The organism is Avrilella dinanensis (genome assembly GCF_002807015.1).
Classification (GTDB): domain Bacteria; phylum Bacteroidota; class Bacteroidia; order Flavobacteriales; family Flavobacteriaceae; genus Flavobacterium; species Flavobacterium dinanensis.
In genome coordinates this window covers 1956256-2013926 of record NZ_NIPO01000001.1, presented here as the reverse complement: position 1 = coordinate 2013926, position 57671 = coordinate 1956256, and the positions used below count along the sequence as shown (strand labels likewise).

The 57671-nt window shown below is 38.1% G+C and carries 58 protein-coding genes, 5 tRNA genes and 2 pseudogenes (2 of these 65 only partly in view); 30 read left to right on the top strand and 35 right to left on the bottom strand.

Annotated features, from left to right (window positions below; all coding sequences use genetic code 11):
* Positions 1 to 381, top strand: partial view of a hypothetical protein gene (locus CDL10_RS09755; RefSeq protein WP_100678349.1) — the 3' portion only. It extends 294 nt beyond the left edge of the window; 381 of the gene's 675 nt are visible here — the last part of the coding sequence; its start codon lies beyond the left edge, outside the window; the stop codon is at positions 379 to 381.
* A gap of 114 nt (positions 382 to 495) precedes the next feature.
* Here the strand turns inward: CDL10_RS09755 and CDL10_RS11615 are convergent.
* From CDL10_RS11615 to hisS, 3 genes and pseudogenes are all read right to left on the bottom strand, one after another.
* Positions 496 to 875, bottom strand: a pseudogene (locus CDL10_RS11615) (GxxExxY protein).
* A 98-nt stretch (positions 876 to 973) separates the two neighbouring features.
* Positions 974 to 3772 (bottom strand): excinuclease ABC subunit UvrA, encoded by a 2799-nt coding sequence (uvrA, locus tag CDL10_RS09745; RefSeq protein ID WP_100678348.1) that lies wholly within the window; start codon positions 3770 to 3772, stop codon positions 974 to 976.
* Between the two features lie 25 nt (positions 3773 to 3797).
* Positions 3798 to 5171, bottom strand: coding sequence for a histidine--tRNA ligase (gene hisS, locus CDL10_RS09740; RefSeq protein ID WP_100678347.1), 1374 nt, complete (start codon positions 5169 to 5171; stop codon positions 3798 to 3800).
* Between the two features lie 105 nt (positions 5172 to 5276).
* On the opposite strand from hisS, the gene CDL10_RS09735 reads away from it, so the two are divergent.
* Both CDL10_RS09735 and CDL10_RS09730 read left to right on the top strand, forming a co-directional pair.
* Complete coding sequence (locus tag CDL10_RS09735) at positions 5277 to 6512, top strand: ABC transporter permease (RefSeq protein WP_100678346.1); 1236 nt, start codon at positions 5277 to 5279, stop codon at positions 6510 to 6512.
* On the top strand, positions 6505 to 7197 hold the full coding sequence (locus CDL10_RS09730) for a pseudouridine synthase (RefSeq protein ID WP_100678345.1): 693 nt from the start codon (positions 6505 to 6507) through the stop codon (positions 7195 to 7197). Before CDL10_RS09735 ends, CDL10_RS09730 begins: the two co-directional genes overlap by 8 nt.
* Positions 7198 to 7407: 210 nt before the next feature.
* On the opposite strand, the gene CDL10_RS11640 is transcribed toward CDL10_RS09730, so the two are convergent.
* From CDL10_RS11640 to CDL10_RS09670, 12 genes are all read right to left on the bottom strand, one after another.
* The gene (locus CDL10_RS11640; protein ID WP_100678344.1) at positions 7408 to 7908 is read right to left on the bottom strand and encodes an FKBP-type peptidyl-prolyl cis-trans isomerase; all 501 of its coding nucleotides are present in this window, start codon (positions 7906 to 7908) and stop codon (positions 7408 to 7410) included.
* A 327-nt stretch (positions 7909 to 8235) separates the two neighbouring features.
* Positions 8236 to 8982: a 3-oxoacyl-[acyl-carrier-protein] reductase gene (gene fabG / locus CDL10_RS09720; RefSeq protein WP_100678343.1), complete on the bottom strand. Its 747-nt coding sequence runs from the start codon at positions 8980 to 8982 to the stop codon at positions 8236 to 8238.
* Between the two features lie 154 nt (positions 8983 to 9136).
* A complete protein-coding gene (locus tag CDL10_RS09715; protein ID WP_100678342.1) occupies positions 9137 to 10333 on the bottom strand; it encodes a PepSY-associated TM helix domain-containing protein in 1197 nt (398 codons plus the stop codon).
* 69 nt (positions 10334 to 10402) lie between these two features.
* Positions 10403 to 12595: a TonB-dependent siderophore receptor gene (locus CDL10_RS09710; RefSeq protein WP_100678341.1), complete on the bottom strand. Its 2193-nt coding sequence runs from the start codon at positions 12593 to 12595 to the stop codon at positions 10403 to 10405.
* 165 nt (positions 12596 to 12760) lie between these two features.
* Positions 12761 to 12835: transfer RNA gene (locus CDL10_RS09705), tRNA-Val, on the bottom strand.
* Positions 12836 to 12889: 54 nt separating this feature from the next.
* Positions 12890 to 12964, bottom strand: a tRNA-Val gene (locus CDL10_RS09700).
* 54 nt (positions 12965 to 13018) lie between these two features.
* Positions 13019 to 13093: transfer RNA gene (locus CDL10_RS09695), tRNA-Val, on the bottom strand.
* Between the two features lie 64 nt (positions 13094 to 13157).
* Complete coding sequence (locus CDL10_RS09690; protein WP_100678340.1) at positions 13158 to 14378, bottom strand: bifunctional folylpolyglutamate synthase/dihydrofolate synthase; 1221 nt, start codon at positions 14376 to 14378, stop codon at positions 13158 to 13160.
* A complete protein-coding gene (locus CDL10_RS09685) occupies positions 14379 to 15158 on the bottom strand; it encodes an energy transducer TonB (RefSeq protein ID WP_100678339.1) in 780 nt (259 codons plus the stop codon).
* A 2-nt stretch (positions 15159 to 15160) separates the two neighbouring features.
* A complete protein-coding gene (locus CDL10_RS09680) occupies positions 15161 to 15559 on the bottom strand; it encodes an ExbD/TolR family protein (protein ID WP_100678338.1) in 399 nt (132 codons plus the stop codon).
* Positions 15559 to 16269, bottom strand: coding sequence for a MotA/TolQ/ExbB proton channel family protein (locus CDL10_RS09675; protein WP_100678337.1), 711 nt, complete (start codon positions 16267 to 16269; stop codon positions 15559 to 15561). Before CDL10_RS09675 ends, CDL10_RS09680 begins: the two co-directional genes overlap by 1 nt.
* Positions 16270 to 16314: 45 nt before the next feature.
* Positions 16315 to 17541, bottom strand: a complete 1227-nt coding sequence (locus CDL10_RS09670; protein ID WP_100678336.1) for a Glu/Leu/Phe/Val dehydrogenase dimerization domain-containing protein — start codon at positions 17539 to 17541, stop codon at positions 16315 to 16317.
* Positions 17542 to 17659: 118 nt separating this feature from the next.
* On the opposite strand from CDL10_RS09670, the gene CDL10_RS09665 reads away from it, so the two are divergent.
* Together CDL10_RS09665 and CDL10_RS09660 are read left to right on the top strand one after the other, a co-directional pair.
* Positions 17660 to 18349 (top strand): hypothetical protein, encoded by a 690-nt coding sequence (locus CDL10_RS09665; protein WP_243389329.1) that lies wholly within the window; start codon positions 17660 to 17662, stop codon positions 18347 to 18349.
* Positions 18346 to 18750 carry a hypothetical protein gene (locus tag CDL10_RS09660; protein WP_100678335.1) on the top strand — a complete coding sequence of 135 codons (405 nt, stop codon included), beginning with the start codon at positions 18346 to 18348 and terminating at the stop codon, positions 18748 to 18750. Before CDL10_RS09665 ends, CDL10_RS09660 begins: the two co-directional genes overlap by 4 nt.
* Before the next feature lie 5 nt (positions 18751 to 18755).
* Here CDL10_RS09660 and CDL10_RS09655 read toward each other — a convergent pair.
* Positions 18756 to 18828: transfer RNA gene (locus CDL10_RS09655), tRNA-Gly, on the bottom strand.
* A 171-nt stretch (positions 18829 to 18999) separates the two neighbouring features.
* Between CDL10_RS09655 and CDL10_RS09650 the strand changes: the two genes are divergently transcribed.
* Genes CDL10_RS09650 through CDL10_RS09640 form a run of 3 tightly spaced genes read left to right on the top strand, consistent with a single transcriptional unit; the run spans position 19000 to position 21472 of the window.
* Positions 19000 to 20127 (top strand): Mrp/NBP35 family ATP-binding protein, encoded by a 1128-nt coding sequence (locus tag CDL10_RS09650; protein WP_100678334.1) that lies wholly within the window; start codon positions 19000 to 19002, stop codon positions 20125 to 20127.
* A gap of 1 nt (position 20128) precedes the next feature.
* Positions 20129 to 20413: a NifU family protein gene (locus tag CDL10_RS09645; RefSeq protein ID WP_243389328.1), complete on the top strand. Its 285-nt coding sequence runs from the start codon at positions 20129 to 20131 to the stop codon at positions 20411 to 20413.
* A gap of 3 nt (positions 20414 to 20416) precedes the next feature.
* Complete coding sequence (locus tag CDL10_RS09640; protein WP_100678333.1) at positions 20417 to 21472, top strand: NAD(P)/FAD-dependent oxidoreductase; 1056 nt, start codon at positions 20417 to 20419, stop codon at positions 21470 to 21472.
* Positions 21473 to 21565: 93 nt separating this feature from the next.
* Here the strand turns inward: CDL10_RS09640 and CDL10_RS09635 are convergent, their stop codons facing one another.
* Positions 21566 to 22129: a hypothetical protein gene (locus CDL10_RS09635; RefSeq protein ID WP_100678332.1), complete on the bottom strand. Its 564-nt coding sequence runs from the start codon at positions 22127 to 22129 to the stop codon at positions 21566 to 21568.
* A gap of 626 nt (positions 22130 to 22755) precedes the next feature.
* On the opposite strand from CDL10_RS09635, the gene CDL10_RS09630 reads away from it, so the two are divergent.
* The 3 genes and pseudogenes from CDL10_RS09630 (at position 22756) to rplS (ending at position 27440) form a co-directional block, all read left to right on the top strand.
* Positions 22756 to 26157: a hypothetical protein gene (locus CDL10_RS09630; protein ID WP_100678331.1), complete on the top strand. Its 3402-nt coding sequence runs from the start codon at positions 22756 to 22758 to the stop codon at positions 26155 to 26157.
* 379 nt (positions 26158 to 26536) lie between these two features.
* Positions 26537 to 26842: pseudogene (locus tag CDL10_RS09625) on the top strand (hypothetical protein); the annotation flags it as partial.
* A gap of 241 nt (positions 26843 to 27083) precedes the next feature.
* Positions 27084 to 27440, top strand: a complete 357-nt coding sequence (rplS, locus tag CDL10_RS09620; RefSeq protein WP_100678329.1) for a 50S ribosomal protein L19 — start codon at positions 27084 to 27086, stop codon at positions 27438 to 27440.
* Between the two features lie 72 nt (positions 27441 to 27512).
* Here rplS and CDL10_RS09615 read toward each other — a convergent pair whose 3' ends face one another.
* Positions 27513 to 28070, bottom strand: a complete 558-nt coding sequence (locus CDL10_RS09615) for a Smr/MutS family protein (protein ID WP_100678328.1) — start codon at positions 28068 to 28070, stop codon at positions 27513 to 27515.
* Complete coding sequence (locus CDL10_RS09610) at positions 28057 to 28260, bottom strand: hypothetical protein (RefSeq protein WP_100678327.1); 204 nt, start codon at positions 28258 to 28260, stop codon at positions 28057 to 28059. Before CDL10_RS09610 ends, CDL10_RS09615 begins: the two co-directional genes overlap by 14 nt.
* A 65-nt stretch (positions 28261 to 28325) precedes the next feature.
* On the opposite strand from CDL10_RS09610, the gene CDL10_RS09605 reads away from it, so the two are divergent.
* Together CDL10_RS09605 and CDL10_RS09600 are read left to right on the top strand one after the other, a co-directional pair.
* Entirely contained in the window at positions 28326 to 28610 is a 285-nt protein-coding gene (locus CDL10_RS09605) for a DUF2752 domain-containing protein (RefSeq protein ID WP_100678326.1), read from the top strand.
* A 3-nt stretch (positions 28611 to 28613) separates the two neighbouring features.
* Positions 28614 to 28997: a CCC motif membrane protein gene (locus CDL10_RS09600; RefSeq protein WP_243389327.1), complete on the top strand. Its 384-nt coding sequence runs from the start codon at positions 28614 to 28616 to the stop codon at positions 28995 to 28997.
* A 181-nt stretch (positions 28998 to 29178) separates the two neighbouring features.
* On the opposite strand, the gene CDL10_RS09595 is transcribed toward CDL10_RS09600, so the two are convergent.
* Positions 29179 to 29361, bottom strand: a complete 183-nt coding sequence (locus CDL10_RS09595; protein ID WP_100678325.1) for a CAL67264 family membrane protein — start codon at positions 29359 to 29361, stop codon at positions 29179 to 29181.
* 11 nt (positions 29362 to 29372) lie between these two features.
* A complete protein-coding gene (gene holA / locus CDL10_RS09590) occupies positions 29373 to 30389 on the bottom strand; it encodes a DNA polymerase III subunit delta (RefSeq protein WP_100678324.1) in 1017 nt (338 codons plus the stop codon).
* 53 nt (positions 30390 to 30442) lie between these two features.
* Between holA and CDL10_RS09585 the strand changes: the two genes are divergently transcribed.
* The 12 genes from CDL10_RS09585 to queA all read left to right on the top strand — a co-directional run bounded on the left by CDL10_RS09585 (position 30443) and on the right by queA (position 39473).
* Entirely contained in the window at positions 30443 to 30886 is a 444-nt protein-coding gene (locus CDL10_RS09585; RefSeq protein WP_100678323.1) for a type I restriction enzyme HsdR N-terminal domain-containing protein, read from the top strand.
* Positions 30887 to 30888: 2 nt separating this feature from the next.
* Entirely contained in the window at positions 30889 to 31755 is an 867-nt protein-coding gene (locus CDL10_RS09580) for a hypothetical protein (RefSeq protein WP_100678322.1), read from the top strand.
* Positions 31730 to 32749 (top strand): glycosyltransferase family 2 protein, encoded by a 1020-nt coding sequence (locus CDL10_RS09575; protein ID WP_243389326.1) that lies wholly within the window; start codon positions 31730 to 31732, stop codon positions 32747 to 32749. Before CDL10_RS09580 ends, CDL10_RS09575 begins: the two co-directional genes overlap by 26 nt.
* On the top strand, positions 32746 to 33507 hold the full coding sequence (locus CDL10_RS09570; protein WP_100678714.1) for a TIGR02757 family protein: 762 nt from the start codon (positions 32746 to 32748) through the stop codon (positions 33505 to 33507). Before CDL10_RS09575 ends, CDL10_RS09570 begins: the two co-directional genes overlap by 4 nt.
* 88 nt (positions 33508 to 33595) lie before the next feature.
* Positions 33596 to 34675 carry a chorismate mutase gene (locus CDL10_RS09565; protein WP_100678321.1) on the top strand — a complete coding sequence of 360 codons (1080 nt, stop codon included), beginning with the start codon at positions 33596 to 33598 and terminating at the stop codon, positions 34673 to 34675.
* Entirely contained in the window at positions 34672 to 35631 is a 960-nt protein-coding gene (gene rsgA, locus CDL10_RS09560; RefSeq protein WP_100678320.1) for a ribosome small subunit-dependent GTPase A, read from the top strand. Before CDL10_RS09565 ends, rsgA begins: the two co-directional genes overlap by 4 nt.
* Positions 35632 to 35637: 6 nt before the next feature.
* Positions 35638 to 36090 (top strand): D-aminoacyl-tRNA deacylase, encoded by a 453-nt coding sequence (gene dtd, locus CDL10_RS09555; protein WP_100678319.1) that lies wholly within the window; start codon positions 35638 to 35640, stop codon positions 36088 to 36090.
* Complete coding sequence (locus CDL10_RS09550) at positions 36090 to 36287, top strand: hypothetical protein (protein WP_100678318.1); 198 nt, start codon at positions 36090 to 36092, stop codon at positions 36285 to 36287. Before dtd ends, CDL10_RS09550 begins: the two co-directional genes overlap by 1 nt.
* Entirely contained in the window at positions 36277 to 36453 is a 177-nt protein-coding gene (locus tag CDL10_RS11425) for a hypothetical protein (RefSeq protein WP_165773004.1), read from the top strand. Before CDL10_RS09550 ends, CDL10_RS11425 begins: the two co-directional genes overlap by 11 nt.
* 2 nt (positions 36454 to 36455) lie before the next feature.
* Positions 36456 to 36782 (top strand): nucleotide pyrophosphohydrolase, encoded by a 327-nt coding sequence (locus tag CDL10_RS09545; RefSeq protein WP_100678317.1) that lies wholly within the window; start codon positions 36456 to 36458, stop codon positions 36780 to 36782.
* 202 nt (positions 36783 to 36984) lie between these two features.
* Positions 36985 to 38229, top strand: coding sequence for a 3-phosphoshikimate 1-carboxyvinyltransferase (locus CDL10_RS09540; protein ID WP_100678316.1), 1245 nt, complete (start codon positions 36985 to 36987; stop codon positions 38227 to 38229).
* Positions 38230 to 38423: 194 nt separating this feature from the next.
* On the top strand, positions 38424 to 39473 hold the full coding sequence (queA, locus tag CDL10_RS09535; RefSeq protein ID WP_100678315.1) for a tRNA preQ1(34) S-adenosylmethionine ribosyltransferase-isomerase QueA: 1050 nt from the start codon (positions 38424 to 38426) through the stop codon (positions 39471 to 39473).
* A gap of 157 nt (positions 39474 to 39630) precedes the next feature.
* Here queA and ypfJ read toward each other — a convergent pair whose 3' ends face one another.
* The 3 genes from ypfJ to CDL10_RS09520 are packed head-to-tail and all read right to left on the bottom strand — an operon-like array spanning position 39631 to position 42019.
* Entirely contained in the window at positions 39631 to 40488 is an 858-nt protein-coding gene (gene ypfJ, locus CDL10_RS09530; RefSeq protein WP_100678314.1) for a KPN_02809 family neutral zinc metallopeptidase, read from the bottom strand.
* Between the two features lie 29 nt (positions 40489 to 40517).
* Positions 40518 to 41216, bottom strand: a complete 699-nt coding sequence (locus tag CDL10_RS09525) for an RluA family pseudouridine synthase (protein WP_100678313.1) — start codon at positions 41214 to 41216, stop codon at positions 40518 to 40520.
* A gap of 8 nt (positions 41217 to 41224) precedes the next feature.
* Positions 41225 to 42019 (bottom strand): pseudouridine synthase, encoded by a 795-nt coding sequence (locus CDL10_RS09520; protein WP_100678312.1) that lies wholly within the window; start codon positions 42017 to 42019, stop codon positions 41225 to 41227.
* Positions 42020 to 42108: 89 nt separating this feature from the next.
* On the opposite strand from CDL10_RS09520, the gene CDL10_RS09515 reads away from it, so the two are divergent.
* The gene (locus CDL10_RS09515; protein ID WP_243389325.1) at positions 42109 to 42615 is read left to right on the top strand and encodes a hypothetical protein; all 507 of its coding nucleotides are present in this window, start codon (positions 42109 to 42111) and stop codon (positions 42613 to 42615) included.
* Here the strand turns inward: CDL10_RS09515 and CDL10_RS09510 are convergent.
* The 7 genes from CDL10_RS09510 to CDL10_RS09480 form a co-directional block, all read right to left on the bottom strand.
* Positions 42612 to 43538 carry a geranylgeranylglycerol-phosphate geranylgeranyltransferase gene (locus tag CDL10_RS09510; protein WP_100678311.1) on the bottom strand — a complete coding sequence of 309 codons (927 nt, stop codon included), beginning with the start codon at positions 43536 to 43538 and terminating at the stop codon, positions 42612 to 42614. The two genes, CDL10_RS09515 and CDL10_RS09510, sit on opposite strands and share 4 nt — an antisense overlap.
* Positions 43539 to 43558: 20 nt before the next feature.
* The gene (locus CDL10_RS09505) at positions 43559 to 44497 is read right to left on the bottom strand and encodes a mevalonate kinase family protein (RefSeq protein ID WP_100678310.1); all 939 of its coding nucleotides are present in this window, start codon (positions 44495 to 44497) and stop codon (positions 43559 to 43561) included.
* Positions 44498 to 44557: 60 nt separating this feature from the next.
* On the bottom strand, positions 44558 to 45292 hold the full coding sequence (locus CDL10_RS09500; protein ID WP_100678309.1) for a sterol desaturase family protein: 735 nt from the start codon (positions 45290 to 45292) through the stop codon (positions 44558 to 44560).
* Positions 45293 to 45345: 53 nt separating this feature from the next.
* Entirely contained in the window at positions 45346 to 46353 is a 1008-nt protein-coding gene (locus tag CDL10_RS09495; protein WP_100678308.1) for a 3-oxoacyl-ACP synthase III family protein, read from the bottom strand.
* Positions 46354 to 46463: 110 nt separating this feature from the next.
* On the bottom strand, positions 46464 to 47312 hold the full coding sequence (locus CDL10_RS09490) for a TlpA family protein disulfide reductase (RefSeq protein WP_100678307.1): 849 nt from the start codon (positions 47310 to 47312) through the stop codon (positions 46464 to 46466).
* Positions 47309 to 47683, bottom strand: a complete 375-nt coding sequence (locus tag CDL10_RS09485; RefSeq protein ID WP_165773002.1) for a DUF1573 domain-containing protein — start codon at positions 47681 to 47683, stop codon at positions 47309 to 47311. Before CDL10_RS09485 ends, CDL10_RS09490 begins: the two co-directional genes overlap by 4 nt.
* A gap of 16 nt (positions 47684 to 47699) precedes the next feature.
* On the bottom strand, positions 47700 to 48332 hold the full coding sequence (locus CDL10_RS09480) for a bacteriocin fulvocin C-related protein (RefSeq protein WP_100678305.1): 633 nt from the start codon (positions 48330 to 48332) through the stop codon (positions 47700 to 47702).
* 241 nt (positions 48333 to 48573) lie between these two features.
* On the opposite strand from CDL10_RS09480, the gene CDL10_RS09475 reads away from it, so the two are divergent.
* The 4 genes from CDL10_RS09475 (at position 48574) to CDL10_RS09460 (ending at position 53460) form a co-directional block, all read left to right on the top strand.
* Positions 48574 to 48906 (top strand): helix-turn-helix transcriptional regulator, encoded by a 333-nt coding sequence (locus tag CDL10_RS09475; RefSeq protein ID WP_100678304.1) that lies wholly within the window; start codon positions 48574 to 48576, stop codon positions 48904 to 48906.
* Between the two features lie 12 nt (positions 48907 to 48918).
* Positions 48919 to 49695, top strand: a complete 777-nt coding sequence (locus CDL10_RS09470) for an alpha/beta fold hydrolase (protein ID WP_100678713.1) — start codon at positions 48919 to 48921, stop codon at positions 49693 to 49695.
* 149 nt (positions 49696 to 49844) lie between these two features.
* Positions 49845 to 49918, top strand: a tRNA-Arg gene (locus tag CDL10_RS09465).
* A gap of 125 nt (positions 49919 to 50043) precedes the next feature.
* Complete coding sequence (locus CDL10_RS09460) at positions 50044 to 53460, top strand: methylmalonyl-CoA mutase family protein (RefSeq protein ID WP_100678712.1); 3417 nt, start codon at positions 50044 to 50046, stop codon at positions 53458 to 53460.
* Positions 53461 to 53610: 150 nt separating this feature from the next.
* On the opposite strand, the gene CDL10_RS09455 is transcribed toward CDL10_RS09460, so the two are convergent.
* The 4 genes from CDL10_RS09455 to CDL10_RS09440 all read right to left on the bottom strand — a co-directional run.
* Complete coding sequence (locus CDL10_RS09455; RefSeq protein ID WP_100678303.1) at positions 53611 to 54414, bottom strand: ABC transporter substrate-binding protein; 804 nt, start codon at positions 54412 to 54414, stop codon at positions 53611 to 53613.
* Positions 54408 to 55226, bottom strand: coding sequence for an orotidine-5'-phosphate decarboxylase (pyrF, locus tag CDL10_RS09450; protein WP_100678302.1), 819 nt, complete (start codon positions 55224 to 55226; stop codon positions 54408 to 54410). The genes CDL10_RS09455 and pyrF overlap by 7 nt, the downstream gene beginning before the upstream one ends.
* Before the next feature lie 130 nt (positions 55227 to 55356).
* Positions 55357 to 56430 (bottom strand): peptide chain release factor 1, encoded by a 1074-nt coding sequence (gene prfA, locus CDL10_RS09445; protein ID WP_100678301.1) that lies wholly within the window; start codon positions 56428 to 56430, stop codon positions 55357 to 55359.
* 330 nt (positions 56431 to 56760) lie between these two features.
* Positions 56761 to 57671 carry the 3' portion of an acyl-CoA dehydrogenase gene (locus CDL10_RS09440; protein ID WP_100678300.1) on the bottom strand. Its footprint extends 229 nt past the window's final position, so the window shows 911 of its 1140 coding nt (coding positions 230-1140); its start codon lies beyond the right edge, outside the window — the gene reads right to left on this strand; the stop codon is at positions 56761 to 56763.

Sequence of the window (57671 nt, the reverse complement as noted above, 5' to 3'; positions counted from 1 at the left end):
GTAGGCTCAAATTCGGTTACTTATAAACTCTATAAATATACCGACAACGATACCGAACATACGGAATATATGAAAGTAGTTTTTGAAGGAGAAAAAATTGCATTCCAAACATTGGAAAAAGTGATTTTGAAACCGGGGAAAACAGCTACAAACAGCTATGAATCGTCTAGCCAACCGGAATACAAAAGAGATAGCGACAAACGTTTTATGACGATAAACGGTAAAACACAGGAATTCTCAACAAGAACCAACCGATTTATCAAAATGTTTGATAAAAGCATTCAGAACAACCTTAAAGATTATATCAAAGACAACCGCATTGATTTAGACAAAGATGCTGATTTGGTTAAATTAGGCAGACATCTGGACGGACTTTTGTAAAAAGTTCTTTTATCTATAAACCACAAAGGTTTTTTTGAACCACAAAGACACAAAGCACACAGAGGGATTTCTTCGTGTGCTTTGTATCTTTGTGGTTATTTTAACGCCTTTTATCTACAAATATCCATTCAAAATTCTCTTTACACCACTGGCTACCCTAACATGGTTGAAATTAATGAGTAATCCAAGTTTCAAATTTGTCAACTTAAGATATTTCAGAAGTTGAGCTGTATGAATATCAGCAAGACTTTCGACGGCTTTTACTTCAATGATAACCTTATTTTCAACTATCAGGTCAATTCTATACCAACATCTAATTTTACATCTTTGTAGATTACAGGTAAAGCGACTTGTGTTTTCACTTCCAATCCCAATTGCCTGAGCTCATATGCCAAACAGGCTTCATAACTACTTTCCAACAAACCGGGACCTAATTGCTTATGGACTTCTATCGCAGCTCCGATTATTTGGCGGGAAATCTCGTTTTCAATCATAGCAAATTTGTTTTTTGAACCACAAAGACACAAAGTACACAGAGAGATTTCTTTGTGTTCTCTGTGCCTTTGTGGTTAGTTAACTTTGCAGTTAATTTTCACTTCAGTTTGTCTTTAAGATATTTCCCGGTTACTGATTTTCTGTTTTTCACAATATCTTCCGGAGTTCCGACAGCAATGATTTCGCCGCCCCGTTTACCACCTTCGGGACCGATATCAATAATATGGTCGGCACATTTGATTAATTCCAGGTTATGTTCTATTACGATAACCGAATGACCGTTTTCAATCAATGCCTCAAACGACATCAACAGCTTTTTGATGTCATGAAAATGTAATCCGGTGGTAGGTTCATCAAAAATAAACAATACTTTTTCCTTATTACTTCCTTTACCCAGAAAAGTAGCCAGTTTCACACGCTGAGCTTCCCCTCCCGACAAGGTTGATGAGCTTTGCCCCAGTTTAATATACCCCAAACCAACGTCCTGTAAAGATTTTATCTTTTGAGAAATTTTAGTTTGCTGATGTTCTTCAAAGAAATTCATGGCTTCATCAATGGTCATATTCAGAATATCATCAATGTTTTTACCTTCGTATTCTATTTCCAGAATTTCTTTTTTGAAGCGTTTGCCCTGACAAACTTCACAAGGCAAATGTACATCTGCCATAAACTGCATTCCGATGGTTACCTCGCCTTCGCCTTTGCAAACATCACAACGACCGCCGTCCACATTAAAAGAAAAATGTTTCGGTTTGTAATTCCGGATTTTGCTCAATTTCTGCGAGGCATACAAATCGCGTATGTCATCGTAAGCCTTGATATAAGTAATCGGATTGGACCGCGAACTCTTACCGATAGGGTTTTGGTCAACGTATTCCACATTCTGAATCACGGATAAATTACCACCAAAAGAAGTCAGCTGTCCTATTTTTTCATTGGAAACACCAGTAAAATGTTTTTGTAATGCCGGGTAAAGTATCTTTTTAACCAACGTACTTTTTCCACTACCCGACACACCGGTAATCACAGTCAAACATTCCAGCGGAAAATCGACATCTACATTTTTAAGATTATTTTCTCTCGCTCCTTTAACAGAAATTTTATGCTTGCTTTTTCGCCGGTTTGTTGGTACTTCTATTTTTAGTTTTTCATTCAGGTACTGAGCGGTCAGAGAATCCGATTTCAGTATTTCACTATACGTTCCCTGAGCTACCAATTCGCCTCCCAGATAACCAGCTTCAGGGCCGATGTCGATGATTTCGTCTGCGGCTTTCATTACATCTTCATCGTGTTCCACAACAATAACGGTGTTACCCAAATCCCGTAAATTCTTCAGCACTTCGATGAGTTTTTCGGAATCTTTCGGGTGCAGACCGATACTTGGTTCGTCCAGAATATACATCGACCCCACCAAACTACTCCCTAACGACGTTGCCAGATTAATCCGTTGTGATTCGCCGCCCGACAAAGTAGCCGACCGTCGGTTGAGCGTAAGATAACTCAATCCAACATCAGCCAGAAATTGTAAGCGATTATTGATTTCCAACAAAAGTCTTTTTGCTACTTTTTGCTCAAAATCGGTGAGTTGAATATTTTTAAAAAACAATGCCAGTTCGTCCAAAGGCAAATCGACCAAATCGGTAATTGCCTGCTGATTTATTTTGACATATTCCGCCTCTTTACGTAATCTTTTTCCGCCACAACTACGGCATTTCGTCTTACCGCGATAACGCGACAACATTACTCTGTTCTGGATTTTATAACTTTTTTCTTCCAGCTCGGCAAAAAAATCATTGAGTCCTGTAAAATATTTATTTCCTTTCCAAATGAGTTGTTTTTGCTCGTCACTCAGTTCAAAATAAGGCTTATGTACAGGAAAATCAAACTTGTGCGAATTATTAACCAACTGGTCTCTGAACCAGCTCATAGATTCGCCTCGCCAGGGAAAAATCGCATTTTCATACACCGACAAAGCGGTATTTGGTACTACCAAATCTTCATCAATACCAATCATATTGCCGTAACCATCACAAACCGGACAAGCTCCGTACGGATTATTAAAGCTGAATAAATGGATATTCGGTTCGGGAAAATCAATACCATCACGGGAAAAATGATTGCTGAAATCATATTGTTTTCCGGTGGTATGATTTTGAATCACACAATTTCCTTTACCTTCATAAAAAGCGATTTGAACCGCATCTGCCAGGCGATTGTAAAAATCCTCATCATGCCGCACCACAATTCGGTCAATCACGATAAATACTGACTCTAGTTTGTCTGTTTTCCAACCTTTTTGTTCCAGATATTCATCGATGCGGTAAGTATTTTCATTTACTTGCATACGAGAAAAACCCTGTTCCAAAAGCAAGGTACACAACTGTTCTATGTTTTTTGCCGACGCATCAGCCAAAGGCGACAACAACAACCAGCGGCTACCTTCGTCCTGTTCTTTGACAAAATCAATCACATCGGTAACGGTATCTTTTCTCACTTCTTCGCCCGACACCGGAGAAAAAGTCCGCCCGATACGTGCGTAAAGCAATTTCAGGTAATCGTATATTTCTGTAGAAGTCCCTACCGTTGAGCGGGCATTGCTCGTATTCACTTTTTGCTCGATAGCCACCGCCGGAGCAATTCCTTTGATGTATTCGACTTTGGGCTTATCAATCCGACCGAGAAACTGCCGGGCATACGCCGACAAACTTTCCACATACCTTCGTTGTCCTTCGGCATACAAAGTATCGAACGCCAAGCTGGATTTTCCCGAACCCGACAATCCGGTAATTACTACCAATTTGTTGCGTGGGATAACCACATCAATATGTTTGAGATTGTGCAGATGCGCCCCTTTGATGATGATGTTTTTTTTGGGGTCAATATGGTCTAAGGTCATAGTGGTATATTAACTTCTAATGTTTTTAATCAACCAATTCGTTCATCAGTTGGTCCGCAGAGACTTCTTTTTGTTCGCCTGACTGCAGATTTTTTAAGGTAAAAAGATTTTTTTCTATTTCAGCCGTTCCTGCCAGTACCACAAAAGGAATTTCTTTTTTGTCGGCATATTGGAACTGCTTGCCCATTTTTGCACTATCCGGATATAAATCCGCACGAACACCCTTGCGACGCAAGGCAGTAATCATCGGCAAAGCATAAGCGGTTTCTTTTTCGCCCAGATTCAGAAAAAGTACATTCGGACTAACGGAAACGGTTTCTGGAAAAACATTAAGTTCTTCCATCACTAAATATATTCGGTCTAAACCAAATGATATACCTACTCCACTAACGTTATTCAACCCGAATATTCCGGTAAGGTCATCGTAACGACCACCACCACCAATAGAACCCATTTTTACACCTTCGGGAGCAGCTACTTCAAAAATACAACCGGTGTAATAGTTGAGTCCGCGTGCCAAAGTGACTTCCAAATCTAAATGTGCAGTTTGCAAACCGATTGTTTCTATATGATTGGAAACGAAAGACAATTCTTCAATACCTTGCATACCTTCCTGCGATTCTTGCAATAATTGTTTCAACACGTCGAGTTTTTCCTGAAAATTACCAGTCAAATCAAAAAGTGGTTGCAACTTGTCAATAGCAGATTCGGCAATTCCTTTTTCCAACATTTCTTTCCGCACACCATCGGCACCGATTTTGTCTAATTTATCCAACGCTACTGTAAAATCAATCAGCTTATCTTTAGCACCAATAACCTCAGCAATTCCCGATAAAACTTTACGGTTATTGATTTTAATGGTAACGCCATTCACGCCCAAATCAGAAAAAACAGCATCGTACAATTGTACCAATTCCACCTCTTGCCACAATGATTTTGAACCGACTACATCGGCATCACATTGCCAGAATTCTCTGAAACGCCCTTTCTGCGGACGGTCGGCACGCCAAACCGGTTGCATCTGGTAACGCTTGAACGGAAAATCAATTTCGTTTTGGTGTTGCACCACATAACGGGCAAACGGCACAGTCAAATCATAACGCAATGCTTTCTCGGACAACGAATTAGAAAACTTTGCATAATTATCTTCTTCCAAAGCCTGCAAGTCAGCTTTTTTGACTTTTTCGCCTGAGTTTAATATCTTAAAAATCAATCGGTCTCCTTCTTCGCCGTATTTACCCAATAAAGTGTCTGCATTTTCAAACGAAGGTGTTTCTATCGGCTGAAAACCAAATCGCTCAAAATGTTTCCGAATCACACTCATCATATACTGTCGTTTCGCTACTTCATTCGGAGAAAAATCTCTGGTACCTTTCGGAATGCTTGGTTTCTTTGCCATTTTTATCTCGGTTATTATTTTTTACAAATATCTTATTTTAATTTTTCAGAATAAAATATTTTTACGGCTATGTAACAATCTGCCCATTTTCTCTACTAAACATATATGTTACGTCTGATTATAGAAAACACAAAGATAGCTCTTTCCGCCATTCGGGGACAATTACTGCGAACGATACTCACAGTATTTATCATCGCGTCGGGGATTTGGGCTTTGGTCGGGATTTTGTCGGCTGTAAGTGCTTTGGAACATTCGTTGATGAGCAATTTTGCCTCAATGGGAGCCAATACCTTCAACATGGACCGATTTGATTATTCCATGGAATGGGACGCCGACAATACCAAAATCAATCCGGTTATCAGCTATCAACAAGCAGTGGCTTATCAGCAACAACTGGATTTACCTTATACCCAAACTTCCATATCTTTTACGGCGGCATCGAGTGTGGAAGTGAAATCAGAAAACCGGAAAACTGACCCGGAGGCAACCGTTTTGGGTGTCGATGATTTTTTCTTTGAAAACAGCGGACTGGAATTAGAAAAAGGTCGGGTTTTTAATAATTTTGATATACAGAATAATTCTTCAACCTGTGTTTTGGGTTCAGATTTTGCCAAAGGACTTTTCAAAGACATCGACCCTATCGGGCAAACGATTTCGGTTCGGGGCAAGAAATTTGAAGTCATCGGACTACTGAAAGAAAAAGGCTCTTTGTTTGGTAACAATCAGGATTTTAGGGTTTTTATTCCCATACAAATTGCCCGCGGGTTATTTTCTCAGGCAAATATCAATTATCAGATAAAAACGCTGGTTAAAAATCCACAGATGCTGAATACAGCTATTGACCAGGCAACACTGACCATGCGTAGAATCAGAGGTTTGAACCCTGCACAAGACAATAATTTTGGTATCAGCCGAAGTGACGACCTCATCAATAGTTTACGAAATCAAACCATGACTTTGACGATTATTGCATGGGTAATCGGGGTTATTACCATTTTTGGTTCGTCTATTGCATTGATGAATATTATGCTGGTTTCGGTTACCGAACGTACCAAAGAAATCGGTATCAGAAAATCTCTCGGAGCGACCAAAAACACTATCCGCTGGCAGTTTTTCACAGAAACTTTAATCATCAGCCAACTGGGTGGTTTACTCGGAATGCTACTCGGGATTTTAACCGGATATATCTTTACGAAATTTGCCGGATTTGAGTTTGTTATTCCGTGGGTAGCTATCATCGCGGCAGTAATCACTTGTTTTGTTGTGGCTATTGTTTCCGGATTATATCCTGCCGTTAAAGCGTCAAAATTAGACCCGGTGGAGGCTTTGCGATATGAATAAGCCTTTAGAAATCCTCTATGAGGACGAATATTTGGTTGCCATCAACAAACCACACGGTTTGCTGGTTCATCAATCTTCTATTGCCCGAAATGCCGACGAATTTGCCGTACAGTTACTTCGCGACCAAATCGGACAACGCGTTTACCCGGCACATCGGTTAGACAGAAAAACATCAGGGGTTTTGTTATTCGCCTTGGACAAAGCAACTAATCAGTCTCTGACACAGCAATTTACCGACAAAACTATTACGAAAAAATATTGGGCTATCGTGCGTGGATTCGCACCCGATGAGCTAACGATTGATTATGCTTTGCGAAAAGACAACGGCGTTCTGCAAGATGCTGTTACCAAAATTAAAACGGTGCAACGTGCTGAAATTGATCTGCCTTTTGGAAAACATTCCACTTCCCGTTACAGCCTTGTTGAAGCCGAACCAATAACAGGCAGAATGCACCAAATTCGTAAGCACATGGCTCATATTCTTTATCCTATTATTGGCGACCGTCCGCATGGGTGTAATAAGCAAAATAAATTATGGCTGGAAAAATTCGGCATGAAAACAATGCTTTTGCACGCTCATTCACTGACATTTACACACCCGAAAAGTTTGGAAGAAATAACACTTTCTGCCCAGCCTTCAGAAATTTTCAAAGAAGTTACCCGGCTTTTGAATATAGAATTATAAAAAAAGAAGACGCCTTTTTGGCGTCTTCTTCGTTCAATAACTTAAAATCATTTAAAAATGAAAAAACTACTACTATTTCGGTACTAAATTAAGGATTATTTTTTCACAACACATATATCTCATTGATTTTTTTCATATTTAAATAGGCTCTAAAAATTTCAGACAAAAAAGCCCGACTTTCATCGGGCATCTATCAGTAATCGTATAAGATTAATGTGTTTCGGTTCCGTCTGCCCCGTGAGCATGTCCGTGAGCCAATTCTTCTTCCGTTGCCGGACGTGTTGATAAAATTTCGATATCGAAGTTCAGTGTTTTTCCTGCCATTGGGTGGTTCAGGTCAGCAACAACTGCAGTATCGGTCACTTCTGCCACCGTTGCACGAAATTGATTTCCGTTATTGTCAGACAAAGGCAAAGCCGCTCCAACTGGCGGAATTCCTGACTCCTGAAACATATCTAAAGGCAATTGTGCCAAAGCATTCGGGTCTTTTTCTCCATACGCATTTTCAGGAGAAAGTACAAAAGATTTTTTTTCTCCTTCGGCTAATCCGTCAATATTTTCTTCGAATTTCGGAATCATCATTCCTGCTCCGTGCAAAAACGTCAATGGATTTTCGTTGGTGGTTTCTTCTACAAATACTTTTTCTCCGTTTTCTTCAACCGTGTGAAGTTTGTAGTTCAACGTAACTACGTGATTTTTTGTTATTGTCATTTTGCTGTCTTTAAATAGGATTTTTATCCTGATTGGCAACAAAGGTAAAGGTTTAAAATTAAATGACTCAAGGATTTAAAGGTTTATGTTTTTTTTTAGAGCCTGTTTAAAATTTATCTAATAATTTGTTTATGCTTCTTTTTGGTCATAACCGCGTTAAATTTTCAAAGGATAGCAGAGCTATCCTTTGAAAATTTGCCTTGTTCTTAAACAAAAATAACCTATAAACATTTTTACAATACAAATTAAACAGGCTCTTAATGTTTTCAGAAATCGCTAAAAAAACGCCTGACTTTCGCCAGACGTTTTCTTATTCTTTATTTTCAGTTAAGTAAGCATTCCGCCGTCAACATTGATTACCTGTCCGGTAATATATGCCGACATATCTGAAGCTAAAAACACACATGCGTTCGCTACATCTTCTGGTGTGCCGCCACGTTTCAACGGGATAGCATCTGTCCAGCCTTTTATTACTTCTTCGCCTAATTTTGCGGTCATTTCAGTTTCGATAAAACCAGGTGCGATTACATTACAACGAATATTTCTCGAACCTAATTCCAACGCTACCGATTTGGAGAAACCGATAACTCCGGCTTTGGACGCCGCATAATTAGCCTGTCCGGCATTTCCTTTCACGCCCACTACCGAACTCATGTTAATAATCGAGCCTTTTCTGTTTTTCAGCATAGTGCGTTGTACTGCTTTTGTCATATTAAAAACAGATTTCAGATTTACTTCAATCACTTTATCGAAATCTTCTTCGCCCATTCTCATCAAAAGGTTGTCTTTCGTAATTCCGGCATTGTTGATTAAAACATCAATATTTCCGAAATATTCCAGCACGTCATCAACAAATTTCTGTGCTTGTTCGAAATCTGCCGCATCAGATTGATAGCCTTTGGCTTTAACACCTAACTGCTGTAAATCATTTTCGAGCTGAGTCGCTGCCTCTACTGACGAGCTGTATGTAAACGCTACATTTGCTCCGTGCTGAGCAAACAACAAAGCTATTCCCTTACCGATTCCTCGTGTAGCTCCGGTAATAATTGCCGTTTTTCCTTCTAAAATTTTCATCTATATCTTATATATTAATCTATTCTTTCACAAATATAATAATAAAGTTGAAAGTCTATAATTTTTACAATTAAGATTATATGCGTGTTTCTAGTAGGGCAGAATTATTTCTTTTTGTTATGTATGCACTTCAAAAAATCCATTTTTCGATTATTTACTTTCTTTTATTTTTTCTTCCCCACCAAACCAAGAAACCAGTAATTGGTAGTGAAGCACAGACTAAACTACTAATAAAAGCAATTATTTTACCCCAAATACCTAAAACCGCCCCAATGTGGATATCATAATTTGCTGCTACAGCTTTTTGTCCTAAATTTTTATCGTTGTAATTATGGTTGTACAGCATTTCTCCTGTATTTTCATCAAAAATAACCTCGTGATTAATGTGATATGAATAGCTTAATTGTTTTACAAATACGGAGAAATAAGGATGTTCATGCTCATCTATATGTTCATGACCAAAATCAAGGGCATATCCATAGGCTTCAGGGTATAATTCTTCTACTTTTTTTGACATTTTTTCAAGTCTATCATCTACTCTTTCCTGTGCATTATATTCAACGTGATATTTAGAAAAATCAGGATATTCTGTTTTAAACCCTGAAAACACGAAGTAAATTAATGCTTGCATAAAGAAAAAGCTATAAAACAACCCTGTAATAGCAGCAATAATAGCAATAAATGAAGAATAAAAACCTAAAATACTATGCAAGTCATAATTTTTTCGTTTCCAATTTTTTATATTTTTCCACTGGAACCAAAATCGTTGTTTACGTGATTTTTTGTTTTTTGGCCACCAAAGAATAATTCCTGTGATGAGCATAATTACAAAAATCAAAGTCGGTATTCCGGTAATATACTTTCCCCAGTCAGATTGAAATAACAAACTCCAATGAACAAATTTTATAATATTGAAAAAGCTATTTTTCTCATCAAAACTTCCAACAATTTCTCCTGTAAAAGGATTGATATATACGGATTGATAAATCACAAATTCATCAAAATAATTCCAAGTATCCGGATTGCGTTCGTAATAATAAAATACGTAGTTCATATTTTTATTCATAGGAACGTTTACCCAATGTACTGGGTAATCAACCTTAGCATATTCATTTACTTTTTGCTCAAGTACTTTTAAAGGCAGTGTTTTTTTATTATCTATATCTATTTCCTTATTGTATATTACCTCTTTTCGGACAAGGTTAGTAATTTCTTCTTGAAAGGCATAAACAGCTCCGGTAATTGACACAATAAATATAATCAAACCTATAGACAAGCCTAACCATAAATGAAGTTTTGCTGTCCATTTCTTAAATTTGTTTTTCTTTTTTTTTCTGTTGGATTTAGTCATATTACATGAAGTGATAAAGGTTGAATACCCTTCCCTTACGAGTATTCAACCTTTAAATTATTTAACTAATTAATTAAGCTTATAGGTAACAGACCCGATTACACTGAGTGGTCTTTGTGGGTTGGCAGTAGTGAAACCTATCCAGTACTGTTCATCTGTTAGGTTATTAGCTCTAATAGCAAAACGCCATTGTTTTGTATCGTAATAAGCATTCGCATTTAATACAAAATAGGACGGGAGCGAAAATACGCCAAATTCAGATGAATTATATATTTTATTTTCATTTGCATAATTTCCTCCTAATCCTAAACCAATTCCTTTTAATGTGTTTTGGAATTCATAACCAATATAAAAGTTTGCTAATAACGGAGAGCCCGCGGTATTTGGTCTTAAATTTTTCACATCAGATGCAGCTTCAATATACTTACTTTCATTGTAACTAAAACCTGCTACTATTGTCAAACCATCAACCGGATAAGCTTTTACATCAATTTCAACACCTTTACTTTCCAATTCACCCGATTGTTCTGAAATAGCAATTCCGTCAATATATCCTCTAGTAAGTAATGTATTTTCTACTTTAATTTGATAGGCACTTAAGGTTGCTGACAATCTGCCGTTGAATAGATCTGTTTTAATCCCAGCTTCAATCTGATTAGCTTGTTCAGGATCTCCTAGTTCTTGTGTGAATTGGTCATCTACGGTGATATATCCTAAGTTAGTAAAGCTATTTTGATAATTAGCGAACAGTGAAAGTTCTTGAGGTATTACTTGATACACAGCTCCAAATTTTGGAGAGAAAAACAATTGTGAATACCCTTCGACATTACCACTCCAACTTACCGCATCATCAGCTTCCATTTGATCAGCTCTCAAAGAGGCCAATAAGTTAAAACGAGGTGTAACATTTAATACATTGGCGATGTAGGCACTATAAGTCTGGATCACTCCTACACTTGGATAATGCCATCCATTTTCTTGCATAGCTAAATCAACTGTTGACTTATTAAAGGTATTTCCATCAAAGGGCAAGGATGAACCGACAGGGTGAGCGGCAACACCGGTTACATTATAAAAATGGATATCATCATCTTTTCTTAAATAATCCAATCCTACTAACAATTTATTCTCCATATTTCCAATTTTAAAATTAAAATTGAAGTTTTGTTGAATCTCTAAGGTTTTACTCTTACTATTATCAGTAGACTGACTACTCAACAGTAATGAATTGCCTACAGCATCCGGATCTTGTAATAAACTTGCATTACTAATTAGGTAAATGTATGGCCCGTAACCATGTGAAAAACTATATGAAGTCGAGACACTAGTTGTGGAAATAATATTATCGGAAAACTTATAATTTACAGTTCCAAAAAAATTGGTAGAGATACTTTTTGTAGTCAATCCTTTACCCCAATAGGATTGATTATAATCAGCTCCTAAATCGCGAATATCTTTTCCATCTAAGCCTAAAGCTATAGGATTGTCATAAAGAAAAAACATTTGTTCGCCTACTGAAGTGCGGTTAAAATGTTCGAATTCAACATCTATCCTAAGTTTATCACTCGGAATAAAACTCAATACCGGTGAAAAGGCAAATTGACGATTGAATATATTAGGTTGAAATGATTTTTCGTTAACATAAGCTGTATTCATTCTGAATAGCAACTTATTATCATCTCTAAGCGGTAAATTAATATCGAAATGCCCTCTTCTATAATCATTACTACCTCCTGATAAGGTTACACTTCCCTTATAAAAATCAAATGGTTTTTTAGTTACCCTATTTATCACCCCGCCATAAGTAGTTAGAATTCCGCCAAACAAAGTTGCAGATGGACCTTTTATTATTTCTACTTTTTCGATATTAAAGGCATCCAATTCTGTAGAAACTATTCCTGACAAACCGTTTCTCAATGAATTATTGGTTGAAAAACCTCTTAGATTAACGAAAGTACCTCCATCTCCTGCTCGCCCGGTAGATTTCCACATCATCTGTAAACCCGGTACATTATTAAAAGCATCTTCTAACGTAAAAATCATCTGATTCTCCATCAAGCCTGCATTAATCACATTATACACTTGAGGATCTTCAATATTTTTCAAAGGCATCTTACTTGAATGCTTACTATTGTTATTTTGTATATGGATGATAATTTCATCTAATTCGGTCTGTAAACTATCTGGTTGTTTTTCCTGTGCAAAAGACGTAGTTACAGTTGCTAACATTAGAGTCCCTAATATTAAATATTTACTTTTCATTTCTGCTAAATTTATTTAGATTAATTAAACGCAAAAGTATTGTGTTTCATCAGATAGACCAAAATTTTTGTTAATTTTTTTTTAGGTTTTTTCGCACTTATTAAGATCCTGTAACACAATTAAAAACAAAAAAGCCGTTCGGATATCCAAACGGCTTATATTCTGTGGGCGATGAGGGATTCGAACCCCCGACCCTCTGGGTGTAAACCAGATGCTCTGAACCAACTGAGCTAATCGCCCGATTATGTTTTAATCGGTTTTTTATGAAATTAAATTTGTGTACTTTTTATTCTGTGGGCGATGAGGGATTCGAACCCCCGACCCTCTGGGTGTAAACCAGATGCTCTGAACCAACTGAGCTAATCGCCCGATTATGTTTTAATCGGTTTTTTATGAAATTAAATTTGTGTACTTTTTATTCTGTGGGCGATGAGGGATTCGAACCCCCGACCCTCTGGGTGTAAACCAGATGCTCTGAACCAACTGAGCTAATCGCCCTTCTGCATTAATGCGAGTGCAAATATAGAATGTTTTTTTTGATATGCAAATAAAAAAATAAAATTTATTTCAAAATCTCGGCGACGACAAAAGTGCTTCCTCCGATATAAATCATATCGTTTTTTGTGGCTAATTTCATTGCTTCTTCATATCCGGCTGAAACACAAGAACAAACCTCTCCTACAAAGCCGTAATTACGCATTTTCTCACTCAATACAAAAGCATCTAAACCTCTGGCGACATTTGGTCGCACGAAAAGATAATAAGCTGTTTTTGGTAGATAATCTACAATCGTATTGAGGTCTTTATCGTCCACAACACCAAGCACAATGTATAATTTATCAAAATTCTGCTGAGCAACCTGCTGCATTGTTTGTTGCAAACCGTGAGCATTGTGTGCTGTATCTGCTACCACCAGTGGCGATTCATTTAATACCTGCCACCTGCCAAGCAATTTGGTGTTTTTTACCACATTTGCTAAACCTTTCTTTATTGATTTTTCATCAATGGTTATTTGCTGGGCGAGTATTTTCAAAGCTGTCCGAACTGTCCGGATATTTTGCTGCTGATAATTTCCTTTTAAATCCGTTTGATATAAATTTGTTTGATTATTATCTTCAGCAAAATAAATCGATGCCTCATTTTTTTGAGCGATTTCTACAAACACTTTTTCTGTTTCCGTATGTTTCTCTCCAATAATTACCGGTATTTTAGGCTTGATAATTCCTGCTTTTTCGCCAGCAATTTTTCCCAAAGTATTACCCAAAACTGCCGTATGGTCTAATCCTATATTGGTAATGACCGACAATAATGGTGTGATTACATTCGTCGAATCCAACCGCCCGCCCATGCCTACTTCAATAACAGCTATATCTGTTTGCTGGTGGGCAAAATAATCAAACGCCATCACAACGGTTAATTCAAAAAAACTGATGGTGTTTTCTTCAATATATTGCTGATGTTTCTCAACAAAATCAATAACTGCCTGTTCCGGAATTTCTTCCCCGTTAATTTTTATCCGCTCTCTGAAGTCCTTGAGATGCGGAGAAGTATAAAGTCCTACTCGATAACCTTGTTCTTGCAAGACAGAAGCCATCATCGAAGAAACCGAGCCTTTACCATTGGTTCCTGCCACATGGACAGACTTAAACTGATGATGAGGATTCCCGACATGCGACAGAAAATTTTGTGTAGGCAGTAAAGATTTATTCAATGCTTTCGCCCCTATTTTCTGATACATCGGTAACCGGGCAAAAAGCCATTCGACCGTATTTTGATAATTCATTTATCCGCCTACTTTGAAGTTGATAACCACAAAACCTATCTGTGACGCCGGTGCATTATTATCCGGTTTCCACCTGAACGATTTGGCGGTTTTGATAGCAGGTTCTACCAAACAAGGTGCTGTGTTGGTCGTTCCTTTCAGGCTCCGTTCAGCATTGGTAACCATTCCTTGCCTGTTTACCGTAACCTGGACAACAACCGTTCCTGTTTCATTACAATCTGGTTTATAAGGTCTGTTAGAAACCAATGAACGTCCTTGTAATCCCCAGCTGGTGCCTCCACCTACACTTGTGCCCTGACCGCTACCATAGTAACTATTGGAATATTTACTACCGTCTTTACTTCCTTTGTTACCATCGACATTATCATCTCCGGCACCGCCGGCATTACCGGAAAGAATATTATTCAAGGCGTTGCTGGTCGAAGAACTTACTGTCTGGCGGGTTTGTTGCTGGGTGTTTTTGTTTGGTTTATCCGCACTTTTAACCGTTGTAGCTTGTTGCGTGTTCTGTGTAACAACTCTTTGTTCTGCCGGTTTTGATGCGGAAGAAGCAACTGCAGTTCGGGTTTCCGGTTGGTTTTCTACCACCTGAGCAACCTGTTGGTTTTGGTTACCTCGTCCTTTAGTAGAATCTCCAAAGCGAATCAGGATTTCCCCACCATTTTGCATAAACGGTTCTGGGTTACTGCTGAATTTAAACAAAAATACAACCAACAGCAGGATAGTAAATATCGAGCTGGTAATTAAAAATGATTTTCTTTCTGAATCAGTTCTCAGCATAATTAGTCTTTTGGTTCTACTGCCAGCACTACGTTATAATCGTTCCGATAGGCAATATCCATAATGGTTACCGCTTCTTCTATCGGCACGCCTTTAGCCACATGCAAAACAACATTTTTGTTTTCTTTATCTGCCAAAACCTGATGAAGCAGTTCTTCTATCTCTTCAACCGGAACTTTATTCTGGTCAATGAAAAAATCCAGATTCTCATTGATACTGATAGCTACTGTTTCCACCTGGTCTGTTTTACCATCTGATGAAGGCAGCACCAAATCCAAAGCATTGGTCTGGCTCATCGTTGTGAGTAGCACAATGAAGAAAATCAGCAAAAGAAATATGATGTCGGTCATGGACGACATATTAAATTCTGCTGTAACCTTATTATTACTTTTAATCTTCATTAGGCAGGTTCGTTTAGTAAATCAAAAAACATGGCGGCTTCGTTCTCCAGTTTCTGTCCGAATCGGCTGATTTTACCTACCAGCACATTATAACCTACATAGGCGATAATTCCGACAATCAGTCCGAAAACCGTAGTCATCATTGCGGTATAAACACCTTCGGCAAGCACCCCCATATTAATCTTGGCTCCGCCTTGCTCTGCCATTTCGTGAAACGCCATAACCATTCCGACAACCGTTCCCAGAAATCCTGTCATTGGTCCCGCTCCGGATAAAGTTGCCAGAATATTCAGGTTTTTTTCCAGCTTATAAACCTCTTGATTCCCTTGGTTTTCCATTGCCATATTGATATCTTCAATCGGTTTACCGATACGGCTGATTCCTTTTTCAATCATTCTCGCTGCGGAAGAATTGGAAGATTTACAGAACATTTTTGCCTCATCAATTTTCCCTTGAGATAACAAAATTTTGACCTGATTTATAAAATCATTGTCTGACTTTGTTGTCTTTTTTATCACTAACCACCTTTCTATATACAGATATATGGCAATAAATAACATAATAAAAATAATAACCATTAGAATCTGCCCTATTATCCCTCCGCTGAAAATGATGTCTATCAACTTGGTTTCTGATTCTGCCGGGGTTCCATTCATTGCGTTAACAGCCTGATTTAAAGAATCGTTAACAACTTGAGCCGTGTCTTGCATACGTTATAATTTGTTGGTTAGTTTATCTGATTTTTCCTGCAATTATTATACCAATTGTTTTAAAGCATTTTCAAAAGCCGTGGCAGAAACATTGATTTTTTCCGGATTAGCGGCATATACATCTGCAATCGCTCTTTTAATGGTATTAGATGTATCTTCAAACACTTTGGTATCGTTCATCGGTACTCTCGATTCCATGAAATAAGCAAAAACACGCGCCATTCCGCAATTGGAAATAAAATCAGGAATCAAGCTGATTTTTGCATCTACATATTCCATAATCGGTCCGAAGAAAATTTCTTTGTCTGCAAACGGCACATTAGCTCCGCACGTAATCACTTCCAACCCGGCATTAATCATCGCATCAACCTGTTCTTTGGTAATCAAACGCGATGCGGCACACGGTGCGAAAACCTCAGCACCAATTGACCAGATTTTCTCATTGATTTCTGCAAAAGGAATCATATTTTCAGCCACCAATGTATTTCCTTTTTTATTCAGGAATAGGTTTTTAATTTCTTCAAATGAATATCCGTTCGGGTTTAAAATTCCGCCATCGCGGTCAATGATTCCGACCACTTTCGCTCCCATTTGAGCAAAATAATACGCTGCTGCCGAACCTACGTTTCCGAATCCTTGCACAATTACTTTTTTGCCTGCAATCGAACCTTTGGAAACTTCGTAGAAATGACGAGCTGCTTCAGCCACACCAAATCCGGTAATCAAATCAGCTACTTTTATTTTTTTAGACGCATCGGGTGTATATTTGGTATCCAAAACCTCCAGCAAGACTCCTTGACGCAACTGCCCGATTCGGTTAATTTTCTCTGCCTCAGTCGGCTTGAAATGCCCGTTAAAAACACCTTCCTGCGGGTGCCACAAACCACAATCTTCGGTCATTGGGATAACTTCGTGGATTTCGTCCACATTCAAATCACCACCTGTTCCATAATAATTTTTCAATAACGGGAAAACCGCCTGATACCAACGACGCAAAACACCTTCTTTTCTTGGGTCGTTCGGGTCAAAGTTGATTCCGGATTTTGCTCCGCCAATTGCCGGTCCGGCTACGGTAAATTTCACTTCCATGGTTTTTGCCAAAGAAAGCACTTCATTCATATCCAACCCTTTACGCATACGCGTTCCTCCTCCGGCAGCTCCGCCACGCAAAGAATTAATTACTGTCCAACCTTCGGCTTCTGTTTCAGGGTCTGACCAATGGAACACAACTTCCGGTTTTTTATCTTCGAATTTCTTTAATAAATCTTTCATTTTATTTGGTTATTTTTTATGCTTATTAATTTAAGACACAAATATAATCGAATCAAACAGAATTATACAATATTGATTGATTAAACTTTGAGAGTTAAATAGTTTTTAGTATTTTAGTTTGCAAAATCAAGTAGCAAATATTATGACTCCTCAGAATAATCCAGAACAATCTCAATACAAGATGTACGATATTGATGAGATAAAAAAGCGTTATCAGGGTTTTTCTGACATCAAAATTAAACGAATCGCTCGAAACGAATCGAAACAACTAAGACCAGAGATACGAGAAATTTTAAAAGATGAAATCCAAAAACGGAAGCTTAATAAAAATCTACTCACGTGGATATATGCAGAAAATGACACATTAACTGATTTTGAAAAACAATCCTTATTCAGAAAAATAGAGAACCTTAAATGTCCGAATTGCAACAAAAAAAGAAACAAATTAATCGCACAGGAATTCAATACAGTTGTATCCGTAATTCTATGGTGTAAAAACACCACTCAAAATAAAATACTATGTCACTATTGCAGTAAAAACCTAAAACTTAAGTCATTTTTGATTACTATACTAACCGGATGGTGGTCAAGAACAGGTTTTTTGTTAACCCCTTACACTTTGGCAAAAGACATTATCAACCTATCTTATCAGAGAAAAATAAATAACCGAATAATCTCAGAATTTATTGAGTATAATAATGGAATATTTCGGTTATATGGAACAGATGACGAAACCGTTTTTAATCTGATTTCTAGATATAATGACAATGATCTTGAAACAAAAGACAACTCCAAAGAAAAACAATGAAATTATACAAACCTTTATTTTCGATAATTATTATTCTAACACAACTGATATTGTCATTAACAGATTATTACAACTACATAAAATGGGAAAAGGACAATCTCAATTCGCTGATTTGTCGTCCGTTTCACGGAGATAGCTTGTTCTGTTTTGTTTTAATCATCGGGTTATATGAAATGTTAACCAAACCGGGCGGGTTCAAAAAAATTATCAGAATTTTATTGATTGTCACTCTATTAGGCACACAATTTTCTTATCTCATTCCAATTAATGATTTTTATTTTGGTGTTTACAATACTGCGTGGTTTTCTGCAATTATTGCTTTAATATTGATTACAGTAAAATTCTTAAAAGCAATTATAAAAACAAAAAAAAGAAACTATCCGAAGATAATTTCTTTTTGACTAAGAGCGGAAGACGAGGGTCGAACTCGCGACATTCAGCTTGGAAGGCTGACGCTCTACCAACTGAGCTACTTCCGCTTATTCTTAATTTGTGGGTGCAAATATATACACAAAATTGAAACCTGCAAAATATTCTATAAAAAAAATTTAGCTTTTCATTCGTTTTGCCTCTGTTTTAAAATTATATCTATTATCTTTGTAATTTAAAATTATTCTACATTAATCAGTTAATAGCTTAATATTCAAATCATGACACTAAATAAAAAAGACATTTTGGAAGCTTTGGAAACCATAACCGTTGCCGGCGAAGGTAAAAATATGGTAGAAAGCGGAGCTATACAGAATGTTGTTATTCTCGGCGACGAAGTAGTGGTGGACGTGAAACTCAACAATCCTGCACTACACGTAAGAAAAAGAGTTGAAGTAGATATACTTAAAACCATTCACGAAAAGGTTTACGAAAAAGCCAAAATAAAAGTAAACATCAAGGTAGAAGCTCCTGAAAAAAACGAAATCAAAGGTCAGCCGATTCCGGGCATACAAAATATCATTGCCGTTTCTTCCGGAAAAGGAGGAGTAGGAAAATCAACCGTAACAGCTAATCTAGCGGTTACTTTAGCCGAAATGGGATTCAAAGTCGGGGTGCTGGACGCAGATATTTACGGTCCGTCCATGCCGATTATGTTTGACGTAGAACGTTCCAAGCCCGTTTCCGTTCAGGTAAATGGCCGTTCAAAAATGAAACCGATTACCAGCTACGGAATTGAATTATTATCAATCGGATTCTTTACTGCACCCGACCAAGCGGTAATATGGCGTGGGCCAATGGCTTCCAAAGCCTTAAACCAGATGATTTTTGATGCCGACTGGGGAGAGCTGGATTTCTTGCTGATTGATTTACCACCGGGTACAGGCGATATTCATTTGTCCATCATGCAGGCTTTACCGGTTACCGGTGCGGTTGTCGTCAGCACTCCGCAGGCAGTTGCATTGGCTGATGCCAAAAAAGGTGTGTCGATGTTTACTTCCGAAAGTATCAATGTACCTGTTTTGGGAATCATTGAAAATATGGCATATTTCACACCGGCTGAATTACCAGACAACAAATATTACATCTTCGGACAGGAAGGAGCCAAAAACCTGGCAGCCGATTTACAAGTTCCGTTTCTCGGAGAAGTGCCGTTGGTGCAAAGTATCCGCGAGGCAGGAGATTACGGTCGTCCGGCAGCATTACAGGGAAATTCGCCCGTAGCTAACGCTTTCGTGGAAATTGCCCGAAACATAGCGGAAGAAGTAGTTCAAAGAAACGAAAACCTCCCTCCTACCGAGGCGATAAAAATAACGACTATGGCGGGTTGTTCTGCCGTAAAAAAATAAAATGATGATGACAACTTCAGAAAATATACGTAAAAATGTAGAAAAAGCCTTAGACGAAATCAGACCGTTTTTGATTTCGGACGGAGGAGATATCAACCTGATTGCGATTGAAGACGATAAAAAAGTAATTGTGGAATTAATCGGAAACTGTTCAGCTTGCAGCGTAAACCAAATGACGCTGAAAGCTGGTGTGGAAACAACCATTAAAAAATATGCACCTGAAATAGAAACAGTTGAAAATATTTCTTCGCTCAACGCCATACAAAGAACAGATAATATCCAATAAAATATGATTTCTACAGATATAATTATCATAGGAGCCGGTCCGACAGGATTATTTGCTGTTTTCGAGGCCGGATTACTAAAAATGCGATGCCACCTGATTGACGGTTTACCTCAGCCGGGCGGACAGCTGACCGAACTTTACCCCAAAAAACCTATTTTTGATATTCCGGGATACCCTTCTGTCGGAGCATCGGAACTGGTTGATAATCTGATGGAGCAAATCAAGCAGTTTGAACCGGGGTTTACCTTAAACGAGGTGGCTGAAAGTATTGACAAACTGGAAGACGGCACTTTTATCGTAACGACCAACAAAGGCACCAGACACCATGGAAAAGCAGTCGCTATTGCCGGAGGACTGGGTAGTTTTGAACCCCGCAAACCGGTATTAGATAATCTGGATTTTTATGAGGATAAAGGTATCGAATATTTTGTCAAAAATCCGGAGCAATTCCGGGACAAAAATGTAGTGATTGCCGGTGGTGGCGACTCTGCTCTGGACTGGACGATTTATCTGGCTGATATTGCCAAAAATCTTACGCTTGTTCACAGACGAAACGAGTTCAGAGGTGCTTTGGATTCAGTTGAAAAAGTACAGGAACTGAAAAAGCAAGGCAAAATCAATCTGATTACCCCTGCCGAAGTAGAACAGCTACACGGAGAAAGCCGGCTGGAAGCGATTTCACTAAAAATTGACGGAGGAGAAATCCAAAAAATAGATACCGATTACCTCATTCCATTATTCGGATTAACGCCTAAGCTCGGACCTATTGCCAGCTGGGGATTAGAAATTGAGAAAAACGCCATCAAAGTAAACAACGCTTTGGATTACCAAACAAATATAGAAGGCATTTATGCGATTGGCGACATCAATATTTATCCGGGAAAATTAAAATTGATTTTATGTGGTTTCCACGAGGCTACCTTGATGTGCCAAAGTGTTTACAACCGTTTGAATCCGGGCAAGAAATATGTACTGAAATACACCACCGTTTCCGGCATAGACGGATTTGACGGTACGCGTAAAGAAGCTGAAAAAGCCGTTGTTAAAGCGATTGATTAGCAATCTGCTCAACAATTAAAAACCGCCTTGATTTAATATCGAGGCGGTTTTTCAATTCGTATTGTTTTATTTTATATTCCAATAGGAATTTCCCTACTTGCTTTTGTTGATAATAGATACTAATTTTTCTACATTCCACTCAGTGCCAGTACTTATTGAATGATTACAATTTGTCGATTCTTGATTTTCAACAAACTCATCTTTAGGACAAGCTTTGCAACCTATAATTCTCCCCCATTCATCTTGTTCAAAACCACATTTATCACAGTTTACACCTTCGCATTTATGCGTGAAGAACAACGATGAGTCTGCAATTACTATATAAAGGCTGTCGTTATTTTTAACCAAATTAGCAACTAAAGCCATGAGTTCATCAGTATTGTTTTCTTTACCAACAATGTTTAAGAAGGCTTCTTCCTCGTTTTGTTCTGGATTATAAAAATGACCTAACTGGATATCTTCTACTTTGGTATAAAATCCATCAGCAATCAAGTTCTTTTTTAAATCATCTGTGTCAAACAAAGGTTGAACCTCATCATTAACCATTGTGGCTACAGCTACTCTGTCTAAACTTTCTTTATGTTTACATGCTACGAAACTTAGACCTAACAGCAAAATTGATATAATTTTCAATGCGTAGTTTTTATTTTTTTTCATATGCTAAATAAGGATATATTGATGGAATAATACTTTTTCCTATCTGTAAATATACATAAACATGAATAACGGAAATATAAGAGGTAGGGTTTATAGTAAGATTTTTAGTACACGACAAAAAACACAAATGTTTCATTTACAAACTATTGTTAATCTACCACAGATGCACAGATGATTTTTTTGATTAAAATGGATTAAAACTCCACCGATTTGATTGAATGCTTTGCATTCAATATCCGTGAAATTAATATCTGAACAAGATTTATTTTTGAAATTTATATCTGTGCATCTGTGGCTAATAATTAAATCTTTATCTTTCTGGTATTTATAAATTTTGTCGTGTACTAGATAGTAAGACTACTAAAGAAAAAAGACTGCTTTATTGACAGTCTCTATTTAACAAACTCTATAAATCTAATGAACGAGATGTAACGTTCGGAAACATTTATTACACATTAAGCTTGAGATAAATCCGGAAGTGTTTTTTTCTTTTATGCACAAAAGAAAAATATATCTTTCTGTTATTTCGTTATAATTCTTGGAATCTGTTTAAATTTGACTTGTAAGAAATTTTATGGGTTGCTTTAAACGGTGCTACATATTTGAATTTTCGGAAGAGTTGGTCAATGCTAAAGCAAATTTGTTTCTGGGTGCTTTTTTTTATGTTTTCTGTGGGGTATTCACAGGAAATCAACTCTTTATATAGTTCAAAAACCATTGTTACCGACTCTGTTTCCTATGTTTTTAAGCTGGAAGAAAATGCTTTAAATTCATCTTTTTTTGAAGTAACAAACACTGACGGTGTGATTTTGGACTCAAATCTTTATCACATTGATTTTCAACAGGCTCAGATAGAATTCATTCAACCCCAACAAGACAGTCTGGTTGTTAATTACCTGAAATACCCGGAAACACTAACCAAAACTCATCAGATCTACAGCAGTAATCTGATTGTTCCGAACGAAGAAGGAAAACACCTTTTCCAGATTCCGGTTCAGAAAGAAAGTAACTGGATTCCGTTTGATGGGCTCAATACCAACGGAAGCATTTCCCGGTCTATAACCGTCGGGAACAATCAAAACCTGGTTACACAATCTAACCTCGATTTGCAGATAATCGGTAAATTATCCGAAAAAGTAAGCCTCAAAGCCTCGATACAAGACAGCAACAATCCTTTGCAATACGGCGGATATTCACAGCGAATTGATGAATTTGACCAGATTTTCATTGAGCTTTACGGTAACAAATGGCGGGTCAAAGCCGGGGATTTATTCATCGAAAACAGGCTTTCCAGATTTCTTAATTTCAACAAAAAAGTACAAGGATTATATGCCCAGACTTCTTTCGGGGAAAACGACCAAACTCAGGTTGAACTGGGTGCTGCCATTGCCAGAGGGCAATATGCCAAAAGTGAATTTATCGGGCAGGAAGGCAATCAAGGACCTTATAAATTGCGTGGGCAAAACAATGAACTGTACATTCTCATTATCGCTGGTTCCGAGCGTGTTTTCGTTAACGGGCGATTACTGTCACAAGGAGAAAACAATGATTACGTGATTGATTATAACTCCGGGGAAATCCGGTTCAATCCGACTTTCCCGATTACGGCAGATATGCGTATCGCTATCGAATACCAGTACACCGATCGGAATTTTACCCGGTTTATGACCTATGGCGGTATCCGGCACCAGCAAGGAAAATGGGATTTTGGCGGATATGTATATCTGGAATCAGACATGAAAAATCAACCGTTGCAGCAAAATCTGAATGAGGAACAAGTTGAAATTCTCAAACAAGCGGGGAATGACCCGGCAAAAATGGTAGCTCCGTCTGCTTATCAGGACAACTATTCGGATAATAAGATTTTATACAAAAAAATCACTACTGAATTGTATGAATATTTCGAGTATTCCAATAATCCACAAGACACACTTTATCAGGTAGCGTTCAGTTTTGTCGGAATGAATCAAGGAAATTATCGTTTGGCAAGCAATGCCGCTATCGGAAAGATTTATGAATTTACTATCCCACAAAACGGCATTCCACAAGGTGATTACGAACCTGTTATTCAACTGGTTGCTCCGGTAAAAACATTGATCACAACCGTTCAGGCAGCCTACACCAACGAAGAAAAAACCAAAATCGAAGCCGAGGTTGCTTTGAGCAATCATGACCAAAATCTGTTTTCTTCGATTGATGACCAGAACAATAAAGGTTGGGCAGGAAATGTCAAAGCACGTCAAAGACTTCTTGATACCAATTGGAAAATAGATGCTTTTGCCGATATACAATTTGTACATCAAAATTTTAAAACAATTGAACGGTTGTATAATATTGAATTCAACAGAGATTGGAATATCGGACTGATACAAGGCAATCAAAGTATGATTTCGGCAGGAATCAATGCGTTGAAATCACCACAACAAACGCTGACCTATCGTTTTGACCGACTCGAATTCAGCCAGTCCTATCTGGGACAAAAACATATTTTGGAAGGAAAATTTCAGCATAAACAATGGTCATTCGCTACTCAAAACAGTTTACTAAAAGCTGATTCGGAAACAGAATTTACTGATATTTTACGAAGTAGCGGGCAAATTGATTACCGCAACAAAAAATACTGGGCAGGAAATCATTGGGAAGGCGAAAATTACGAAGTCAAAGACCGCATTACCAAGGCATTTAATATACAAAGTCAGCGTTATTTTCAAAATACTGTTTTTGCCGGAATCGGCGATACTGCCGGAAGATATATCGAAACCGGCTATGTTTACCGGGTAAACGACAGCTTGCAGGATAATCGTTTGAAAAAATTTACTACGGCAAACAGTTTTTATGTGAAAACACAGGCTTTCAAAACCGAGAAATCGCAGTTGCAGGTATATGCCAATTACCGAATGCTGGAATATAAAAACGATAGTCTGCCAAATGAGAATACGCTGAATTCAAAAATTACTTACAACGACCGTTTTTTCAACAATCTCGTGCAATGGCAAACCATTTACGAAAATACTTCGGGAGCTTTGCCGCAGCAAGAATTTACCTATATCGAAGTAGAGCCGGGCATGGGAACGCACATGTGGAATGATTACAACGGAAACGGCATACAGGAGCTGGAAGAATTTGAACCTGCACCTTACCCGGATTTGGCGATTTACATACGCCTGATGCTGCCCAACCAGCTTTTTATCCGGACGCACCAAAACCGGCTAACTCAGCTTGTTTCATTGAATTTTCAACAATGGCAAAACAAGGAAGGCTGGCAGAAAACATTGAGTCATTTCCATAATCAAACCACTTGGATACTGGATAAAAACAGAGAAAAAGGTGGTAAAAAAATTCCGTTACTTCCGTGGACGAGTTCAGATGAAGACGTTTTGGCAGAAAACAGCCATTTCCGGAATACATTGAGCTTTAACCGTGGAAAAAGAAGGTTTGAAAGTAGCTATTCCTACATTGTTAATAACACCAAAAATTTGCTGAATTTCGGACGTATCGAAAATCATATCCTTACACATCAGCTGGATTTTAATCACTTAGTCAAAAAAATATGGAATTACAATCTAGCTATACAGTTTGATGACGTCACGTCCAATTCAGAAAACTATGATGCAAAAAATTACCACTTGAAAAATATTAAACTGGCACCGAAAATCTCTTATCTGTTTTCGACTTCTGCCCGTTGGGATTTCTTTTACGAATACCGGAAAAAAGAAAATCAACTCCAGGGTTTTGAAACGTTGGAACAGCATCGGTTGGGGACTTCATTTTCGTTCAACGGCAAGAAGAATTTTATCATCAACGGCGAATTTTCTTTTTACCAGAACACTTTTGAAGGCAATGCTTTTTCGCCGGTAGCTTATCAGATGCTGGAAGGTTTGCAACCAGGAAGAAACCTAACATGGCGGTTGTTATTCCAGCGAAACCTGACCAAATATCTCGACATGAACATCAGCTATGACGGTCGTAGTGGCGAATCGGCTCAAACTATTCACACCGGGAGTATCCAGCTAAGGGCATTTTTCTAAGAGCCTGTTTAAATTTGTATTGTAAAAATGTTTATAAGTTATTTTTGAGGTAGAACAAGGCAAATTTTCAAAGGATAGCAGAGCTATCGTTTTAAAATTTAACGCAGTTATAGCCAAAAAGAAACATAAACAAATTATTAGATAAATTTTAAACAGGCTCTAACAGTTTCAATTCAAAGTTTAACAAACAAGCTGTTTTAATTTTACTATATTTGTCAAAAACAAAACCTAATATCTCATGAAGAAAATATTTTTTTCACTCGCCGCTTTAGGGTTAGTTTCTGTCGCATGTTCAGACACGAAGAAAGAAACTCCTGCTGAGGGCAATCAGACAGAGCAACCGGCAACGGAAACAAGTAATACTCCAGACAATACAAAAACAACTGCCGAAGTAAAAAATAACCCTCCGCACGGACAACCAGGTCACAGATGTGATATTCCTGTTGGTGCTCCTTTGGACAGTGCTCCGGCACAAAACAACAGCAGTATGCCTGCACAATCGACAAATAACAGCAATAGCACCGGGCAAGGCTTTTTGAACAGCAACAACAACGCAGCTCCTGCTCAACCAGCCGCACAACAACAAGCTCAGACTACAGCTCCGGGCATGAAAGGAAAACCAAATCCGGCTCACGGACAACCCGGTCACAGATGTGATATTAAAGTCGGCGAACCTTTGCCATAAACAACACTTTGACAAAATAACACTACAAAGACACAGCGTTCACAGAGTTTTCTTTGTGACCTTTGTGTCTTTGTGGTTCAAATTCCCGGAAACTCTTTTCATTTCACAATTCATTGAAGTGAAAAAACAATTATAAATATTTCCCTGAATAAAAAAAAAGCGTAAATTTGCACGCTGTTTAGTTCAACCTCTGGCGAAAGACGTGTATGTTGCTCTGACGTAATTATTTAATACTAATAAAATGTCATTAGATTTAGTAAAATTTGTACAGGACGAATTCGTAACTAAGAAAGATTTCCCTGAATTCAAAGCAGGAGATACGATTACTGTGTATTACGAAATTAAAGAGGGTGAAAAAACCAGAACTCAGTTCTTTAAAGGTGTAGTAATCCAAAAAAGAGGAAGTGGATTGACCGAAACTTTCACTATCCGTAAAATGTCTGGAAACGTAGGTGTTGAGCGTATTTTTCCAGTGAACTTACCTGCTTTACAAAAAGTAGAGGTTAACCAAAGAGGTAAAGTGCGTAGAGCTCGTATCTTCTACTTCAGAGGTCTTACTGGTAAAAAAGCAAAAATCAAAGAGGCTCGTCGTAAATAATCAACGAGAAACCAAAATAAAAACCAGCCGATGTGCTGGTTTTTTTGTGATTTTTAATATAAGGGTATCATCTTACAATCCTCCTTTATAATTTAGGAAAACTTCGGTGGCTCCTAATCCATACTTATGGTAATCAGCATCTTGGAATGCGAGGTCGCTGTATCTGCCAAACAGAAATTCCAGTTCGGCTTTCAGCACACCGTCGCCCATTCCATGAATAAACACTATATGCCGGATATTGTTTCTCTGGGCAAACTCCAGCTGGGCACGGGCAGTATCCACTTGCAGATTCAGCTTATCGAAATCACTCAAACTCCCGGGTTTTGCTATCAATTTTTCGATATGTAAATCTACTTTAAAAATAAATTCTTCTTTTGTACGCTTGTTAGGTTGATTATATTTTTTGCTGCTATCCACTTTTTCGGATTTTGCCAAACCCACCGCCGAGCGTGTACTCGCTTCGCGAATTACATTTTTGTCTCCCGACAAAATCAATGCCCGAGCAGGATAGTTCAGCCAGAAGCCTTCGTTTGTTTCAATGACATACTCTTCATTATCAACCGCCACAACTCTTCCTTTCAAATCATCGTCGAGTACCTCAACGTAATCGCCAATATCAAACTTCTTCATCGTTTTCTTCTTTATCTGATTGATTTTGTTTTTCTTGTTCGCTTGGTGTCCGCTGTGAAAGGCTGTACATAGCAAAGAAGAATGCCGCTATTCCTGCAATTTGCACATACAAATTAGGTTCGGGTCGGGTTTGTTCTACCACAGCCCAAATCATCAATGCAAAGGCTGCCAGCCATAAAAAAGTTTTCATAAATTATCTTTTTCCAAAAATAATCATAAATTTGTAAGTATCAATTTCAAATCAAAAAAAAGCTGATGGAAGAATATATGTTGCCTTGCATGAACAAAAAACTGTTCGGAATGGAATGCCCCGGCTGTGGCACGCAACGTTCTGTGGCTTTGCTGTCGCAAGGAGAGTTCTGGGAAGCTTTTAAAATGTACCCGGCTATCTATACAACTATCCCGCTTTTTCTATTTATTCTCTTGCATTTCATCGACAAGTCGAGAAATTATACCAAGCTAATTATTATTTTTGCGATTGTTAATGCATTGGTTATGATTTTTTCTTATTTTTACAAACAATATTTAACATTTTTTTAGATTATGGAAAATTACCAAACTCAACAAGATTTGAACAACCCGACAGGCGACGGGAATTTTATGCAATCGAATTTACCGAACGCAACAGCAGTTTTAGTTTTAGGGATTGTCTCTATTATCGGTTGTTGTTGTTACGGTATTGTCGGTTTAATTTGCGGTATTATCGGTTTAGTACTAGCAAAAAAAGACATGAAACTGTATCAATCTAACCCAAATGCTTATAGCAATTATTCTAATCTGAATACTGGTAGAATATTGTGTATCATTGGAGTAATCCTAAGTGCTCTTTATCTTGCATGGACTGTATTCTCTTTAGCATATTATGGATTAGACGGTCTTCAGGAAATGCAACAACAATGGCTTGAGCAAATTCAACAAAACCAATAATTTTTAAAAAATTAAACAAAAAAAGAGCTTTCGGAAAAGCTCTTTTTTGTTGTATAATATCTTCATCTTGTCTTTTATTTTTTCATCTATATTCAAACCTACAAGATTAAGCAAAAACGAGTAGAAGCTTTGCCGGCTAATCTTTCTTCTTGACTCTTTTCTCTTTCTTCTCGCTTCTAACTCACACCCGCCCTTTTAGCGAATCAAATACCCAGGCAATTGCCAGAAATCCTACGCCTACTGCCCCGAAACCCCAACCGGAAATTTCACTGTAACGGAACACACCCAAACAAATAAGCAATAATCCCATAACTACCATAATCAAAGTTGCGTAGCTTAAAACCTGGTTTTTATTTAATGCCATAATCTACTATTTTAATTAAACAATTCTGCCAGCAGTTCGTTCATTACGTCCAGATGCGACATATTTGCTGCTCCGACTCCTTTACTTTTCATATCGAATGAACGTATCAGATGCAGATTCCGACTCACTTTTTTCATTGGATAATGTTGTGAACCCGACTGATAATCCCGCATAGCATATTCACTTACGCCAATTTCACGGGCAAGTATTTTCGGATTTTGTGCCGGATTACTATACATCAATCCCTGATACTTCAGCAATCGGTTAAAGTAATTATTAAGTAACCCAAAAGTAAGTTGTAACGGATTATTCTTGGAATTCTGAGCAAAATAATAACCGATTTTGTACGCCGAAGTTTCATCTTTATTGGCGACAGCCTTAATCAGCTCGAAATTGTTAAACTCTTTACTGATTCCAATATTCGTTTCAATATGGTCGGCAGTAATATGTGTACCGGCAGGCAGAATAATTTGCAGTTTTTTCACTTCGTTAGCTATCCGATGCAAATCATTACCTATAAATTCTGAGAGCATTGCCGCGGCTTTGGGTTCAATACTGTAATTTTGTTCTTTTACAAAAGTATTAATCCATCCTTCCAGATGATAATCTCTGATTTTTGTACTTTCAAACAAAAATGCTTGTTTCTGCAAAGTTTTATACAGCTTTTTTCTTTTGTCCAGCGTTTTGTACTTATAACAAAACACCAGAATAGTCGTTGGTTGCACATTACTGAAATAACTTTCTAAGCTTTCAATTTCTCTTGATAAATCCTGTGCTTCTTTGACAATCATAACCTGATAATCCGACATTAACGGGAAACGCCGTGCATTGGCAATCAAATCATTTACCGACGTATCTTTTCCGTAAACAACCAACTGGTCAAAACCCTTTTGGTCTTCATTCAGCACTTCGTTTGCAATACAATCTGCAATTTGGTCGATATAATAAGGTTCTTCGCCCATCAGAAAATATACGGAATGGTATTGCTTTTTACGGATTTGGTCAAGTATTTTTTTTGCCTCTTGCATATTTTCAAACTATTCTTGTTGATAATCGGTTCGATATTGGGTATTTTTGCTTTATGCAAAGATTGAATTTCCCGGAATATTCGTTCCGTTTCAAAATTAATGAAAATAAACGGTTGATATTTGATATCATTCGCAAAAAGTTTGTCGTGCTTACGCCGGAAGAATGGGTCAGACAACATACGGTTCATTATCTGATTCAGGAAAAAGGCTATCTGCAATCACATATCAGCGTTGAAAAATCACTAATTATCAACGGATTAACAAAGCGATACGATATTATTGTGCATCGACCCGACGGTGGATTTTCCCTGCTGGTTGAATGCAAAGAGCCGTCAGTGGAAATCAATCAGACGGTTTTTGATCAGATTGCGAGATACAATATGGTACTGAATTCTGATTTTTTAATGGTCACTAACGGAATTAATCATTATTATTGCAAAATAGATTCACAAGAACAACGTTATCTTTTTTTGAGAGATATTCCTAAGCAACCCTAACAATGAAAAAAATATACCTATTAGCACTAAGCGGATTACTGTTTTTCGGAACCGCCTGCCGGAAAGAGAAAAACGATAGCAAAATCGAGAAAATAACGGTTAAGCACAATGTAGATGCCCAAATATACCGCACAGAACTGGCAAAGAAAAAAGCGGATTTGAGACAAAAATTACGCTCAGCCAATCGAGAGCAAGCAGACAAACTTCTGATTGAATACAGAAAAATATTTGATAATTTATTAGATTCTCTTAATTATGCCGAAGCAAATACTTTAACAAACAGAGCTTTATGGAATGATTTTGACAATCGTCCGGATAGTATTCAACAGAAAATCGAACAATACGATAAATTGGAATTATATTTCCATCCAATTGATTCCACTTCCTTACAACTGAGATTTAAACCTTCGTTTTATTACAAAACTTTTCAACGAAAAGTGAGCGAAGACGTGAAGGTTTTTCTGCTATTGCAGTCTTCTACGCAATTCGACAATTACGAACAAATGGATTTACCGAAAAGTTTGGCTTTATTGCGGGCTGATTTGCTGAAATGGGAAGGTTTTCTCAGCGATTATCCGGAAAGTGCTTACTATTCCGATGCCAAAAAAAATTATGTCCAATTAATCAAAATATATTGGTATGGTACAGAAAATCGTCCGCATATTTCTTTTTCGACAAAAAAAATGATTCCGGAATTTGAGCAGGAAATGATTACATTAGTTAAGCAAAATCCGAACACAATCACGGCTAAGCTAAGCAAAAAATACGCTGATTTCTTTTTGGATAAAGGCGATTCCTATACTCCGGAAGTGTTGGAAAAAGAAGTAAAATCATATAATCAGAATGGACTCGACAAATCATTCCGATAAAATGAAAGAGATTGCGGTTGTCATACTAAACTGGAACGGAAAAGATTTGTTGAACACCTTTTTACCGGATTTACTTCAACATTCCGGGCGGGCAAAAATTTACGTGATTGACAATGCCTCAACAGATGATTCTGTGGCTTTTTTGCAAACTCATTTTCCGCAAGTTACCATTATTCAAAATAAAAAAAATACCGGATACGCAGGCGGGTACAACATTGGTTTGCAACAAGTTAACGAACCGATTTACTGCTTGATTAATTCCGATGTGCTGGTAAGCGACGGTTGGCTGAATCCTGTATTAGATTTATTCGACAAACAACCTGAAATTGGCATTATCCAACCCAAAATACTAGATTACAAACAGAAAGATTACTTTGAATATGCCGGAGCCGGCGGTGGCTTTATCGACGCTTTTGGTTTTCCGTACTGCCGCGGACGGATTTTTGATGTTATCGAAAAAGATGAAGGGCAATATGATGACACTTTGCCTGTTTTCTGGGCATCGGGAGCCTGTTTGTTTGTGAGAAAAAACATTTTTGAGCAGCTCGGTGGTTTTGACGAAGCATTTTTCGCTCATCAGGAAGAAATTGATTTTTGCTGGCGAGCTTATCTGCAAAATATTCAGGTGTATTATTGCGGTTCTTCAACCGTTTATCACGTTGGCGGAGCGACTTTATCCAACAGCAGTCCGAAAAAAACTTTTCTGAATTTCAGAAATTCCTTGCTGATGCTTTATAAAAACAGACCGCAAAAAGGTAAGTTTCTGACTATTTTTATTCGCCTTTGCTTAGACGGAATTGCCGGAATCCGGTTTTTGTTACTCGGACAACCTAAACATTGCTGGGCAGTTGTACGGTCGCATTTTGCCTTTTACGGATTAATCGGGCAAAGCAAAGTCAGTCGTAATGATAGGAAATATTACACAGTTCGAAGTATTGTATGGGAATATTTTATTCGCCGAAAACGGAATTATCATCAAATCAAATGGCCATGAAACAAGCGGAATTAAAAGAATTTCTTGATGCCAAAGCAGAATTACACAATCGACCCGATTTTATTGAGAGCGACCCGATTCAGATTCCGCATCGGTTTACAACTAAAGAAGATATTGAAATCAGTGGTTTTCTGGCGGCAACTATTGCGTGGGGAAACCGCAAAATGATTATCAACAGTGCTAATAAAATGATGAACGCCCTGGGAAACAACCCGTATGATTTTGTGATGAGTGCCACCGATGAGCAAATAAACCGTATCGATAACATTGTTCACAGAACCTTTAATTCGGAAGATTTCCGGTATTTTATCCAATCGTTGCGGAATATTTATACACGCCACGGAGGTTTGGAAAAAGTATTTTCCAGCAACAGCCATATTAATTTACAGCACAGAATTTCTGATTTCAAAAAGATATTTTTTGAGATTGACCATCCGAGCCGGACGACCAAACACATCTCAGACCCATTAAAAGGTTCTTCTTCCAAAAGGTTGAATATGTACCTGAGATGGCTGTGCCGCAATGACGACAAAGGCGTGGATTTTGGTATCTGGAAATCCATTTCGCCGGCTGAATTATCCTGCCCGTTGGACGTACATTCCGGCAATGTTGCCCGAAAACTGGGATTGCTTACTCGAAAGCAAAACGATGCCAAAGCTTTGCAGGAATTAGACGCCAATTTAAGAGAGTTAGACCCCATCGACCCGGTAAAATATGATTTTGCTTTGTTTGGCTTGGGTGTTTTTGAGAAATTTTAGCCTTCCGATTCCACGAACAATCTATATTCCGTATGAATATTCAGCATAAAAGTTGTTACTTTGTAATGCCTTTTGAATACATTTAAATATGGAAAACAGTCCTCGATTAAGAGATTGGTATGAAAAACTTACACAGCAAAAACCATTAGTTATTGCCGGACCTTGTAGTGCCGAAACCGAACAACAGTTGATGGATATTGCCACAAGCCTGAGAAAAAATGATAAAGTTCATATTTTCAGAGCGGGAATATGGAAACCGCGAACCCGCCCCGGAGGTTTTGAAGGTGTAGGGGAAATCGGACTGAAATGGTTGCAGAAAGTCAAGCAGGAAACCGGTATGCTGGTGGCTACTGAAGTAGCTAACAAACAGCACGTTTTGCTGGCTCAGGAATATGGAATCGATGTTTTTTGGATTGGGGCAAGAACTACCGTAAACCCGTTTGCTGTGCAGGAAATCGCTGAAGCACTTCATGGTACAGACAAAATAGTTTTACTGAAAAATCCGGTTAATCCCGATTTATCTTTGTGGCTGGGCGGATTAGAAAGGCTTTACAATGCCGGAATAAAAAATCTGGGCGTTATCCACAGAGGTTTTTCTACCTATCAGAAAACCAAATACCGCAATTTGCCCGAATGGCAAATTCCGATTGAATTACAAGCCCGATTTCCGGATTTACCTTTGATATGCGACCCATCGCACATTACCGGACAACGGGAAATGGTGGCTGATGTTGCTCAACAGGCACTCAACCTCAACTACGACGGACTGATGATTGAAACGCACAATTGTCCAGACGAAGCATGGAGCGATGCTAAGCAACAAATCACACCGGAAACACTCAACGATATATTGAACCAGCTTCAGTTACGCAAACCGGAAGCACAATCGGAAGAATACCATATTGAGCTGAATAATCTGCGAATCCAAATTGATGAATTGGATATGAAAATTTTAGATATTTTGGGCGAACGTATGCAAATAGCCGAACAAATCGGCAAGCTGAAATCAAAACATAATGTAGCTATTTTACAATCAGACAGATGGCAGGATGTGTTACAAAAATATATCCGAGAAGGTTCACGAAAAGGATTGACAAGCAATTTTATGACCACACTTTTCAGAGCAATTCATCAGGAAAGCATTGAGCATCAAGAGAAAAAAGTATGAACAAAGGCATTGTTTACAAATCTACAGGAAGCTGGTACACAGTGAAAACTGAAGATAATCAGTTTTATCAGTGTCGGATTAAGGGAAAATTCCGCATCAAAGGCATCAAAAGCACCAACCCGGTGGCTGTGGGCGATTGTGTTGAATTTGATATAGAAGAAACAGGTGACGAAACCGTCGGAAGGATAACAAATATCTTAGTCAGAAAGAATTACCTGATTCGGAAATCTGTGAATTTATCTAAGCAAACGCATATTATTGCTTCAAACATTGACGTGCTTTTCGTGCTGGTTACTATCAATAATCCGGTTACAACTACTACTTTCATCGACCGGATTTTAGTTACGGCAGAAGCCTATGACATTCCGGCCGTATTGATTTTCAACAAAATAGATTCACTTTCGGAAGATACACAAGACGAACAGTTGTTTTTGCAACACGTATACCAATCCGTCGGGTATCCTTGTTTGAAAGTATCTGCCACGGAACAAATTGGTTTGGAAGAACTCAAAACCATGATGAAAGATAAAACAGCGATGTTTACCGGACATTCCGGTGTGGGGAAATCAACTTTAATCAATGCTTTGCAACCGGGATTGGACATCAAAACCAAAGAAATATCCGAAGGACATCAGCAAGGTCAGCACACGACAACGTTTGCAGAAATGTATGATTTGGATTTCGGAGCAAAAATCATCGACACGCCCGGTATTCGCGGATTCGGAATTGTAGATATGGAAAAAGAGGAAATCGGCGATTATTTTCCGGAGTTTTTTTCGTTAAAAGAACAATGCCGGTTCAATAATTGCATTCACAAGGAAGAACCTGGTTGTGCCGTGAAAGAAGCCTTAGACAATGATGAGGTTTTCTGGTCGAGATACCACAGTTATCTGCAAATTCTCGAAGGCGACGACGATAATTACCGAACCGACATTTATGCCAATGAACGAAAATAGCCGGATATGAGAGTAGTAATTCAAAGAGTAACATCGGCATCGGTAACCATTGACGGAATGAAAAAATCTGAAATTTCACAAGGGCTGCTGATACTATTGGGAATAGAAAACGACGATACTGAGGAAGACATCAGCTGGTTGTGTAAAAAAATTGTAAGCCTGCGGATTTTCAACGATGAAAATAACGTGATGAATTGCTCGGTCAAAGACGTGAATGGCGATATGTTAGTCGTCAGCCAGTTTACTTTGCATGCATCGACCAAAAAAGGTAACCGTCCATCGTATATCCGGGCGGCAAAACCTAGAACGGCTATTCCGATTTATGAAAAATTTGTTCAGTTATTAGAAACAGAATCAGGAAAAAGCATTCAAACCGGCGAATTTGGTGCGGATATGAAAGTGGCTTTGCTCAACGATGGTCCTGTTACAATTTTGATAGATACGAAAAATAAGGAATAATGCTCAAAAAACTTACAATATACATCATTGTTTATGTGATAATCACGCTTTTGCTCAGTTATGACGAAATTTTGTGTGCGTGGAGCGGCGACAACACATGCGTGGTTAATTTAATCGCAAAATTTGTTATCTTTATGCTTATGATGTTTTTACTTGATAAATTTATTTTATATAAAAAGAAAAACCATGAAAGATAAAATTTCCCATTTCATCGCAGCTTTTATCGTATTAGGCATATCTATGATGGCGATTACCTATATGTTTTATGGAAAAATTGACTGGATTATGACTATCTCTTTTGCCATAGTTATGGGAATTGCCGATGTATTTGTATTTAAAAAAATGAGAGAACGAAAAAAATAATTATGGATATAAAAAATGCACAGTTAGCTGTTGATAACTGGATAAAAGAACACGGTGTCCGTTACTTTAACGAACTCACCAATATGGCTCAACTTACCGAAGAAGTAGGCGAAGTAGCAAGAATTATCGCTCGCAGATATGGCGAACAATCCGAAAAAGAAAGCGACAAAAACAAAGACCTTGGGGAAGAACTGGCAGACGTGGTTTTTGTGGTTTTGTGTCTCGCCAACCAAACGGGAGTGGATTTACAGCAAGCCTTTGATAAAAAAATGGACTTAAAAACCCAACGCGACCACGACCGTCATCATAATAATGAGAAATTGAAGTAAGTTGATTAGCTAAAAGGCAATAGCCAAAAGCCTAAATTATTCTGATAATTATCCAGAACTTTCAACTTTCTAACCTGCAACTTTTCAACTAATATTGAGATAGAAGTAAGTTGATTAGTCAAAAGGCAATAGCCAATAGCCTAAAATATTCTGATAATTATCCAGAACTTTCAACTTTCTAACCTGCAACTTTTCAACTAATATGGACATAACCCTCGATTCAAAAAACTTTATTACCAATCAACATTTAACGATTTCAGGTTCTAAATCTGAAACTAATCGTTTGTTGGTGCTTCAGGCGTTGTATCCCGATTTGCAGATAGAAAATGTTTCGGATTCTGATGATTCTGAAGTGATGAAAAAAGCGTTGTCTTCAAAAAAAGCAAAGGAAATTGACGTGCATCACGCCGGTACAGCCATGCGTTTTCTGACTTCATATTTTGCCATTCAACCCGATGCTGATATTGTTCTCACGGGTTCTTCGCGTATGAAAGAACGCCCGATTCAGATTCTGGTTGATGCTCTCAAACAATTAGACGCCGATATCACTTATCTGGAAAAAGAAGGTTTTCCACCGATTCGTATCAAAGGAAAAACGATTCATAAAAATATTGTGGAAATAGAGACAAATGTTAGCAGCCAGTATATTTCGTCACTGATGCTCATCGCTTCGTCATTACCCAACGGACTGAAAATCAACCTAAAAGGAAATACAACTTCTGCCCCGTATATTCGAATGACTTTGCAGATGCTGAACACTTTGGGAGTCGATGCTGATTTTAACGAAAACCGAATAAAAATACTTCCTGCACATCAACTGAAAAACAACCTTTTTACTGTTGAGTCTGACTGGAGTTCAGCTTCATATTTTTACAGTATCATCGCTTTAGCACCAATCGGTTCACGAATTTCTTTGAGCTGTTTCAAACCCGACAGTTTGCAGGGCGATGCTATTTTGGCGGAAATTTATAAGGATTTTGGTGTTCGGACTACTTTTCAAAATACTGAAATCATTTTAGAAAAAACTGTCAACTGTCAACTATCAACTATCAATTATCAACTAAACAACACGCCCGACATCGCACAAACATTGATTGTTACTTGTTTGGGATTGGGAATAACCTGTACGTTAACAGGATTACACACCTTAAAAATCAAGGAAACCGACCGTTTGCAAGCATTGAAAAATGAATTGGAAAAGTTCGGAGCGAAGGTGGCAATTACCGATGATTCGATTGAGCTGAAAAACAAGGTTGTTTTTACAGATTCTGTTATTGAAATAGAAACCTATCAAGACCACCGTATGGCAATGGCATTCGCTCCATTAGCTTTCAGGCAAAAGCTGCGGATTAAAAATGCCGAGGTCGTTTCCAAATCCTATCCCTGTTTTTGGAAAGACCTGAAAGTGATTGGTTTACATTATGGAGAGAAGTTTAAAATTTTGTAAGTCTTAACCGTAACATTTGTCATTCCGTAGGAATCTAAAAAAGATGCTTACAGCACGAATTATTTAGTTAAAACAAATATACCCAAAAATACTAAAATGAAAAATAAACCTCAATCTACTTGACAACGCCTATCTCCAAGTCGTATATTTGCAAACTTATTGACCGAATGAAGTTTAACTAATCATATTTATCAATGAAATTATCACATTTCAAGTTTGATTTACCGGAGGAATTATTGGCGGAATTTCCGTCAGAAAACCGGGACGAAGCCCGACTAATGGTGGTGCATCGCGATACCGGGGAAATCGAACACAGATTGTTCAAAGACGTTATCGAATACTTTGACGAAGGCGACGTTATGATTTTGAACAACACCAAAGTTTTCCCTGCACGCTTATACGGAAATAAAGAAAAAACCGGTGCACGCATCGAGGTTTTCCTGTTGAGAGAATTGAATGAAGAACAGCGTTTGTGGGACGTTTTAGTTGACCCTGCCCGAAAAATCAGAATAGGAAACAAATTATATTTTGGCGAAGACGAATCTTTGGTTGCCGAGGTTATCGACAACACGACTTCACGCGGACGCACATTGCGTTTCCTGTATGATGGAACTTATGACGAGTTCAGAAAGAAACTTAAAGAGTTGGGCGAAACACCAATTCCGAAATATATCAGAAGAGCTGTTGTTCCTGAAGATGAAGAACGCTACCAAACCATTTACGCTACTGAAGAAGGAGCCGTTGCAGCACCAACTGCCGGGTTACATTTTTCCAAACACTTATTGAAAAGACTGGAAATAAAAGGACTAAATTTCGCTAACGTTACCTTACACATCGGTCTGGGAACATTCAATCCGGTGGAAGTGGAAGATTTGTCTAAGCACAAAATGGACTCTGAAGAGTTAATTATCACACAAGAAGCCTGCGACATCGTTAACAAAGCCAAAGCTGACGGCAAAAAAGTTTGTTGCGTGGGTACAACTTCGATGCGTGCGGTAGAAAGTTCAGTTTCCACTAATAGAACCCTTAATCCGTTTGAGGGTTGGACAAACAAATTTATCTTCCCGCCATACGATTTCAGTATTGCCGATTCTATGATTACAAATTTCCACATGCCGAAATCAACTTTGCTTATGATGATTTCTGCTTTCTGCGGACACGATTTAATGAAAAAAGCCTATGCTGAAGCCGTCAAAGAAAAATATAAATTTTACTCCTACGGAGATGCCATGTTGATCTTGTAATTCTCGTGGCTTAAAAACAAAAACCTCCCGAATTTTCTATAATTCGGGAGGTTTTTTATGGTGCTATTCTAAACGAAGAATCTCTAGTATTCCTCCTTTAATAACCTGTATTGAGTTTGTCAAGGTGTCGGAATGACGTTTAAACTGATAGCTAATCTTATCTCAACAAAGCACTAAAAGTATCTCCTTGTTTGATGTCTCTGGTTTGATAGCCTTTCATGAACCATTCCACTCTTTGCTTAGAAGTTCCGTGTGTGAAACTATCGGGATTAACTTCGCCCTGAACACGTTTTTGAATTGAATCATCGCCAACTGCCGATGCCGCACTAATAGCTACTTCAATATCGCCCGGCTCGAGCCATTTTTCATTATATGACGCCCAAACACCTGCGTAGAAATCGGCTTGTAATTCCTGTGCTACCGAAAGTTTATTGGCATTAACCTGACTGGTTTGCTGTTGAGCTTTCCGTACTTGCTCATTGGTACCCAATAAATTTTGTACATGATGCCCTATTTCGTGGGCAATCACATAAGCAATAGCAAATTCGCCTTCTTTGGCACCAAAACGGGTATGTAATTCGTCAAAAAAACGTAAATCCATATACACTTTTTGGTCTGCAGGGCAATAAAAAGGTCCGACTGCTGATGACGCATTTCCACAAGCTGTATTCACGCCGTCATCAAACAAAACCATTCCCGGCTCCTGATATTTCATTCCATTTTGAGCAAAAATTTCTTCCCAGGTTTCGTTATTAATATCAAAAACAAACTCAGAAAAATTTCCCAACGTCTTTTCCTCTTCAGATAATTCTCTGGTTTGTGTTCCTGATGTGGTTTGTTCAGCAGGCTGTACTTGTTGCAATACCGTACCAATCATCTGCCCCGTTTCTCCGCCAAACATAGTCAGCAAAAGAGCAATAATTCCGATTACACCTCCGCCCAACAACGTTTTTTGTCCGCCCGACATTCCGCGTCGGTCTTCAAATTTGTCACTTTTTCTTTTTTCCCATTTCATAGTTATAATTTTTTCTAAAATTATAAAATTTATTTAATATTTACCAAATTCCACAAAATATCTTCCGGGGTCGGTGCTACAAATGTCATTTTTTCTTTTTTAACGGGGTGGATAAGTGTTAATTTTCTCGCATGCAGATGAATACCGCCGTCCGGGTTACTTCGGTCAAAACCGTATTTCAAATCGCCTTTGATTGGACAACCGATAGCGGAAAGCTGTACCCGAATCTGATGATGTCTGCCGGTGTGCAAATCCACTTCCAATAAATGATAACGCTCCATGGACTGCTTCACTTCGTATGACAAACTCGCTTTTTTGCTTTCCGGAATTTCTTTGTCGTAGGCTTTTGAAATATTTTTTTTAGGAAATCTTTTCAGGTAATGAACTAAAGTATCTTTCGGTTTTTCAGGCAGATTTTTCACAATCGCCCAATATGTTTTTTCGGTTTGTCGTTCTTTGAAAGCCTGAGCAAGTCTGCTCAATGCTTTTGAGGTTTTGGCAAATACAACAATTCCACTGGTAGGTCTGTCCAGACGATGAACAACGCCCAGAAAAACCTCTCCGGGTTTGTTGTATTTTTCTTTGATATATTCTTTGACTACTTCACTCAGCGGTTGGTCGCCCGTTTGGTCGCCCTGCACAATATCCCCTACTCTTTTGTTGATTACAATAATATGATTATCTTCATAAACAATTTGCAAATTCTCTTTGGTCGAGTAGATTTTCATAAAGACAATTAGCTGTTTTTCAGGTTAATTAATTCCTGGTCGGTCAAAAAACGCCATTGCCCGCGACTGATTCCCCATTTGGTTAATCCGGCAAACATCACTCTGTCGAGTTTTACTACGTTATAACCCAGCACTTCAAACAATCGTCTGACAATCTTAATGTTAGATGTCTTTACTTCGATACCGATTTCGGTTTTCGGTTTGTTTTCAACATATTCGACAGATTCCACAAAAACTTTGTTATCGTCTATTTTAACGCCGTTTCTGATTTTTTCCAAATCTTCCTTTTTACAGTTTTTGTCTAACGAAACCTGGTAAATTTTTGACGAACGCTGAGCGGAATTGGTAAACTTCTGAATCAAATCCTGGTCGTTGGTAAAAAGTAACAATCCCAAAGTGGTTTTGTCCATAAAACCGATAGGAAACAACTCCGACGTCGAAGCACTTCGGATTAACTGACGAACATTATCCTGTGCAGATGACGTGGAAAAACCTTTTGGTTTGTTGAGCAAAACATATACTTTTTTCTCAGGTAAAATAGTCGCTCCGTCAAACTGCACCACATCTTTCGGCTGTACGCGATAACCCATTTCGGTAATCACTTTGCCGTTTACGGAAACATTTCCCGTGCGAATATACAAATCAGCATCACGGCGAGAACACATACCTGAATTGGCAATATATTTGTTCAACCGCATGCCTTTATCATCGTTTCCCGGCTGCGGTTTGTTATTTTTTTTCGGATTCGGTTTGCGTGAACCACCTTTGTTAAAGTTTCGTTTTCCTGCTCTGTCGTTACTCATGTCGTACTTTTTTGCAAAGATACGTTATTATTAGCTATGTATGAATGCTATTTTTTTACTACTTTTACATTAGCTATTTATAAAATGTTATGAAAAGAGTTTTCAATTTAATCCTTTTTCAAGGGATATTAAGTCTTATTTCAGGAATACTTTTTTCCCAGATGTCTTTTATCGGGCGATTGGGAATCAGCGTGTCTTACAAAGAATACACTTTACTAAAAACATGGTGGAAAGCGGCATTGGTTGTTTTCGGCATACAGCTTTTTCTGATTATTGTTCTGGGATTAAACAGAAAACTCAACAAATACAAAAATTTTGTAATTATTGATTTGGTTTTTATCATCATCGGGTTGCTTGGTTTGGGCTACACTTATTGGGATTTTACAGAAACCAGCCACAAATACATGAATGCTAATTTTCACTGGGGTGGTTATCTGGTGTGGATTGGTTGGTTTGTAACTTGTGTTTACTTTTTATTTTTCGGGTTTAAATCCAAAGAGAAAATTACTCCACAAACGATTGATGAAATACCAACTGCCGATACCACCACATCGGAAAATTATTTCGATGATACTGATTCAAAAAACATTCTCTAATCAGGCAATTGCTGGATTAATTCTTTGCCGTGAATAACCACTTTCGGATCAATCAAAGCAATGGAAAGCACACCCAGCACAATAATCAGTTTCAGGAAATTATGAATATTCCGATAAGACTTTGCACTGCTTGCCTGCCAAACCCAACCTGCCAAAACAAGCCCCGAAGCACAGGAAAGATAAAAGTAGTAAGACATATAACCCAGGTGATAATCTTTTACCAGAATATAGGCAGGAATCCAGCTCAGCACAATCAATGAAGTAAGAATAATTTTGGAAGTACTCATACCATATTTAACTGCAATCGTCTGATAATTATTTGCCAAATCACCTGCCAGGTTTTCGAGGTCTTTAATCAGCTCACGGATAAACAACAGCAGAAACAAATACGCTCCGTGCAGGAAAATCGCAGGGCTGTAATTCTGAAAATGTATCAAAATTCCAAAAAAAGGAATCATCACTAATATTGTTGCAATGACATTTCCTATTATCGGATACTTTTTGAGTTTGTGAGAATAAAACCACAGGGCAAAAATATATATCGAAAAAAAAACGGCAGCTCGCCAAGACACAATCCATGCCAATGCTACACTGAGAAAATTCAAGAAAAAATAAATCCGGAACTGGGTAGTCCGACTGACCAGTCGATCTAAAATCGACTTGTTCGGACGGTTGATTAAATCTTTTTCTGAATCGTAAAAATTGTTAATGATGTATCCCGATGCAATTGCCAGAGAAGTACTGATTACCAATAAGAAAAGTCGCCAGTCGAGCACTACGTCCAAAGCACGTTTGTCGTCGGCAAAGATAAAGATTGACGCCAGATATTGTGCCACCACGACCACTGCAATGTTGTAGCCACGCACCACCGAAAAAATACTGAATGTTTTGAGTAACAAAAGTTGGTTTTTGCGTGATAACATAAATCAGGTCAGGAAAATCTTTATATTCTATAAACGACTTCTAATTTGTAATCTTTTAATGCCTTTTGGGCTTTTTCAAAATCGGGAGCAAAACCGAGAATGTATCCACCGCCACCTGAACCGCAAAGTTTCAGATAATAATCGTTGGTTTCTATTCCTTTTTGCCAAACTTGATGGAATCTTTCAGGAATCATCGGTTTGAAATGGTTAAAAACCAGTTTGGATAACTGCTTGGTGTCAGAAAATAATTTTTTGAAATTACCCGACAAAAAGCTGTCGATACAAGCATTGGTATATTGATTAAACTCAGACTTCATCATATTTCTGAAACCTTCATTTTTCAGATTTTCCATAAACATGGTAACCATCGGTGCTGTTTCACCAATCATTTCCGAATCTATCAGAAAAACTGCCCCTTTGCCTTCCGACTGCTGAGAAGGAATACCGGTGGGTTCGATATTATCTTTGGAATTAATCAGAATCGGCAGACTCAAATAGCTGTTTAACGGGTCTAAACCTGAACTCGTTCCGTGAAAAAAGGATTCCATTTGACTGAAAATCTTTTTAAGCTCCAGCAATTTCTCTCTGGTCAGATTTTCCAGAACGGTTATTTTACTCAAGGCATATTGGTCATAAATCGCCGCAACCAATGCTCCGCTGCTGCCTACTCCGTAACCTTGCGGAATACTTGAATCAAAATACATTCCTTCTGCAATATCTTCATTGATCTTGTCGATGTCAAACGTAACCAAATCGGGGTACTGATCTTGCATTTGCTGTAAATAAACCGAGAATTTTTTCAGACTTTCATTGGATTTCTTTACATCGTCCGATAGCAATTCGCTTTTCTTTAACGCTCCTTTGTAGAAGTTATACGGAATAGATAATCCTCTGGAGTCTCTGATGATTCCGTACTCACCGAATAACAGTATTTTAGAGTAGAACAATGGTCCTTTCATCTTTGATAAGAGTTTGATAGACAAATATAAGCATTTTTTTTAATGTCGGAATAACTTTCGTTATTTATTATCTTCTTTAGGCTTTCTGACAATAATTACTCTTTTGGGTTGGTCGGCAGGTGCACCTGCTTGTTGTTTGTCAAACATCAGTTCGGCGACTTTTCTTTTGTCTTCTTTTTCCTTTTTCAAATCGAACATCGTCCCGAAAATTCTGTCCCAGAAAGTGTTGCTCACGCCAAAACCTAAATCTTCATCTTTGTAATGATGCAAATGATGATTTCGCCACAAAGGTTTCATAAACGGAAACGGCGGCGGAATAGCATGAATCAGGTAGTGCATGGAAGCATACAGCAAATAGCCTATCATAAAACCAGGAAAAAAGGCAAAGGCATATTTGTTCATAATCAGATACATTATACCAAAAATCAAACTTGCCAAAATCAAACTCGGTACAGGCGGCATAAACAACCGCTGTCTGTCTCTCGGGTAATGATGATGATTGCCGTGCATGATATAAGCAACCCGCTGTAATCTCGGGCTATCACTAATCATGTGAAAAACATATCGGTGGGCCAAATATTCAAAAAATGTCCAGAAAAGAATTGCTCCGAAAAACAACAGCAAAATAGTTGATACGGAAAGCTCTGCCTTGTCATATGCACAATAAATCAGGTAAGACAAAACAGGTATATACATACCCCAGATAATGGCGGGGTGACCTTTAGTCAACATTTCCAGATATGGGTTTTTAAATAATCTTGCCTGACCGGTATTTTCTATTTTATCAACTTTCATAATCTGTCTTTTACTGTTTAGAATAAAGAGCCTGTTTATCAAAAAAACATCGTTTACCAGCGAATAATCGCACTTCCCCACGTGAAACCACTACCGAATGCAGCCAACACAACCAAATCATTTTCTTTGATTTTTCCTTGTTCCCAAGCCTCGGTAAGTGCAATCGGGATAGATGCAGCAGTTGTATTCCCGTATTTCATAATGTTGTTATATACCTGATTATCATTCAACTGAAATTTTTGCTGAATGAACTGAGATATTCTCAAATTTGCCTGATGCGGAATCAGCATATCAATATCAGAAACCTGTAATTGATTAGCTTTCAGCCCTTCCTGAATCACTTCAGAAAATCGAACCACAGCATTTTTGAATACAAACTGCCCGTTCATATACGGGAAGTAACTCTCATCGTTCGGGTCATTATCCACAATAATATCCGTAACCCAACGCTTGCCCATGCCCGGTGCAATCAGGGATAATTCCTCAGCATATTCGCCTTCCGAATGCAAATGTGTGGATAAAATTCCTTTGGTTGTATCGCTTGTTGCAGTAAGCACAACCGCCCCTGCTCCATCGCCGAAAATTACCGAAACACCTCGTCCCCGGGTTGTCATATCCAGCCCTTTGGAATGAATTTCTGAACCGATAACCAAAATGTTCTTATACATACCTGTTCGGATAAACTGGTCTGCAACCGACAGTGCATAGACAAAACCCGAACATTGATTTCGGATATCAATCGCACCAACGGTTCTCAACCCCAATTCTTTCTGCACCATCACACCCGGTCCCGGAAAATAGTAATCCGGACTCAAAGTAGCGAAAAGTAACAAGTCGATATCTTCCGGTTTTAATCCGGCTCTTTCAATGGCTATGCGAGCGGCTTTCGCACCCATACCAGCCGTAGTATCTTCAGGCAATGCCACGTGACGACGTTCTTCAATGCCGGTTCGTTCGCGAATCCATTCATCATTGGTATCCATTAGTTTTGACAAATCTTCGTTTGTCACTACGTTTTCAGGCACATAATACCCCAGCCCTGCTATTTTTGAGTGGTACATTTATGGGAATTTTTATGCAAATTTAGGGATTTTTTCAGAGAAATACCCAAAAATAAAAAACAACCCGAAGGCTGTTTTTTCTATTTTCATATACAACGAAAAGTTATTTCTTACAATTTACTGATTTCATTTTCTAATATATCCACAATATAATTGTATTTAGATTTATAAAATGTGGGATATCCAGCAAAAACGATTTTCCCTTCAGGATTAAGAACAATCATGCCCGGTGTTACCTGAATATTTAATTCTTCAAACTTATCTTTTTCGATATATAGTTTTTTGAGATGGTATTGATCCTCTATTTTTTTTAAACGCCTATCGTTTTCCTTGAGCTCTACATTAACTAAATAAAAATCTATCCTTTCGTCATTTTTATATTGCTCAGCAAAATTTTGCACTTTCGTCATACTTTCAGGGCAATTAGCACAAACCACTGACCAAAATTCCAGCACCGTTAACTTTCCTTTGAATGATTCAAACCCAAACTGATTACCTTCTTTGTCCCGAAACCCTGCTTGATTAAAAGCAGAATGCTCAATTTTTTTTGCCCGGTTTTCTACAGTAGTATAATGTGCAACCCCCGCAGAAATCAAACAAAAAATAATATAAAAGGTAACTAATTTTAGTTTAGAAAATTGATAACTATCCTTGATGTACAAAATTATTGCCAGAACCAAATATGTCCAAAAGAAAGGTTTTCCCAAATAAGCTTCGTCATACACTAAGGCATAAATATATCCAGAACCATAAATTAACAATATAGGCAGAAAAATGATGATAAAACTCATTTTTTTGGAAAACGGACTTCGGGATAACAAATACCATGCTGCAAAAAAGAAAAGAACACAGGTAATCAACAGTTTATAAATAACCGGTAAAAAACCACCTGAACCTATCAATATGATCAACAAAATTATGTTCAACAACACAAATTGAAATTTGGATAGTTTTTTCATTCTATATTTGCTTTAATTAATAGTTCATGAAACCTTTGTTTGCTATTTGTTTCTATAACAATTGCTTTTTCTGTACTTCCTGAACTTCCGCTCAATTTCGGAATGAATTCAATTTCTAATTTAGTAGTCTGATTTGGTTTAACAACACTATCTTTTATTGACACTAAACTACACCCACAGCTTGATGCTGCATTTTTTATAACCAAATCCTCATCCATCGGATTGGTTATTTCTACGTCAAAGTGAACTGTATCGCTAAGCGATACAGTTCCTATATTAACTTCCTTTTCTGAAAAAACATCTATTGCTTTTTCTGATTGATTACAACTGACAAATAGCAGCCCAAAAAAACAAATTTTAATAATGGTCATTATCATTCGTTTTTACTTATAAATAAGGATCATCATACCCATTGCAAGACCACAAAAACAAAAAGCCACAACCAGTGCTTGTTTCAGTATCTTCATCGCATGGGTCATCACAACCCGGATTAACCATAGAACCTTGATTACACATACAGTCATCATCTTTTCCATTAAAAATTCCTATATGCTCGATAGCAATAGTGTTATCATTCCATTTTGATTTATCAGAAGCGATAGAAGACCAACTTCCATACACTGTCATATTTCCCAACGAACTAAAATAATAATATCCTTGATAAGGCTCAAAAATAGACAATCTATCACTATTATACTTACCCTTAAATTCAATGTTTTCTCTTGAATTATCAACAAAAACAGAAGCAGTCATATCTTGTTTTAATTCATTAAGAAAACTAACTTGTTCATTGTTCAGCTTCTCATTTCTGAGAATGTAATCAACTCTGTCTGCCCAAATATACCGTTTTTCTTCAGAAGTAAGCAGCTGATATGCCGCTTTTGTAATTTGATTATTTGTAGAACTTCTTACATATTGGACTTTTGTTTCATCAATACTCTGTGGGTCTTCTTCGCTTGAGCAAGAAATAAAAAAATTGGTTAATAACAACCCACACATAACATAAAATACTTTGTTCATGATCTAAATGTTTTAATTAATAAATATTTCATCAAAGCAATTTTTACTTTGCATAATACACCTTTTACCTTGATATTTGTTGGAATCTTATGCGCACTTAGATTCTGAAAATAAAGACAATAGGTTTTTGACTATTACAAACCTATTGCGAAAGAGTGATATTTATAATAAACTAATTAGGCAAATATTGCTAAAAAACATATGCAATTTTTATGTATATTTGCTAAAAACATTCAAAAACATGGGAGCAGGAGCTAATTTGAGAAAATTGAGAAACAAAACTAAATATTCTCAACAAGGCATCTCTGATTTATTAGACATAGACAGAAATACTTATGCGAATTGGGAAAAAGAAACACATGATGTAAAATCAGAGTATATTCCTGAACTGGCAAAAATTTTTGATGTTGAAATTAAAGACTTATTTGAAAATGACAGTAAAACCATTGAGATTAACATAAGTAAACAAGTACAAACAAATAATGACGGATCTAACAACCATAGTGTTGTATTGGTTCTTCCCAATAAAGAAATGGTAGAAAAATTAGTAGAAGTTTTGAAAGATAAATTCTAATCTAATTTGATTTTGAAAATATTTTCTTACAAACACACTCACGTTTCTTATACCGACCAAGGCAAAGGCAGTGCTTTGTTTTTTCTTCACGGATTTCTGGAAAGCAATTCCATGTGGAAAAACATCGCTAAAGAATTAGCCAAAAAATTCCGGGTAGTGTGCATTGATTTATTGGGTCACGGGCAATCTGGCTGCTTGGGATATGTTCATACGATGGAAGACCAGGCAGATATGATTCACGCATTGATGAGCCACCTGCGATTGCGGAAAATAAGTTTGATTGGGCATTCTATGGGTGGTTATATAACTTTGGCATTTGCGGAATTGTATCCCGACCACGTCAAAAACCTGGTGTTGATTAATTCTTCCGCAAGACCGGATTCTGCTGAGCGGAAACTCAATCGGGACAGGGCCATAAAAGCCGTCAAACAGAATAGTGATTTGTTCATTCAGCTTTCTGTCAGCAATCTTTTTATGCCGGAAAGCCTGAAAAAACATCAAAAAAAAGTTGATAGGCTGATTGACGAAGCCAAACAAATACCCGTGCAGGGCGTCATTGCTGCTTTGGAAGGCATGAAAATACGACCGGACAGAGAAGTGTTGTTACATTTTGGTCCTTATCCGAAATTAATCATTGCCGGCGAACACGATACGATTATCCCGATAAACGAGGTAAGAGACCAGACCGAAACCACCGATGCCGAACTCATTATTTTGAACTGTGGACACATGGCAACTATCGAGGCCGAAAAAGAAACGCTCCGGCAGCTGTCTGATTTTTTGAAATAATCATTTTCATAAAGACCTAAAATAAAGCTACTTATAAATTAAAAACACACTAATTTTAAAAATTATTTCATTTACATTTGTGTTATAACCGAAAATAACTAAATTTGCACCGTTCAATTTCTGAACAAGTAGTTTTTATGGGTTAAATAGGTCGCGTAGCTCAGCTGGATAGAGCATCTGCCTTCTAAGCAGACGGTCACAGGTTCGAATCCTGTCGCGATCACAGCACAAAGCTCCTGATTTCAGGGGCTTTTGTTGTTTTTAAGTGTTACTGACATTTACTTCATTTCAACATTTTTATCAATACATTATATTTCGTAAATTGCGACCGTATAATAAATGACAAAAATGAGCATACAACCTTATCAACCAAAAAATAAAATAAAAATCATTACCGCTGCTGCTTTGTTTGACGGACACGATGCAGCCATCAACATTATGCGTCGTATTATTCAATCGACCGGGTGTGAAGTGGTGCATTTGGGACACGACAAATCGGTAGAAGATGTTGTAAACACAGCGATTCAGGAAGATGCTAATGCCATTGCAATGACCTCTTATCAGGGCGGACACAATGAATATTTCAAATATATGTACGACTTGCTTCAAGAAAAAGGAGCTGGGCATATCCGCATTGTCGGAGGTGGAGGTGGTGTAATTTTGCCGTCAGAAATCAAGGAATTGATGGATTACGGAATTACCCGTATTTATTCGCCAGACGATGGTCGTGAGTTGGGATTACAGGGAATGATTAACGATATGGTGGAAAAAGCCGATTTTCCTACACCTGATTTGAATTTGCCGGAAGGAAAAGATATTTATCAATCCTTAAAAGATAAAGATGTTACCACAATTTCCCGATTGATTTCATTGGCAGAAAACCGTGAAGAAGATTTTCTGAAGTTGTTTGATTTCAATAAAGTAGAGGATAAATCTGTACCAGTTTTGGGAATTACCGGAACGGGTGGAGCAGGAAAATCATCAATGGTAGATGAATTGGTTCGTCGTTTTCTGATTGATTTCCCGGAAAAGAATATCGCATTGATTTCAGTTGACCCTTCTAAAAAGAAAACAGGAGGAGCATTGCTTGGCGACCGTATTCGTATGAACTCTATCAACAATCCTCGTGTGTATATGCGTTCATTGGCAACACGTCAGTCCAATCTGGCATTGTCAAAATATGTGGAAGAAGCGATTCAGGTATTGAAAGCGGCGAAATACGATTTGATTATTTTGGAAACATCAGGTATTGGTCAGTCTGATACAGAAATATTGGATCATTCTGACGCTTCATTGTATATTATGACACCTGAATTTGGTGCGGCTACACAGTTGGAGAAAATTGATATGCTGGATTTTGCCGACATCGTAGCGATTAATAAATTCGACAAGCGTGGGGCTTTAGATGCTTTGCGTGATGTGAAAAAACAATACCAACGCAACCACAATCTTTGGGACGTTAATCCAAACGAAATGCCTGTTTTTGGTACGATTGCTTCTCAGTTCAACGACCCGGGAACCAATCAGTTGTACAAAGCTATTATTGACAAGGTAGTTGAAAAAACAGGAGCTGATTTAGCATCGACTTTTGAGATTACCAAAGAAATGTCTGAAAAAATCTTTGTGATTCCGCCAAACAGAACCCGTTATTTGTCTGAAATTGCAGAAAATAACAGAGGTTACGATGCAAAGACAAAAACACAGAAAGAAGTTGCCCAAAAACTGTACGGAATTTATAAAACCATAGAAACTATTTCGGGGAAAATCCCTGTATTGACAAAGCACGGCATTGAAATCAACGGTACAGAAAATACAGAATTAGCCAAAATTCTATTGGCTGAATTTGACAAACTGAAACGTGATTTAGACCCGTATAACTGGGAAGTAATTACAACCTGGGACGAAAAAGTCAATAAATATAAAAATCCGGTTTATTCATTTAAAGTTCGAGATAAGGAAATCAAAATTAAAACACATACGGAGTCGCTTTCGCATTTGCAGATTCCAAAAGTTGCTTTGCCGAAATATGAAGCGTGGGGCGATATCTTGCGTTGGGTACTGCAGGAAAACGTACCGGGCGAGTTTCCGTTCACATCAGGTTTGTACCCGTTCAAACGTGAAGGCGAAGACCCGACGCGTATGTTTGCCGGAGAAGGAGGACCAGAACGTACCAATCGCCGTTTTCATTATGTTTCAAAGGGAATGCCAGCAAAACGTTTATCAACTGCTTTTGATTCGGTAACTTTATACGGAAATGATCCAGGTCATCGCCCTGATATTTACGGGAAAATTGGAAATGCCGGAGTTTCGATTTGTTGTTTAGACGATGCAAAAAAGTTATATTCAGGATTTGATTTGTCGCACCCGATGACTTCGGTTTCGATGACGATTAATGGTCCTGCTCCGATGTTGTTAGGTTTCTTTATGAACGCGGCAATTGACCAAAATTGTGAAAAATACATCAAAGAAAATAATTTAGAAACGGAAATAGAATCGAAAATCAAAGCGATTTACGAAGACAAAGGTTTGGAAAGACCTCGATATAACGGCGAATTGCCGGAAGGAAACGATGGTTTAGGATTGATGCTTTTGGGTGTAACCGGTGACCAAGTTTTGCCTGCTGACGTTTATGCCGAAATCAAAAAGAATACGCTGGCACAGGTTCGCGGAACGGTTCAGGCAGATATTCTGAAAGAAGACCAAGCTCAAAACACTTGTATTTTCTCAACTGAATTTGCGTTGCGTTTGATGGGCGATGTCCAGGAATATTTCATTAATAACAACGTACGTAATTTTTATTCGGTTTCAATTTCGGGCTACCACATTGCCGAAGCTGGTGCAAATCCAATCACGCAGTTGGCATTTACCTTGGCAAATGGTTTCACATATGTGGAGTACTATTTGTCGAGAGGAATGGATATTAATGCGTTTGGACCGAATTTGTCGTTCTTCTTTTCAAACGGTATCGACCCGGAATATGCGGTAATTGGTCGTGTGGCACGTCGTATCTGGGCAAAAGCCTTGAAAAACAAATACGGAGCCAATGAACGTGCACAAATGTTGAAATATCACATTCAAACATCGGGTCGTTCATTGCACGCACAAGAAATTGATTTCAACGATATTCGTACAACCTTACAAGCCTTGTATGCGATTTACGACAACTGTAACTCGTTGCATACCAATGCGTATGACGAAGCGATTACCACACCAACGGAAGAATCAGTTCGTAGAGCGATGGCGATTCAGTTGATTATCAATAAGGAATTAGGTTTAGCAAAAAACGAAAATCCAATACAAGGTTCATTCATTATCGAAGAATTAACCGATTTGGTAGAAGAAGCTGTTTTAACCGAATTTGACCGAATTACAGAACGTGGAGGTGTTTTGGGAGCAATGGAAACGATGTATCAGCGTTCAAAAATTCAGGAAGAATCGTTGTATTACGAAACCTTGAAACACAACGGCGATTTCCCGATTATTGGTGTGAATACGTTCCTGAGTTCCAAAGGTTCCCCAACAGTGATTCCGAAAGAAGTAATTCGTGCAACCGAAGAAGAAAAACAATTCCAAATCAATACAAAGGAAAATCTTCACAAGGCTAAAGCCGAAGAAGAGCAACAACAATTAACACATATTCAACAAATAGCTATCAACAACAAAAATATTTTTGAAGCCTTGATGGACGCAACAAAAGTTTGTTCTTTGGGACAAATCACAGACGCACTTTTTGAAGTCGGCGGACAGTACAGACGGAATATGTAGCTTAAGTATTGAGATTGTAACGTCCTGAAAAAATGATTCAGGATTAAGCAAATAAATCTTTTTTATTAAACAGTACAGATATTCTTATTTGTACTGTTTTTCTTTCTGGGCATAATACTAAAAAATACTTGTCTAAAAAACACTTCCAATTCAATCACTCAACCGCTTTTGCAACTGCTTAAAATACTGAAAGGCTTTGAACAACCGAGTTCCGTACCAGGAAAACATTTCGCCATCTACAAAAACGGTTTTGGCGTGGTGTGTGGCTCTGCCAATCTCAAAAGCGTGCTCTTCCTTAAACGGATACGGTTCTGATGATAAAAAGACCAGTTCCGGGTCGCCCTGAATACGCATTTTACGGATTTCAACTTCGGGATAACGTTCTTCTCTGCCGGCATAGATGTTCGTAAAGTGATTCATTTCCAGCAAATGGTTAATAAACGTATGCTCTCCGGCAGCCATATACGGATTACGCCAAATGAGATAAGCCGCTTTGCGAAACGGAACATCTTTCATATAAGTCTCAAAATCGGTTTTGGCAAAAATCAGTTTTTCCGTCCATTTCTGAGCATCGGTTTTTCGTTTGAACAATTCGCCGAAATCTTTAATCATCTGTATGGTATCGTCAAAAGTCTCGATATCCGTAACCCAAACCGGACAGATTTCCTGTAGCTGACTGACGATTTCCTCCGTGTTTTCTTCTTTGTTAGCAATGATAACATCAGGTTGTAAACCGGTAATTTTGTCGAACTTTACCTGCTTTGTTCCTCCAACAACAGTTTTCGTTGATTTAAAATGATATGGGTGTACGCAAAATCTCGTAATCCCGACGATTTGTTCTTCCAATCCCATTTCATACAAAGTTTCGGTAATCGAAGGCACCAGCGAAATAATCCGTTTAGGTGTTTCGGCAAACGAATGAACCGTTCCTAATTGGTCTGTCAGAATCATAATTTTTCGTAGATTATCTGCATTTCCCGCTGTAATTTCAGTGCTTCGAACCTTGCTTTTTCTGCAAAATCTTCTTTATCGGACGCATACAATATTCCTCTTGATGAGTTTATCAGCAAACCTACTTTTTTGTTTAAGCCATATTTACATACGTCTATCAAACTTCCGCCCTGTGCTCCCACGCCCGGCACCAACAAAAAACTATCGGGTACTATTTTCCGGATTTCTCTAAAATATTCGGCTCGTGTTGCCCCAACTACATACATGAGTTGATTAGAATTTTTCCAAGTTTTAGACTTTCTCAATACTTCTTTATACAATTCGTCATGGTCAGTTTTCAACAACTGAAATTCGGAGCTGCTATCATTGGAAGTCAATGCCAGCAGAATCGTAAATTTATCCTTGTATTGCAAAAAAGGCTCTACCGAATCTCTGCCCATATACGGTGCAACAGTCACTGAATCAAATTGTAAATCCTCAAAAAATGCTTTAGCATACATCGAGGAAGTGTTACCGATATCGCCTCGTTTGGCATCGGCTATCGTAAAAATTTCTGGGTATTTTTCGTTAATATAACGAATCGTTTTTTCCAGTGATTGCCAGCCTTTCAGGCCATAAGCTTCGTAAAAAGCGGTATTGGGTTTGTAGGAAACACAGACATCGTGCGTGGCGTCAATAATCGCTTTGTTGAACTCAAAAATCGGGTCTTCGGTTGCCAACAAATGTTGCGGAATTTTATCTAAATCAACGTCTAATCCGATACATAAAAAGGACTTTTTGCGTTTAATTTGTTCGTATAGTTGTTGTGTGGTCATGTTTTAGTTTTTATTATTTACTTGTCATTCCGAGGAACGGAGAATCTCTTATTTTCAATAGAGATAATCTCATGATAAAATACACTATTTTCTACAAAAAAACCTCTAAAAAAGAGGCTTTACAAATATATTAAAATACTTCCGATTCTTTTAATTTTTCGGTATTGGCTACTAACTGCAATTCATCGATAACTTTCTGAATATTTCCGTTCATCACACCGTCCAAATCATAAATCGTTAAACCGATACGGTGGTCGGTTACACGACCCTGCGGATAATTGTAGGTACGGATTTTTGCCGAACGGTCGCCGGAAGAAACCTGTGAATTACGTTTTTTAGCGTCTTCTTCCTGTTTCTTCGCCAGTTCCATCTCATACAAACGCGAACGAAGAACCGATAAGGCTTTGTCCTTGTTTTTGTGCTGTGATTTTTCGTCCTGACACTGAGCCACCAATCCCGTTGGAATATGTGTCATACGCACCGCCGATTTTGTTGTGTTTACCGACTGACCGCCAGGCCCTGACGAACAAAACAAGTCAATACGGATATCGTTCATATCAATCTGTACGTCAAATTCTTCTGCTTCGGGCAATACCATAACCGTCGCCGCCGAAGTGTGTACGCGACCTTGCGTTTCAGTTTGCGGCACACGCTGTACGCGGTGCACACCTGCTTCAAACTTCAATGTGCCGTAAACATCTTCGCCGGTTACTTCAAAAATAACTTCTTTGAAACCGCCTGAAGTTCCTTCGTTCATATCTACAACAGAAGTTCTCCAACCTTTTGATTCACAGTATTTAGTGTACATACGAAACAAATCCCCTGCAAAAATAGAAGCTTCATCGCCACCTGTTCCCGCACGAATTTCAACCATAACGTTTTTCGCGTCTTCAGGGTCTTTCGGAATCAACATAAATTTGATTTCTTCTTCCAGCTGTGGCAAACGTTCCTGTGCTTCTTCCAACTGCATTTTTGCCATTTCCACCATTTCGTCATCACTTCCGTCAGTGATGATTTCTTTGGCTTCTTCTATATTTCCGGCGAGATTGACATACTCCTCACGCTTCTCAACCAAAGCTTTGAGGTCTTTATATTCTTTATTCAATTGTACGTAACGCTTTTGGTCGGCAATAACATCGGGCTGGATAATCAAATCCGAAACCTCATCAAATCGCTGTTTTACGTACTGTAGTCTGTCTAACATCATAATCCTATAATTTCAAGCCTACAAAATTACGAAAAAGATTTTTTTATTAAGAGCCTGTTTAAAATTTATCTAATAATTTGTTTCTGCTTCTTTTTGGCTATAACTACGTTAAATTTTAAAACGATAGCCCTGCTATCCTTTGAAAATTTGCCTTGTTCTACCTCAAAAATAACCTACAAACATTTTTACAATACAAATTCAAACAGGCTCTAAACCCTTTTAGTATTATGTTTAGACAAATAAAAAATCTGCAAGGTACACATCAACGTGATAACTCTTGCAGATTGTTATGAACATTCAGCACCGAATCGGTACTTGAAACTTCTACTATTTCAGAATATTTCTTGAAATAACCATTTTCTGGATTTCGGTTGTTCCTTCCCCGATAGTACACAGTTTGGAATCTCTGTAGAATTTCTCTACCGGATAATCTTTCGTGTAACCATAACCTCCATGGATTTGTATTGCTTCCGTAGAAACTTTCACACATACTTCCGATGCATACATTTTTGCCATTGCTCCGATTTTTGTTACCGGCAAATGATTGTCTTTCAGGTAAGCAGCTTTATGCAATAACAATTCCGATGCTTCGATTTCGGTTGCCATATCTGCCAGTTTGAAACCAATCGCCTGGAACTGCGAAATCGGTTTACCAAACTGCACACGCTCTTTGGAATATTTCAACGCTGCTTCATAAGCCCCTTTGGCAATTCCGAGTGACAACGCTCCGATAGAGATACGCCCTCCGTCCAGAATTTTCATTGCCTGAATAAATCCTTGACCTACTTCGCCCAAACGGTTAGCGTCCGGCACGCGGCAGTTGTCAAAAATTAACTCGGCAGTTTCTGACGCACGCATTCCTAATTTATTTTCTTTTTTTCCGCTTGAAAATCCGGGTGTTCCTTTTTCAACCACAAACGCAGTCATTCCGTGAGAATCGCCTTTTTCTCCTGTGCGGACAATCACAACGGCTACCTGCCCTGAAATAGCATGTGTGATGAAGTTCTTCGCTCCGTTCAACACCCACTCGTTGCCATCTTTTACTGCGGTTGTTGCCATTCCTCCAGCATCAGAACCCGTATTGTGTTCGGTCAGTCCCCATGCTCCAATCCACTCGCCTGTGGCTAATTTTGGAATCCATCTTTTCTTTTGCTCATCATTACCAAAAGTCAAAATATGATTGGTACACAGCGAGTTATGTGCTGCAACAGACAATCCGATTGACGAATCTACTTTCG

What these genes read in the sequence shown, in the direction of transcription:
- CDL10_RS09505 (WP_100678310.1), bottom strand. Translation starts at nt 44,497, where the DNA reads ATGAAAGGACCATTGTTCTACTCTAAAATACTGTTATTCGGTGAGTAC.
- CDL10_RS09460 (WP_100678712.1), top strand. Translation starts at nt 50,044, where the DNA reads ATGAGCATACAACCTTATCAACCAAAAAATAAAATAAAAATCATTACC.
- CDL10_RS09490 (WP_100678307.1), bottom strand. Translation starts at nt 47,312, where the DNA reads ATGAAAAAACTATCCAAATTTCAATTTGTGTTGTTGAACATAATTTTG.
- holA (WP_100678324.1), bottom strand. Translation starts at nt 30,389, where the DNA reads ATGCAAGAGGCAAAAAAAATACTTGACCAAATCCGTAAAAAGCAATAC.
- CDL10_RS09585 (WP_100678323.1), top strand. Translation starts at nt 30,443, where the DNA reads ATGCAAAGATTGAATTTCCCGGAATATTCGTTCCGTTTCAAAATTAAT.
- pyrF (WP_100678302.1), bottom strand. Translation starts at nt 55,226, where the DNA reads ATGACCACACAACAACTATACGAACAAATTAAACGCAAAAAGTCCTTT.
- CDL10_RS09595 (WP_100678325.1), bottom strand. Translation starts at nt 29,361, where the DNA reads ATGGCATTAAATAAAAACCAGGTTTTAAGCTACGCAACTTTGATTATG.
- dtd (WP_100678319.1), top strand. Translation starts at nt 35,638, where the DNA reads ATGAGAGTAGTAATTCAAAGAGTAACATCGGCATCGGTAACCATTGAC.
- rsgA (WP_100678320.1), top strand. Translation starts at nt 34,672, where the DNA reads ATGAACAAAGGCATTGTTTACAAATCTACAGGAAGCTGGTACACAGTG.
- CDL10_RS09480 (WP_100678305.1), bottom strand. Translation starts at nt 48,332, where the DNA reads ATGAACAAAGTATTTTATGTTATGTGTGGGTTGTTATTAACCAATTTT.
- CDL10_RS09575 (WP_243389326.1), top strand. Translation starts at nt 31,730, where the DNA reads ATGGACTCGACAAATCATTCCGATAAAATGAAAGAGATTGCGGTTGTC.
- CDL10_RS09545 (WP_100678317.1), top strand. Translation starts at nt 36,456, where the DNA reads ATGGATATAAAAAATGCACAGTTAGCTGTTGATAACTGGATAAAAGAA.
- CDL10_RS09680 (WP_100678338.1), bottom strand. Translation starts at nt 15,559, where the DNA reads ATGAAGATTAAAAGTAATAATAAGGTTACAGCAGAATTTAATATGTCG.
- CDL10_RS09690 (WP_100678340.1), bottom strand. Translation starts at nt 14,378, where the DNA reads ATGAATTATCAAAATACGGTCGAATGGCTTTTTGCCCGGTTACCGATG.
- CDL10_RS09525 (WP_100678313.1), bottom strand. Translation starts at nt 41,216, where the DNA reads ATGAAAATCTACTCGACCAAAGAGAATTTGCAAATTGTTTATGAAGAT.
- CDL10_RS09515 (WP_243389325.1), top strand. Translation starts at nt 42,109, where the DNA reads ATGAAAAGAGTTTTCAATTTAATCCTTTTTCAAGGGATATTAAGTCTT.
- CDL10_RS09640 (WP_100678333.1), top strand. Translation starts at nt 20,417, where the DNA reads ATGATTTCTACAGATATAATTATCATAGGAGCCGGTCCGACAGGATTA.
- CDL10_RS09635 (WP_100678332.1), bottom strand. Translation starts at nt 22,129, where the DNA reads ATGAAAAAAAATAAAAACTACGCATTGAAAATTATATCAATTTTGCTG.
- CDL10_RS09710 (WP_100678341.1), bottom strand. Translation starts at nt 12,595, where the DNA reads ATGAAAAGTAAATATTTAATATTAGGGACTCTAATGTTAGCAACTGTA.
- CDL10_RS09565 (WP_100678321.1), top strand. Translation starts at nt 33,596, where the DNA reads ATGGAAAACAGTCCTCGATTAAGAGATTGGTATGAAAAACTTACACAG.
- CDL10_RS09645 (WP_243389328.1), top strand. Translation starts at nt 20,129, where the DNA reads ATGATGATGACAACTTCAGAAAATATACGTAAAAATGTAGAAAAAGCC.
- fabG (WP_100678343.1), bottom strand. Translation starts at nt 8,982, where the DNA reads ATGAAAATTTTAGAAGGAAAAACGGCAATTATTACCGGAGCTACACGA.
- CDL10_RS11640 (WP_100678344.1), bottom strand. Translation starts at nt 7,908, where the DNA reads ATGACAATAACAAAAAATCACGTAGTTACGTTGAACTACAAACTTCAC.
- CDL10_RS09475 (WP_100678304.1), top strand. Translation starts at nt 48,574, where the DNA reads ATGGGAGCAGGAGCTAATTTGAGAAAATTGAGAAACAAAACTAAATAT.
- CDL10_RS09580 (WP_100678322.1), top strand. Translation starts at nt 30,889, where the DNA reads ATGAAAAAAATATACCTATTAGCACTAAGCGGATTACTGTTTTTCGGA.
- hisS (WP_100678347.1), bottom strand. Translation starts at nt 5,171, where the DNA reads ATGGCAAAGAAACCAAGCATTCCGAAAGGTACCAGAGATTTTTCTCCG.
- CDL10_RS09495 (WP_100678308.1), bottom strand. Translation starts at nt 46,353, where the DNA reads ATGTACCACTCAAAAATAGCAGGGCTGGGGTATTATGTGCCTGAAAAC.
- CDL10_RS09520 (WP_100678312.1), bottom strand. Translation starts at nt 42,019, where the DNA reads ATGAGTAACGACAGAGCAGGAAAACGAAACTTTAACAAAGGTGGTTCA.
- CDL10_RS09685 (WP_100678339.1), bottom strand. Translation starts at nt 15,158, where the DNA reads ATGCTGAGAACTGATTCAGAAAGAAAATCATTTTTAATTACCAGCTCG.
- CDL10_RS09600 (WP_243389327.1), top strand. Translation starts at nt 28,614, where the DNA reads ATGGAAAATTACCAAACTCAACAAGATTTGAACAACCCGACAGGCGAC.
- CDL10_RS09660 (WP_100678335.1), top strand. Translation starts at nt 18,346, where the DNA reads ATGAAATTATACAAACCTTTATTTTCGATAATTATTATTCTAACACAA.
- CDL10_RS09570 (WP_100678714.1), top strand. Translation starts at nt 32,746, where the DNA reads ATGAAACAAGCGGAATTAAAAGAATTTCTTGATGCCAAAGCAGAATTA.
- CDL10_RS09670 (WP_100678336.1), bottom strand. Translation starts at nt 17,541, where the DNA reads ATGAAAGATTTATTAAAGAAATTCGAAGATAAAAAACCGGAAGTTGTG.
- CDL10_RS09500 (WP_100678309.1), bottom strand. Translation starts at nt 45,292, where the DNA reads ATGAAAGTTGATAAAATAGAAAATACCGGTCAGGCAAGATTATTTAAA.
- CDL10_RS09485 (WP_165773002.1), bottom strand. Translation starts at nt 47,683, where the DNA reads ATGACCATTATTAAAATTTGTTTTTTTGGGCTGCTATTTGTCAGTTGT.
- uvrA (WP_100678348.1), bottom strand. Translation starts at nt 3,772, where the DNA reads ATGACCTTAGACCATATTGACCCCAAAAAAAACATCATCATCAAAGGG.
- CDL10_RS11425 (WP_165773004.1), top strand. Translation starts at nt 36,277, where the DNA reads ATGAAAGATAAAATTTCCCATTTCATCGCAGCTTTTATCGTATTAGGC.
- CDL10_RS09650 (WP_100678334.1), top strand. Translation starts at nt 19,000, where the DNA reads ATGACACTAAATAAAAAAGACATTTTGGAAGCTTTGGAAACCATAACC.
- CDL10_RS09510 (WP_100678311.1), bottom strand. Translation starts at nt 43,538, where the DNA reads ATGTTATCACGCAAAAACCAACTTTTGTTACTCAAAACATTCAGTATT.
- CDL10_RS09615 (WP_100678328.1), bottom strand. Translation starts at nt 28,070, where the DNA reads ATGAAGAAGTTTGATATTGGCGATTACGTTGAGGTACTCGACGATGAT.
- prfA (WP_100678301.1), bottom strand. Translation starts at nt 56,430, where the DNA reads ATGTTAGACAGACTACAGTACGTAAAACAGCGATTTGATGAGGTTTCG.
- CDL10_RS09550 (WP_100678318.1), top strand. Translation starts at nt 36,090, where the DNA reads ATGCTCAAAAAACTTACAATATACATCATTGTTTATGTGATAATCACG.
- CDL10_RS09605 (WP_100678326.1), top strand. Translation starts at nt 28,326, where the DNA reads ATGGAAGAATATATGTTGCCTTGCATGAACAAAAAACTGTTCGGAATG.
- ypfJ (WP_100678314.1), bottom strand. Translation starts at nt 40,488, where the DNA reads ATGAAATGGGAAAAAAGAAAAAGTGACAAATTTGAAGACCGACGCGGA.
- CDL10_RS09610 (WP_100678327.1), bottom strand. Translation starts at nt 28,260, where the DNA reads ATGAAAACTTTTTTATGGCTGGCAGCCTTTGCATTGATGATTTGGGCT.
- CDL10_RS09730 (WP_100678345.1), top strand. Translation starts at nt 6,505, where the DNA reads ATGAATAAGCCTTTAGAAATCCTCTATGAGGACGAATATTTGGTTGCC.
- queA (WP_100678315.1), top strand. Translation starts at nt 38,424, where the DNA reads ATGAAATTATCACATTTCAAGTTTGATTTACCGGAGGAATTATTGGCG.
- CDL10_RS09630 (WP_100678331.1), top strand. Translation starts at nt 22,756, where the DNA reads ATGCTAAAGCAAATTTGTTTCTGGGTGCTTTTTTTTATGTTTTCTGTG.
- CDL10_RS09715 (WP_100678342.1), bottom strand. Translation starts at nt 10,333, where the DNA reads ATGACTAAATCCAACAGAAAAAAAAAGAAAAACAAATTTAAGAAATGG.
- CDL10_RS09540 (WP_100678316.1), top strand. Translation starts at nt 36,985, where the DNA reads ATGGACATAACCCTCGATTCAAAAAACTTTATTACCAATCAACATTTA.
- CDL10_RS09735 (WP_100678346.1), top strand. Translation starts at nt 5,277, where the DNA reads ATGTTACGTCTGATTATAGAAAACACAAAGATAGCTCTTTCCGCCATT.
- CDL10_RS09675 (WP_100678337.1), bottom strand. Translation starts at nt 16,269, where the DNA reads ATGCAAGACACGGCTCAAGTTGTTAACGATTCTTTAAATCAGGCTGTT.
- rplS (WP_100678329.1), top strand. Translation starts at nt 27,084, where the DNA reads ATGTCATTAGATTTAGTAAAATTTGTACAGGACGAATTCGTAACTAAG.